The sequence below is a fragment of the Micromonospora sp. DT68 genome (genome assembly GCF_049847245.1).
Lineage (GTDB): Bacteria > Actinomycetota > Actinomycetes > Mycobacteriales > Micromonosporaceae > Micromonospora > Micromonospora profundi.
In genome coordinates this window covers 115,344-162,377 of sequence record NZ_JBNCNZ010000015.1, presented here as the reverse complement: position 1 = coordinate 162,377, position 47,034 = coordinate 115,344, and the positions used below count along the sequence as shown (strand labels likewise).

Here is a 47,034-nt window from a genome sequence, read left to right as displayed (position 1 = left end):
TGGCGAGCCGCCGAGATCACCTGCACCCCAAGATGATCCACCATGGACCGACCACCAAGTTACGAGACGTCCCTTAAGCTGGCTCCCGGTGATCACTGGCCGACGGCGATGCTGATGGGGGTCTTCCGTGACCGGGGCGCAGGACGACATGCGCTTCGCGGTGCTGGGCCCGGTGGAGGTGTGGCGCGGCGGGCAGCCTGTCGATCCCGGTCCGCGCCAGCAACGCCTCATTCTGGCACTGCTGCTGGCACGGGCCGGCCAGCCGGTCGGCCTCGCGGATTTCATCGCGCTGTTGTGGGACGAGCGACCGCCGCGCAGCGCCGCGAACATCGTGCACCTTCACCTGGGTCGGCTTCGGCGGTTGTTCGAACCCGGCCTGCCCCCTCGTGCGTCCGGCCGGTGGCTGGCGAGTGACGCATCCGGCTATCGCATCGTCGTCGACGCCGAAGGGCTGGACCTGCTGACGTTTCGACACTTGGCGCAGCGGGCGCGGACGGCCGAGGATCCGTCGCAGGCATTGGCGGCCTATGTCGAAGCGCTGGAATTGTCGCGGGGGCCGTGCGCCGGAGCGCCGGAGTTGATCAACCGCCCGGTCGCCGAATTCGAGGCCGTCGACAACGAGTACGCCGATCTGGTGCGGGAGGCCGCCGACCTGGCGCTGTCCGCCGGAGCGGCACGGGGTGTGCTTCCGATGCTGCGGCGTGTGGCCCAGCAACGTCCTCTGGACGAGGCCGTTCAGGCCAGATTGCTGCTGACCTTGTCAGCGGTCGGGCAGCAGGCCGAGGCGATCGCTCTCTACCAGGAACTGCGCGGCCGGCTCGCCGATGACCTCGGGATCGATCCGGGCCGGGAACTCCAGGAGGCGTACCGTACGGTCCTGCGCAACGGCGATTCCGGCCCAGCCGAGACGGCGGAGGCACCACTGCGCTCCAACGACCCGTCGGCGGACGGCTTTTTCGTCCGTCCGGCCCAGCTGTTGCCGGACCTGCCCCACTTCACGGGCCGGGACCAGAGCCTGCGCCGGGCACTGGCGCTCATCCACGGCCGCGCCGGCGGGAACGCCCTGCGGATCGTGGCCATCGAGGGCATCCCCGGCGTCGGCAAGACGAGCCTGGCGACCCACCTGGCCTACCTGGTGGCCGACGAGTTCCCCGACGGCCAGCTCCACGTCGACCTCCGGGGCCTGGATCCGGACGCCGCGCTGACACCGGGCGAGGTGCTGGAGGACTTCCTGCACGCGCTTGGCGTCCGCGGACCGGACATCCCGGCGCGCGACCTGGCCCGGTCGGGGCTCTACCGCAGTCTCCTGGCCGAGCGCCGGGTGCTGATCGTGCTGGACAACGTTCGCGACGCCGACCAGGTCCGGCCGCTGCTGCCCGGTGCTCCCGGCAGCCTCGTCCTGGTCACGAGCCGGTACAGCCTGGCCGGTCTCGCCACGACGCACGGGGCTCACGTGCTCACACTCGACGTCCTGCCGACCGACGAGGCGCGCGAACTCCTGGTCTCACGCGTCGGGCCCGCCCGTGCTCTGGCCGAACGGCGGGCGCTGGACGAGATCGTCGACCTGTGCGGGGGCCTTCCGCTGGCCCTCGCCGTGGTGGCCGCCCGGGTCCTGGCCCGACCCGGATGTCGGCTGTCGGACGTCGCGCGCGAACTGCACGAGGCGCAGGGCAGCCTCGACGGATTCGGCTCCGACGACCCGGACAGCGACCTGCGCGCCATCTTCTCCTGGTCCTACCGCAGCCTCAGCCCTGCCGCCGCGCGACTCTTCCGCCTGCTGGCCCTGCACCCGGGCCCGGACATCACCCGCGCGGCGGCGGCGAGCCTCGGCGGCCTGTCCGCGCGCGACGCCCGCGAGGTGTTCGGCGAGCTGGTGCGAAGCCGGCTGGTCACCGAACGGCGGCCCGGCCGCTACGGCACCCACGACCTGATCGCGGCGTACGCGCGGGAACTGATGTTCGACGCCGAGCCCGGCCCGGAGCGCGAGGCGGCGGCGGACCGGCTGCTCGGGCTCTATCGGCGGACAGCGTACGCAGCCAATCTCTTCATCAATGCCGAGATCGACGCCGACCCACCGGCGGCGCCCGACGGGGTCGTCGACGAGAGTCCGCGGGACGGCCGGGAAGCCGCCGACTGGTTCGTCGCCGAGCGCGAGGTGCTCAAGGCGGTCATGCGTCAGGCGAACGACCGGGGCCGGGTGTACGACGCCTGGCAGTTGGAACTCACGGTGCAGGGCTTCTATCAGCGGGAGGGCTGGTGGCACGAGTGGGCGATGGTGGTGCGCGAATGCCTCGACGCGGCCGAGCGCGCCGGCGACTCGGCTGGCGCGGCGGAGATGCAGCGCAGCCTGGCTGGCGCCCACTTCTACGTCGGCGACAGCGAGTCCGCGCTGGCGCTGCTCGAACGGGCTCTCGTGATCTTCACCGAGCTTGGTAACGCGTCCCGCGAGGCGCTGACGTTACGCAATCTGGGCGAGGTGAGCTTCGCGGTGGGCGATTACGACAGGTCCGTCACCTGCCACCACCGGGCGCTGCACATGGCGGAGTCGCTGGGGGACCGGACGGCTCAGGCCGATGTGCTGTGCCGTCTCGCCGACGCTCAGTACGAGCTGGGCCGCCGTGCCTTGAGTTTCGAGACAATTGACCGAGCCCTGACCATGAGCGAGCAGCTCGCCGACGACGTCCGCCGCAGCGAATGCCACCTGCGGCGGGCCAACCTGCACCTGCGCGAACGGCAGTTCGCTGAGTCCTCGGCGGACTGGGCCGCGGCCCGGGAGCTCTCCCGAAAGGTCGGCCACCGCGTGCACATGGTCCGCGCGAGTGTGGGCCTCGGAGACACCGCCTACGCGATGAACGACTGGCCCGCCGCCCGCGCGGCATGGCTGGAGGCGCTCGCTCTGGGCAACGACTCGGATGGGCGGCAGGAGGAACAGATCCGGCGTCGCCTGGCGAAGCTCAGCCACGGCGCGGCGGCCTAGCCCGAGCGGGACACTACCGGCTCTACCTGTCCGCGCTGTCCAGAAGCCGGGTGAGACGCCTGGCGTCCTCCGAACCGGCCGTGGGATGGTAGATCACCAGGCCCTGTTCGGGCATTCCGGCGACGGACAGACGTTCCAGGTGCAGTTGCAGAGGCCCCGCGACGGGGTGTCGCAGCAGTGCGAGTTCGGTGTCACGTGTGACGACATCGTGCCGCTCCCACAACTGACGGAAGCTCTCGCTGCGTTCCGACAGCTCGGCCACCAGCGCCAGGAAGTCGGGACGGGCGGCGCCCCGGCCGACGGTGTCCCGCACGACAGCCACGAAACGGCGAGCCGTCGTCTGCCAGTCCCGGTAGAGGTCTCGCTCGGAGTCGACGAGGAAGAACGACCGCAGCCGGTTCTTCCCGGTTACCAGCTCGGGAGAAATCCGGAAGGCGCTGCGGTTGGCGGTGAGGACATCGAAGTTGCGCCCGGTCACGAAGGCTGGCAGGGGCAGGAGCCGGACGAGGTTCTCGACGCTGGACGGGACCCGTTCGCGGCCCTGCGTCGCCGGGTCCGCGTCGGTAGCCAGCGGTGTCGCCAGGCTCGTCAGGTAGGCGGTGGCCGCGTCGTCCAGCCGCAGCGCCCGCGCCAACGACCGGATGACCTGGAGCGAAGGTGTGCCTCCGCGGCCCTGTTCCAGACGCAGGTAGTAGTCAGCGCTGATGCCTGCGAGCAAGGCCACCTCCTCGCGGCGCAGACCCGCCACGCGCCGTCGGACTGTCCCTTCGGGCAATCCGACGTCACCCGGGCGGAGCTGCCCCCGACGTGCCCGTAAATAGCCCGCGAGCAGGTCCTCGGCCATACCGTCGATGCTAGCCACCGGCCGAAGGGCGGGCTGCCGGTACCGCCGGGTCGCCGGTGCCTGGGAGTGCCGATACCAGGAAGAAGGCGGCACTGCCTGCCTCGTCGCCGCCGGTTGATGCTGTTGGTGCGGTGTTCACGTCACCGGCGGCGTCGCGTGCGCCAGACGCCGACGGGTGATCGCCGCAGGGACATCACCAAACGGGAAGGACCAACGATCATGAGCAAGCTGGCACTCGTCACGGGGGCCACGTCGGGTATCGGCAGGGCCTTCGCGCAACGGTTGGCAGGGCTGGGCTACGACCTCATCGTCGTCGGGCGCCGCGAGGAACGCCTGAAGGAACTCGTAGCCGCGCACCCGGAGGTCAACGTCCGCGGCCTCGCGGCGGACCTGTCCACCGACGCCGGGATCGACGCCGTCGCTCAGCTCTGCGGCACCGAGGACATCACGCTGCTGGTGAACAACGCCGGTGTCGCGCACTACATGCCCCTGGCCGACCTGTCCGCCGAGAAGGCCCGCGAGCTGGCCCACGTCAAGACGGTGGCACCCGCCATGCTCACCCGGGCGGTCGTGGGCGGTATGCAGGCCCGTGGCGAGGGCACCATCGTCAACGTCGCCGGCATGATCGCCTTCAGTGGTCCCGCGCCGAGCTCGGTGATGCCGCGGCGCGCGGTGTACGCAGGCGGCCTGGCCTTCGCGGTCGCCATGTCGCAGACGCTCAGCGCCGAACTCGAGGGCACCGGTGTCCGGGTCCAGGTTCTGTGCCCTGGTGTGGTGGCCACCGAGTTCCACGAGCGTCAGGGCATGGACCTCAGCGCCGTACGACGGATGAGCGCCGACGACGTCGTCACCGCGAGCCTGCGCGGGCTGGAACTGGGTGAGGTCGTGGTGGCCCCGGGTGTCCAGGACGCGTACCTGCTGAACGCCATCTTCTCCGCGGAGCTGGCCGCCTTCAACGCGCAGAGCCCGGAGCTGGCGTCCCGGTACCGCGGCAACTGACGGCTCAGCCCTGTGGGATGGCGATCGGCCCTGGTCGTCAGCCCGCCCGGGTGGCGGAGGCACCGACCCGTTAACATCGCGGGCCGTACATCGGCCGGAACAACGTGGGGTGATCATGGCTGGCCCGTCCGCCCGCTTCGTGCTCTTTCCTGGGCGCCATCACCTGCTGACCCGCTTCCAGGCTGACTACCTGCGGCGGCTCGCCGAGGACGGCGCTACCACGATCGTCTGGGCGGTGACCTCCGCCAACCACGAGAACACCAAGCGTAATCCGGTCCCGTACCACCGCCGGGAAGCCGCGATCGAGCGATTCAGTGTGCTGAGCGGGCTGCGTTCGCTGGTCGTGCCGATCTTCGACACCGCGTACACCGACGACTTCGCCGAGGTGACCCTCAAGAACATCGCGGTAGCCACCGGACTCGAACTCACTCCTGCGGACACCCTGGTGGCATGCTCGACGCCGGAGGTCGCCAAGCTGTACGAGCGGCTCGGTTTCACGATCGCGCAGGTCGAGGCCGACCCCGAGCTACGGACCACGCCCGAACGGCCGTGGGACGTCCTGCTGCGCCTGGCCGCGGGCGACGACACGTGGCGCGAGCTGACGCACCCGGCGACGATCGACGTCTTCGAGCGCTACCGCCTGGTCGACGAGATCCGGATGGTGGTCAACGACCCGCTCGTCGGCGACGAGGGTGGCCTCACCGTCACCCGCGACTACCGGACCTACGTGGATGCCTTCGCCGGCGCAGCCGAGCGCAAGTGGGACGCCGTCCGTCAGTACGTGCAACCCGGCCGCATCGTCGATATCGGCTGCGGCGCCGGGGCGGTCCTGGAGTTGGCCGATCGGGAACCCGGCCTGCACGAGAGCGACCTCATCGGCGTCGAGGTCGCCCGGCACCTCTTTCAGGAGTGCCTGCACAAGAAGGCGCAGGGCGTGTTCCGCAACGCCAACGTGTACTTCTTCCACCGGAACGTCCTCGGCGGTGCGGTCCTGAAGGACCGGTCGGTGGACACCACCCTCACCTTCGCGTTGACCCATGAGATCTGGTCGTACGGGCGGCAGTGGGAGTCGCTGTTGCAGTTCGCCCGCCGCATCCACGACCACACGGTGCCCGGTGGCGTCTGGATCAACAGCGACGTGTGCGGCCCGGACGATCCTCACCGGCCGGTGATCCTGCGACTCGTGACAGATGACGGCGACAACCCGGCATCCCCGCGCCGGGATCTCGCCAGCCTGGACTCCGCCGAGGTCAGGCGGTATGTCGGCGGACTGTCGACGCGGGCGCGGCTGGATCAGTTCGCTGTCGACTTCGCGTTCCCCTTCGACTACGAGGCCCTGCCCGACGGCTCGGTACGCCTTGAACTGGGCTCCGCGATGGACTACCTGACCCGCAAGGACTACATCGACAGCTGGCTCTCCGAGACGAAGGAACAGTTCTGCGGCCTCGGTTTCGCCGATTGGACAACGCTGCTGACCGAAGCGGGCTTCGAGATCGCTCCTGCCTCCACCGCCGTCCGCAACGATTGGGTGATCGACAACCGGATCGCACCGGTCGCCTCTCTCGCCGACCTCGACGGCCGGCCCCTCGACTGGCCGACGACCCACATCCTCACCGTCGCCCACCGACCCTGGAACGAGTGAGCGCTCGCCCCGACGGGACGGGACCGCGCAGGGCCAGGGCCTCCACGGCGATTTCCCGTGGAGGCCCTGGCCACTGTTGGAGGACAGGTCCGGCTATCTCACAGGGCGCGGGTCCTGCTGGACCTTGAGGGCGTTGAGGATCGGGTCGCCCTCGCCCTTCTCGCGGCGAAGCTCGATCTTCAGATCGCCACCGGTGTGCTCGACGATGACCGTGTTCAGATCCGCCGTCAGCGCACCCACCTTCGCCTGTACGTCGTGGTCATAGAGCAGGACCTTGCCGCCGGCCAGCACATCGAAGGCACGCTTGCCGGCCTTCACCTTCTCGATCTCCGCGAAGTCGAGGCCGATCCGGTACGTCCCGGCGGGCGCGTTCTTGAACACGTAGCTGAACGTCTCGCCGGTCCGCTGGGTGCGGAACAGCGCGTCGTCCTGCGTACCGGCGATGTCGGCTTCGTGGCACGCGTCTTGCCGCCGACGTAGCCCCACGGCCGCGAGCCCAGCGCCTGGTCGGGCGACCAGACGAAGCCGTCGGTGCCAACGTGCCCGGAGCCGCCGACGTCGACGCCCTTCCAGTAGGCCGACGTCGCCAGGCGGACCGGCTTGAGCTGGGTTTCGCCCTTGCCGGCGTTCGACGCCACGAGCAGATCCCCGACGAGTACGCCGGGCGCGACACCCGCGTTCTTGCCCAAATCATCTTAGTCATTAAGATAACTGCATGGTCGTATCGACTGACATCTCCGTGGCAATCGCCGGCGCCGGTCTCTCCGGCCTCTGCCTCGCCCAGTACCTGATGCGCGCCGGCGTCGACGTGCACGTCTACGAGCGGGACCCAGGCCCCTTCGTCCGGCGGCAGGGCTACCGGATCATCCTCGACCGGTACGGGCTGGAGGCGCTGCGCGAGAGCCTGCCCCGCCCGCTGTACAACCTCGCGCTGACGACCGGCGACGAGCCCGGCGGGCAGCTCCGTTTCACCGACAGCCGGCTGCGGGACGCATTCAGCATCACCTTCAAGGACGATCCGTACGCGACCCGCCAGGTCGACAGGCTTACCCTGCGGTCGATCCTGCAGTCCGGGCTGCACCAACGCATCCACTACGGCAAGGACGCCGTCGCGGTGGAGACCGGCGGCCCGGCTGGGCTGCGGCTGCGGTTCGCCGACGGCGGGGCCGCCTCGGCAACCGTCGTCGTGGGCGCGGATGGCGTCGGCTCGGCGCTGCGCGCGCAGCTCATGCCGGACGCGGACCCGGCGAACACCCCGATGGCGGGCATCTACGGTCGGTCGCCCCTACAGCGCAACGGTGAGAGCGTCATCCCGGACGCGCTGCGTACCAGCGGGGTGCTGGCCATCGGCGACCGGCCGGGCCGCGCCTTCTTCTTCACCTCCATGCGGTTCGGCGAGAACCCGCAGGAAGCGTTCGCGCGCCTGGCCCCGGGCAGCTATGCGCCCACCGGCTACGACTACGTCATGTGGGGACTACTGCTGCGGCAGGAGGAGGTGCCCATCGGCATCCGTGGCGACCTGCTGGCGTTGTGGAGACTGGCCAGCCTGATGAGTGGGGACTTCCACCCGCTCGTCCGGCGGCTGGTAGGCACCGCCGAGCTGGACGCCACGGTGCTCAACCTCTTCGCCGCCGGCCGACGCCCGCACCGGTGGGCGGTACCCCGGGCCACGATGATGGGCGATGCCGTGCACGTCATGCCGCCGTTCGGCGCCCACGGCGGCAACACCGCGCTGCGCGACGCCGCCCTGCTCGGCAGGAAACTGGTCGAGGCCAGGGCGAGCGGCGCGCCGGTGGAGGAGGCTATCGCCGGCTACCAGGACGAGATGGTGCCGTACGCCTTCCGTGCCGTCGACACCGCCGCCCGGCTGATGCGCCGCCTCACCGGAGACGCGGCCGCGCCACACTGGGTGCTGACCCGCGTGTTACCTCGACTGCACCGGGTCACCGTGCCGGAGGCATGATGGCGGTCATGTCCCACGATCCGGCCCGTACCTCCACGATCGCCGATCTCATGCGCGCCGGGCGGGAGATGTCGCGGCTGTCCATGGTGTTCCGGTACGCCATCGCGGAGCGGCTGGGCCTCACCGTGAGCGACCTGGAGTGCCTGGACTACCTGGCGGACGCCGGATCCGCCACCGCGGGGCAGGTCGCCGAGCGGACCAACCTCACCACCGGGGCGGTGACCAGCATGCTCCGCCGGCTCCAGCAGGCGGGCTACGTGACGGCCGAGCGCGACCCCGCGGACCGGCGGCGGGTGATCGTCACCCTGCGGCCGGAGCGGATCGCCGAGCTGACGCGACCGTACGAGCGGTTCGCCGAGCGGGCGGCGCGGCTCATCGAGGGCTACAGCGTCGAGGAGGTCACGCTGTTGGTTCGGCACTATGACCGGATGCAGGCGATGTACCACGACGAACTGGACCACCTCCGCTGCGGCGACACCGCGCAGCGGTCTGCCTGAGGCGGCGCCGGGAAGGTGTGGTGATCAGGCAGTACGAGTGGGCGGGCCCGGCGTCACGCCGAGCCCGCCCGTTTCAGTCCGGACCTCCGGTCGTCACGCCCGAGCGACGAGCCGGAACTGTTGGTTGGTCTGTCCGTGGCAGTCGTACAGCTGGATCTGGGCGCCGTTGGCGGTGCTCCAGGCGTCCAGGCATCGTCCGGACTGGACGTTGCTGATCGTGCCGTTGGCGTTGATGTTCCACTGTTGGTTGGTCTGGCTGTGGCAGCTGTAGATCTGCACTGCCGCGCCGTTGCCGGTGCCTGCGGCGTCGAGGCACATGTTGCCGTACACCTGGAGTTGTTTTCCTGACGTGTAGGTCCAGGTCTGGTTGGTCTGCCTGTTGCAGTCGTAGAGCTGTACCCGGGTGCCGTTGTTACGGGAGGCGTTGGGTACGTCGACGCACCGGCCGGACTGCGTACCGACGATCTCGCCAGCGGAGGTGGGCGGGACGCTCGGCGACACGGTGGGGGTTGGCCCTGGCGTGGTGGGCCCCGGCGTGGTGGGCGTCGGGGTGGTCGGCGTCGTGGGCAGCAACGGGCAGGTGCTGCGGTAGCTGACCACTCCGCTGGAGTCCAGCAACGGGCAGAGGAACTGGCTGTACCGGGCGTCGTTGTCGACGAACATCTTGACGAACGGCAGCATGGTACGGACCATCACCGGGTTCGGTCGCCCGACCATGAATCCGTGGTCCGCACCGGCGACCTCAAGGTAGACGCTCTCCGTCGTGGACGGGAGGCTGTTGTACAGGCCGGTGGCGTAGGACGGGGTGACCACCGTGTCCGCCTGCCCAGACAGGATCATCGTGGGCACCCTGTCGTTGGCGAGGTTCGACGACGGCGAGTACGGCGCGATGCCGACCACTGCCTTCAACGACGAACGCCGCATGGCCGCGCTCAACGCGCCACCGCCGCCCATGGAGTGACCGGCGACCGCCAAGCGGGTGGGGTCGACGCGGTCGCGTACCGGGCTCTGCTGTGTGAGGTAGTCCAGCGCGGCGAGCAACTGGGTGCCCCGGGCCGTGTCGAAGTCGTTGCGGCTGTTGGTCTCGATGCCGATCACGACGAAGCCGTGGGAGGCCAGCCAAGGACCCATCCAGGCCAGTTCGGCGGAGAACAACGCCGTGTAACCCGGCGAGATGGCGATGGCCCCGAAGGTGCCCTGGCTGGTGTCGGTCGGGTAGTAGATCCTGCCGCCGTTGAAGCCGTACCCGGTCGGGACGCTCACCGACGTGTTGGCGAAGGGGCCGTTCACGGCGGTGACGCTGCTCTGGGTGGGGTCCGGGCCCCGCTGGTACGGATTGTCGGCGGCGGATGCCGAACCGGTCGCAACGGTGATGGTGAACATCCCGACCACGGCTGCGATCCCTACCGCGGCAAGCTTCAACACCCGTCCCCGAAAACGGGCGGGTACTCGGTCGGCATTGGTGGTCCCCGAGGGCGGTGGGTGGTGTCCGTTTTCTCGCACTGTCGGTGCCTCCTGGTGGTGGGGGAGTGCGGAACGGGCAGGCTCGGCTGCGTGCCGAGCCTGCCCGTTCCGGCGGTGTCCGGTTGTCAGCGTTGCAGCGTCAGCAGACCCGGCCGGTACGGCAGGAGCCCGTAGTCGCCGCCGGAGCTGGGAGAACGCCCCTGGTAGAGCAGTTGCAGGTTGCAGGCGTCAACGGTCATCGTCTGGTCGGCGTTGCTGCGGATCAGCTCGCCGTGACTGATGTCGTTGGTCCAGGTGGCGCTGCTGTTCGCCTTGCCGGCGAACGGGTTGCTCTCCGAGGCGGCCTGCGGCGTCCACGTGCCACCCAGGCTGGTGGCCGTGAACGAGCGGAAGTAGCGCCCGTTCGCGCCGATCGCCTCGACGAGCATGAGGTACCGGTTCTGGCCCTGGAGCTTGTAGACCTGAACGCCCTCGAACAGGTTGTTCGTCGAGTCGGTCATGATCGTCGTGTAGTTCGACCCGAAGCTGCCCGGGAAGTTCCCGATGGGCATGCTGGCCCGGTAGATCCTGCCGTTGTCCCCGGCGAAGAACAGGTACATGTTCTGGTCGTCACCGATGACTGCCTGGTCGATCGGGCCGGTGCTGGAGTTGGAGATGCTTCCGGTGAACAGCGTCTGCGCCGATGACCAGCTGTTCACGTTGGTCGGATCGGTCGACGTGCGGTACGAGAACGCCGTCGGACCCCACTGATAGGCCAACACCCAGACGTTGCGCGGCGCGAAGTAGAACAGTGACGGTGCCACCGCCGCGAACGGCATCTGGTTCTGCGACGCGGATCCCATCTGGTTCCAGTTCGAGAAGAGACCGAAGTTCATCGAGCCCCACGTCGTACCGGTGTCGTGCGTCGTGGCGTAGACCAACTGCTGGCCGTTGTACGGCGCGTGGGTGAAGTCCTTCAGCGACACCCAACCCGACCTCGGCTGAGCCAGCGCGCCAGTCGACGACCAGCGGTACGACGAGGGAAGATCACAGGCACCCGGCGTCGGGGTCGCCGTTGGCGTCGGGGTCGGCGTCGGCGTGGTACCGCCGCCGAGGGACGCGAGCCGGAACTGCTGGTTGGTCTGCCCGTTGCAGTCGTAGAGCTGGACCTGGGCGCCGTTGGCGGTGCTCCAGACGTCAAGGCACCGTCCGGACTGCACGCCGCTGATGGTGCCGTTGGAGTTGACGTTCCACTGCTGGTTGGTCTGGCTGTGGCAGCTGTAGATCTGTACCGCCGCGCCGTTGCCGGTGCCCGCGGCGTCGAGGCACATGTTGCCGTACACCTGGAGTTGTTTTCCTGAGGTGTAGGTCCATGCCTGGTTGGTCTGCTTGTTGCAGTCGTAGAGCTGCACCCGGGTGCCGTTGGTGGTCGACGCGTTGGGTACGTCGATACACCTGCCGGACTGGCTACCGACGATCTCACTGGCCGAGCCGCCCGGCGGAACGGTGGGCGTGACGGTGGGAGTCGGGCCCGGCGTGGTGGGCGTGGGGGTGGTGCCGGGGCCAGCGCTGTTCAGAGCCTCCAGGGTGGAGTTGTAGGCGGCCTTCTTGTTGCCGTTGCACTCGAACAGCAGCGGGGTGCCGCTGGAGCGCCACGAGTCGCAGTCACGCACGCCCCACACGGTGACACCGTTGCAGCGAGCCACGGCAAGGCAGTCGTTTACCACGTTGCGGTAGGTGTTGGCCTGCGTCGTGCCGGATCCCTCGATGTCCAGCTCGGTGATCTGCACGTCCACGCCGAGGGCGGCGAAGCTGGACAGCGTCGTGCGGTAGTTGCTGTTGTACGGCGAGTTGGCGTTGAAGTGCGACTGGAAGCCCACGCAGTCGATCGGCACCCCACGGGACTTGAAGTCGCGCACCATGTTGTACACGGCCTGGGTCTTGGCCCAGGTCCAGTTGTCGGTGTTGTAGTCGTTGTAGCAGAGCTTGGCGTCTGGGTCGGCGGAGCGGGCGGCGCGGAAGGCGGCTTCGATCCAGTCGTTGCCGGTGCGCTGCAGGTTCGAGTTGCGACGGGCGCCGCTGTTGCCGTCCTCGAACGCCTCGTTGACGACGTCCCAGGAGTGGATCTTGCCGCGGTAGTAGCTGGCGACGCGGGTGACGTGGTTGAGCATGGCGCTGCGCAGGGCGCTGCCTTCCATGCTCTGCATCCAGCCGGGCTGCTGCGAGTACCAGGCAAGGGTGTGGCCGCGGACCTTCCAACCCCGGGAGAGAGCGTGGTTGACGATCCGGTCCGCGTTGCCGAAGGTGAAGTTGTTCTGCTGCGGCTCGGTCGCGTCGATCTTCATTTCGTTTTCGGGGGTGATGCTGTTGAACTCGCGGTTCAGGATCGTCGTGTAGGCGCTGTCGCTGAGCTTGTTCGCGGCCACTGCGGCACCGAAGTACCGGCCGGACTGGGCTGCGGCAGCGCCGAGGGTCGTCTCAGCGGCCTGTGCGAGATTGGGCACCAGCGAAACAACCAGGGCCAGAATTATCGCGGCTGTTCCGGAAAAAGTGAGGGTTCGCAGTCGGGTGCGATTGGGGGGACGGGTCCGGGAATTCATGCTGATCCTCCAGTGGTGGATAGAAATTCCTGTCGCTGTTCCAGTGGGAGGCCCCGCTCGTACGCTGGCGGCCCGATGCTGAGTCCGCCTGGGCGGGCTGTGGCCCGCCTCAGGGCGTCCGTCCCCCGTTGCGACTCGGCTCGGGCTGCCTGACCAGCGTGTGAAGGGTTGCGGTGAGTGGCTTGGTCACCCGCTGGGAATTGGGTGCGGGCGCGGGGCTCTCGGTGGTGGACGTGCTCACCTGGCAGGTGGGTGGGCCTGACGTCGCGTGAGGCGCCTCCGGTGCTGAAGTGATCTTGTTAACGTTCACACTGATCGATGGACTACCAGGCTGGCAGAAAGTTCCAGGTTTTTCAACCGGTAGTTTCGGGCTTGTTACGGGTCGGGCGGCAGGCTTCGTGATCGGTCCGTGGCCGCCTGGGACAGCCTCGACCACTCGGCCAGGAGCGCGACGGCCTGCGTGGATGTACCGTCGCCGCATGACGGTGCTGCAGGAGTTTGTCGCCGCTCTTTCCAGCGGCCGGATCCAGGTTGTCGACCTCACCGCCCCGCTCTCGGACCAGACGCCGATCCTGGGTCTGCCCGAGCAGTTCGGCCAGACCTGGCCGTTCCAGCTCAGCGAGATCAGCAGGTACGACGACCGCGGTCCGGCCTGGTACTGGAACAACTTCTCCACAGGCGAGCACACCGGCACCCACTTCGACGCCCCGGTGCACTGGGTCACCGGCAAACAGGGCGCGGACGTCTCGCAGGTCCCGGTGAGCCAGTTGATCGCCCCGGCAGTGGTGATCGACCACTCCGCCGACGCCGCCGCCGACCCCGACTTCCTGCTCGAGGTCGCGCACGTCAAGGCATGGGAGGCCGAACACGGCGCCCTGCCCGCCGGAGGCTGGCTGCTCTACCGCACCGGCTGGGACGCGCACGGCGACGACCCGGAACGGTACGCGAACGCCGGGCGTACCCCTGGCATCTCCGTCGACTGTGCCCGCTGGCTGGCCGAGGAGTCACCGATCCAGGGTGTCGGCGTGGAGACGGTCGGCACCGACGCGGGCGCCGCGCACTCGTTCGACCCGCCGTTCCCGTGCCACTCGTTCCTGCTCGGCCAGGACAAGTACGGCCTGACCCAGCTACGTAACCTGGCACAGTTGCCGGCGACCGGCGCGGTGGTGATCGCCGGTCCACTGCCGATCGTGTCCGGGTCCGGCAGCCCGTGCCGAGTCCTCGCGCTCGTCGAGCGGTAGGACCGGGCAGCCGATGCGGGTAGCCGAGGTGGTCGGCCGGGTCCTGTACGGACACGGCGCACGGTACGTCTTCGGGGTGGTCGGCAGCGGCAACTTCCATGTCACGAACGCGCTCGTGGCGGCCGGCGCCCGGTTCGTGGCGGCCGCCCACGAGGGAGGCGCGGCGAGCATGGCCGACGGCTACGCCCGCACCTCCGGGACGGTGGGCGTGCTCTCGGTGCACCAGGGTCCGGGCGTCACCAACGCGCTCACCGGTCTCACCGAGGCCGCGAAGAGCCGTACACCGATTGTGGTCCTGGCCCCGGAGGCGACAGCGCCCCGGTCGAACTTCTTCATCGACCTGCCGGCACTCGCCGCCTCGGTCGGCGCCGACTTCCATCGGGTACGCGCGACGCACGCGGCGCAGGACGCGGGCGCGGCGTACCGGGCCGCCGCCCGGGGCGCGACTGTGGTGCTGGGCCTCCCGTTGGAGGTGCAGAGCGCCATGGCCGAACCGTGGTCCGGCCCGGTCCCGGCGGTCGAGTCGACACCGGTCACCGCCCCGCAGGTCGAGCCGCTGCTGGCAGCGCTGCAGGCAGCACGTCGACCGGTCTTCATCGCGGGTCGGGGCGCCCGGGCCGCACGGGAACCGCTGATCCGGCTCGCCGACGGGTGCGGCGCTCTGCTCGCGGTCTCGGCGGCGGCGAAGGGTCTGTTCGCCGGGAACCCGTGGAACCTCGACGTGGCCGGCGGCTTCGCCACCCCGCTGGCCGCCGAGCTGATCGGCGCGGCGGACCTTGTCGTCGCGTGGGGCAGCACGCTGAACATGTGGACCACCAGGCACGGCGAACTGATCCCGCCCTCCGCCGTCGTCGTCCAGGTGGATCACGACCCTGCGGCGTTCGGTGTGAACCGCCCTGTCGACCTGACAGTGGCCGGCGAGGTGACCGCTGTCGCCGAGGCGGTGCTCGGTCGGCTCGGGCAGGACGTCACGGGGTCCGTGGACGGCGGCTGGCGTACGCCGGAGTTGGCCCGACGGATTCGCGACAACGGCCGGTGGCGGACGGTTCCGTATCAGGATGAGGGCGGCGGCGCGCCGGCGACCATCGACCCGAGGACGCTCTCCGCCGCCCTGGACGACCTGCTGCCGCCCGACCGGACGGTGGTGGTCGACTCCGGCAACTTCATGGGCTACCCGTCGATGTGGCTCGACGTGCCGGACGTGGCTGGGTTCTGCTTCACCCAGGCGTTCCAGTCGGTCGGGTTGGGCCTGGCAAGTGCGCTCGGCGCGGCGGTCGCCCGGCCGGACAGGCTCACCGTCGCCGCGGTCGGTGACGGCGGGTTCCTCATGTCGGCTACCGAACTGGTCACCGCCGTCCGGCTGGCGCTACCTCTGCTCGTGGTGATCTACGACGACGCCGCGTACGGTGCCGAGGTGCACCATTTCGGCCCCGACGGGCATCCGCTGGAGACGGTCACCTTCCCCGAGACCGACCTGGCCGCTATCGCCAGTGGTTACGGCTGCGACGGGGTGACGGTCCGGACCGTCGACGATCTCGGGCCGGTACGGCAGTGGCTCGCTGGTCGGCGTACCCGGCCGCTCGTGGTCGACGCCAAGGTCAGCGGCTCGCGCGGCTCGTGGTGGCTGGAGGAGGCGTTCCGCGGCCACTGAGTCACCGCCGTGCGAGGATCCGTCGATGATCTCCGAACCGTCGCACCGAGAGTCCCTGCCGACAGTCCGGAGGCCACTGCGGCGACCGCCCAGCATCGTCGCGAGCATGTCGCTGCTGGCGTTCTGGTGGGCGTACACGATCGCCGTGGACGTGGCGTTGCTCGCCGACGTCGGTGGCGCGGGAAACTGGCTAGCCCTGGCCGCCTGCACAGTGGCTGTCGCGGCCGTGCTCCGAGGGCTCTGGCGCGGCGGGCCGACCGCCTGGCGGGTGATGCACTGGTTCGCTGCGCCGGTCGCCGCCGCGCTCCTGCTGGGGATCGGCAACCTCCTGCGCGTCGGGCCGCTCTCCGGGGCGCTGCGCTCGGGTGAGCTCGACCCGGGCATCGCCGCGGCGATGGCGTGCGGTCTGCTGGCGCTGCTAGCTCTGCTGGCCGGCGGGCTACTGGTGCGTACCTCGTCGGCCCGGGCCTGGTGTGGCCGCTGAACGCTGCCTCCGGACAGCCCGGATCCAGCAGGCGTGGATGTCTTGCTCCAGCGCTCCGACGGCGGGGCTCCGCGCGCTAGGTCGACGGGGTGACCCGCCGCGTAGGTGCGGGGCTGGTCGGAGGACGGTCGGCGGGTCGGCGCTGGCCCGGCGACGCGGTGCTGCGGCGTGCGTCCAAGGCGAGCAGGGCGAGGGCGGCAAGCGTCAGCACCCCGGCGGCGAGTGCCAGCGGGCGTGCCCCCATGGTGGGCAGGAGGCCACCGCCGAGCAGCGACCCACCGGCGATGCCGGCGTTGAAGGCGGTGCTGACGCCTGCCGACGCGATGTCGGTGCTGCCCGGAGCCAGCTGCAGCATGCGGCTCTGCACCGCGGAGGCGAACGCCGCGTAGGCGAGGCCGATCCCGGCGAGGAGCGCGACAGTGCCGGGCTGGAGCGTGCCGAGCGCGTACAGGCCGAACAGCGAGGCAGTGCCGATGCCCAGCGGCGTCAGCAGGGAGGTGATCGGCCGAGCATCCAGGGTGCGAGCCGCGACAAGGGTGCCGACGACGCCGGCCGCGCCGGAGACGAACAACAGCGGCGCCAGCACCGCGTCGGTGAAGCCGCTGACGTCGAGCAGGAACGGTGTGACGTAGGTCTGCAGGGTCATGAAGCCGCCGATGCCGAGGGCGGTCGCGATCAGCAACAGGGCGAAGCGCCGCCCGTGCGGTGCGGTGCCCTGTGCGGCGCCGCCAGCGGCCGGGGGATAGGAGGGAAGGAGGACGAACACCACGGCGGCGATCGCCAGACCGACCCCGGCCAGCACCGCGAACGCGACACGCCAACCGGCCTGCTGCCCGAGCCAGGTCCCGAGGGGCACGCCGAGGACCGGCGCGAGCGTCGCGCCGGTCGCGAACAGCGCCACCATTCGGCCGCGCACCGCCACCGGGAAGGGGCCGACCACGGTCGCCGTGGCGATGGACCAGAACACCGCCTGAGCGAGGGCCGTCACGAGGCGGGAGCCGGCAAGCACCGTGTACGTCGGCGCGAGCGCGGCGGTGGCGTTCGCGGCGGCGAACAGGAGCATCGTGACGGCGAGCAGTTGACGCCGGGGGATCCGCTGGGTCAGTCGGGTCAGCGGTATTGACGACAGTACGACCACGACGGCGTACCCGCTGACCAGCAGGCCGATCTGCGAGCGGGACCGGCCGAGGTCGGGTGCGATGTGCGTCAGCAGGCCGACGGGCAGCAGTTCGGTCGTGATGAACGCGAACGCGGCGAGGGAGAGCGCGACGAGCACAGCCCTCGCCCTTCGTGGCGACACCTCCGGCACCGTGGCCCACCCCCGTTCGTCGTCACCGTAATGGAGGGCCCCGACGCCCCCTCCGTTCGGGGGCCTGCCTGGTGGTCATAGCAGCCGGCGGCGGGCCAGGAGCCGGAAGGCCAGGTAGCCCGGCGGTACCGGGAGCCAGAACGTCGCGAGGCAGACCAGGATCACGGGGGGGCAGATGTCTCGGGCTGGTCGTACCGGGGGAGACGGCGATCCTGATCGGTGGTCTGGTGGCCCACGGTGGTGCGCTGCCGCTGTGGGCCGTGATCCCCATGATCGCCGGCGCGGGCGGGATGCGCTGGCCGGTGTTCCTCCGGGCGAACCTGGCCGGCGGGCTGGTGTGGTCGACAGCCGTGGCGCTGCTGGGCTACCTGGGCGGCGCCTCCTACCGCTATCTGGAGCGGGAACTGGGCATCGGCGAGTGGGCCCTGCTGGCCCTGATCGGCACCGGCGTGGCGTTGCGGGTGTGGCTGCGGGCCCGGCGCGGCCGATCTGGCTCGCACTGACCGGCGGCCGGCTCGAATGCCACCGGTACGCCGGCACCATCACCCGTCAGCGGCCCTGCAGGCGCTTCACGTTGTCGCCGAAGGTCCACCCCTTCGACCCGTCCCAGTTCGCCGACCAGGTCATCAGGCCCTTGAGGCCGGGCACGGAGTTCCATGCCTGCGTGACCAAAGACGTCGACAGGTAGCCGCCGCCCGCCCCGATCTGCGCGGGCAAACCCGGGACCTGCTTGTCGTACGGCACGCGGATGGTGGTGCCCTGGATGGTGAGGCCGTTGTTGAGGCACTGCGTCTGCACGGTGAAGCCCTGCACGGTGCCGGCCGGGTACGAGTCGCCGGCGCAGCCGTACATGCTGCCGTTGTAGTACTGCATGTTCAGCCACCAGAGGCGGCCGTTGTCCACGTACTTCTTGATCATCGGCAGGTACGAGCCCCAAATCGAGCCGTAGACCACGCTGCCGCCGGTGACGTAGGCCGTCTCCGGTGCCATGGTCAGGCCGAAGTTCGACGGCATCCGGGCCAACACGCCGTCGATGATCCGGATCAGGTTTGCCTGCGACGTCGACAGGGTGTTGATGTTGCCACTGCCGGTCAGGCCGGTCTCGATGTCGATGTCGATGCCGTCGAAGTGGTAGGCCGTCAGGATCGGCACGATCGTCGCGATGAACCGGTCGGCGACCGCGGTGGAGCTCAGGTCGATGCCCGCGGCGGCCCCGCCGATCGACATCAGGATGGTGGCGCCGGCGGCTTTGGCCTGGCACATCTCGGCCGGGGTGGCCACCTTCACGCCAGCGTCCATGCCGTTCTCCCAGAGGACCGTGCCATCCGAGCGGATCACCGGGAACGCCGCGTTGATCACGTTGTAGCCGTGCTGGTTCAGCCGGCTGTCGGTGATGGGGATCCAGCCGAGGCCGGGGTGGACGCCGTTGGAGGCGCCGTCCCAGTTCTCCCAGTAGCCCTGCAACACCTTGCCGGTGGGCCGTGACTTCACCGCGCAGGTCCCACCCGTGGGGGGAGGCGTGGTCGGTGGCGGCGTGGTGGGCGGGGGAGTCGTCGGTGGCGCGGTCGTCGGTGGCGGCGTGGTGGGTGGCGGTGTGGTTCCCGAGCATGCGCCCAGGTCACGCCACAGCGACGGGGTCGCGGCGGGGTTCCAGCCGGCGCCGGGGTGCGCGGTGTGGGTGACAAGTGCCTGGTAGAGCCGGCCGCCGTAGGTGACCTGGGCGCCCGTCTGGTAGGTGTTGCCCTCGGCCCACGCCGGGGCGGTGCAGGCGACCATCGCGACGGCGTTGGCCGAGGACACGGCCGCCATGCTGCTGGGGACGAAGGCGACGGCGGCCGTGAGGGTCATTGCCGCCCCGGCTGCCACTGCGAAAATCCGACGGCTCCTCATGGCCAACTCCCCAGGCTTCGGCGTCCCGCGACCTCCATATATTGACGTTCGTGAAGGCTAATATCAAGGATTGTTTACAGAAGGCGGGAAGTTGGGGAGTGCGGAGTGGCCGAGGTGGTTGGTGCCGAACCGGGCCAGAGCCCCTGACCCTGACCACTTTGGACCTCGCGGCAACGCTCCGGCCTCCGGCCCGGCGGCTGGGCGGCACCTGCGCCACTCCCGTCGTGCTCGACGCCGGTTGCGGCAGACGGCGAAACGTCGGCATTGGCGCGTGGTGAACGACGGCTATCCCGGACGGCGGTCCTGCGTCGATCATTGCTCGAATCGACGTGAGTCATTCTCACCTCCGGGTGGAACGCCCGGGCGCGGAGGGCGAGAGGTCGGCACCGGCAGCCGGGCGTGACGAACGGCCCGACTCCGCGTCCCCGGAGGACCCCATGCTCAGACCCGCCCTTCGTGCTCGGCTCGCGGCCCTCACCGCCGCCGTCCTGACCGCGAGCGTCCTGACGGTCGCCACCCCGCCGTCACCGGCGCTCGCCGCCAGCACCTTCACCCCCGACGACTACTGCCTCGGCCAGTGCGCCGACATCCTGCCGCCCGGGCAGAACGGTAACGCCACGCTTGTCGCCATCCTGGCCCACCAGGCGCTCGGCACCCGCCCGGCGCATTCCAGCGACCAGCTCGACGAGTACGCGAACCTCGTCTACAACTACGCCGGGCTCACCGACGAGCAGATCGCCCACTTCTTCAACGACGCCTCGTTCGGTGTCCCCGCCGCGCAGGTCGAGAGCACCGTCTCACCGCGGTCGGACGTCACGATCGTTCGAGACAAGGCCACAGGAGTTCCCCATGTCACCGGCACCACCCGCGCCGGCACCATGTTCGGCGCCGGCTACGCCGGGGCCCAGGACCGGCTGTGGGTGATGGACCTGCTGCGCCACGCCGGTCGCGGCACGCTCACCTCGTTCGCCGGCGGCGCGCCGGGCAACCGTGAGTTGGAGCAGAGCATCTGGGCCAACTCGCCCTACTCGGAGGCGGACCTCCAGGCGCAGGTGGACGCGCTGCGCCTCAAGGGCGCCAGGGGCCAGCAGCTCTACACCGACGTGGTCGACTACATCGCCGGCATCAACGCCTACATCGACAAGTCGATCGCCGACGACAACTACCCCGGCGAGTACGTGCTGACCGGGGCTGGCAAGCCGACGCACTTCACAATGACCGATCTGATCGCCACCGCCGGTGTCGTTGGTGGGCTCTTCGGCGGTGGCGGCGGCAGCGAGATCCAGTCCGCGCTGGTCCGCGTGGCCGCCCGGGCCAAGTACGGCGCCACCGAGGGCGACCGGGTCTGGCAGGGGTTCCGCTCGCAGAACGACCCGGAGACCGTGCTCACGCTGCACAACGGGCAGAGCTTCCCGTACGGCGCGACACCGCCGGGCGCGACAAGCGCGGTGCTCCCCGACGCCGGCACTGTCGTCGCCGAACCCCTCGCGTACGACGCCACCGGCGGGGCCGCCGCCCGCGCCGGTGCCAGCAAAGCCACAAACGAACTGCTCGGCGGCCTGTCCAACCTGCGCGCGCACGGCATGTCCAATGCGGTGGTGGTCTCCGGAAGTCACACCACCACCGGCAACCCCGTCGCCGTGTTCGGCCCGCAGACCGGCTACTTCGCCCCGCAGCTGCTCATGCTCCAGGAACTCCAGGGGCCGGGGATCAGCGCGCGCGGCGCCGCGTTCGCCGGACTGAACCTGTACGTGTTGCTCGGTCGTGGTCAGGACTACGCCTGGAGCGCCACCTCCGCGTCCCAGGACCTGACCGACACGTACGCCGTGCCGCTGTGCACCACCGACGGCAGCGCCGCGACGCTGCGCTCCAACCGCTACCTCTACCGCGGCCAGTGCCTCGCGATGGAGGTGCTGGAGAAGCGCAACTCCTGGTCGCCGACGCTTGCCGACTCCACACCGGCCGGCGCGTACACGCTGCGCGCACTGCGCACCAAGTACGGACTGGTGGCCTACCGGGGCATGGTGGACGGGAAGCCGACGGCGTTCACCAAGCTGCGCTCGACCTACCGGCACGAGGCCGAGTCGGCGATCGGCTTCCAGGCGTACAACGACCCGTCGGCGATGGGCAGCGCTGCGGCGTTCCAGGCCTCTGCCGCCAACGTCGGGTACGCGTTCAACTGGTTCTACGTCAACTCGACCGAGGCGGCGTACTTCAACTCCGGCTCGAACCCGGTCCGCCCGTCCGGGCTCGACCCGAACCTTCCGGCGAAGGCCGAACCGGCGTACGAGTGGACAGGCTGGAACCCGGACACCAACGGCGCCACCTACATCCCGACGTCGGCCCACCCGCAGTCGGTGAACCAGGACTACTACGTCAGCTGGAACAACAAGCAGGCGCGGGACTTCGGGGCGGCCGACGGCAACTTCAGCTTCGGCTCCGTACACCGGGGTCAGTTGCTCGACGGCCCGGTGCGCGCCGCGATCGCCCAACGCAAGCTCGGCCGCGCCGACGTCGTCAAGATCACGGCCGACGCGGCGGTGACCGACCTGCGCGGCCAGCAGGTTCTCGGGAACCTGCTGCGGGTGTTGGACAGCACGCCTGTCACCGATCCGGCGCTCGCCGACGCGATCGGCAAGCTGCGGGCGTGGCAGCAGGCCGGCGCGCGCCGGGTGGAGACGTCCGCCGGCTCGAAGATCTACCAGCACGCCGACGCCATCCGGATCTTCGACGCCTGGTGGCCGCTGCTCGCCTCGGCGCAGTTCCGCCCCGGCCTCGGGCCGGACCTCTACGCCGCGCTCGTCGACGCCATCGAGGTCAACGAGGCGCCGTCGGGCGGCCAGAACGGAGGCCGCGACGGCACAGTGAGCTGGGCGCCGCAGGGGCAGGCGCACAAGGGCTCGGCGTTCCAGTACGGCTGGTGGGGCTACGTCGACAAGGACGTGCGGACCGTGCTCGGCGACCCCGTCGCCGGCGGGCCGGGGCGCGCGTACTGCGGCAACGGCAACCTCGGCGCGTGCCGGCAGGTGCTGCTCGACACCCTCGGCAGCGCCGCGGCGGCGCCGGCCACGACTGTCTACCCGGGTGACTCGTCCTGCGGAGCCGGTGACCAGTGGTGCGCCGACTCCATCGCCCACTCCGGGCTCGGCGGCATCACCCACCCGGTGATCGCCTGGCAGAACCGTCCCACCTACCAGCAGGTCGTCTCGTTCCCGGCGCGGCGCGGCGACAACATCACCAACCTGGCGCAGGGACGGCCGGCCACCGCGTCGAGCACCCAGTTCCTGACCAGCAACACCCCGGCCAAGGCGGTCGACGGCAGCCTCAGCAGCCGGTGGGCGAGCAGCTACAACGACAACCAGTGGCTCCGGGTGGACCTCGGGGCGGCCCGGACGGTCAGCCGGGCGGTGCTGCGGTGGGAGGCCGCCTACGGCACCGCGTACCGGATCGAGGTCTCCGGCGACGGCAGCTCCTGGACGCCGGTGTTCGCCACCACCACCGGCAACGGCGGCGTCGACAACGTCACCTTCGCCCCGGTCACCGCCCGCTACGTGCGGGTGTACGGGGTCAGCCGGGCCACCTCGTACGGGTTCTCGCTCTACGAATTCGAGCTCTACGGACGGTAATGACCTCTCCGAAGGGCCGGCGGCCAACCATCCGCCGGCCCTTCGGGCATCCGCGTCGATCGGCGGGCGGTGGAACCGGCAGGTGCGGACAATGGTGCCTGTGGAACCCGCGTTCGTCCTGCACCACCACCGCAAGCCCCGCCCGCACTTCGACCTGCGGCTTGAGGAGGCCGGTGTGCTGCGCTCCTGGGCGGTGCCCCGCGGCCTGCCGGACAGCCCCGACGACAACCGGCTCGCGATCGCCGTGCCCGACCACCACCTCGATCACCTCACCTACGAGGACGCCGACAAGTCGATCGCCGACATCGGCACCTGGGAGGAGCACGACCGCACCGAGCGTCGAATGCTGTTCACGTTGAACGGCCGCACCGGTCGTCGGCGGTACGCGCTCATCCGCACCGGTGAGGGCTGGCTGCTCCACCTCACGAAAGAGCAGCCCTCGGACGAGCGCGGTTAGAAGGTCGGCCCGCACTCCGCACGCCGGGCTGCTGGCCCGGAGCGTTGGAGCATGGTGGGGAAACTGCTTGTCGCTGGCGTACTGCCTGCCTAGCCTGCTGGCTATGCGTGCCTTTCACCTTCAAGTCCTCCCGGTGCACCGGTGAGCGGTCGTCTACGCGAGATCGCCCGGCAGACGGTGGCGATCGCGGAGTCGGGGCGCTATCGCAATGACGCCGGGGACGAGGTCGTCCTCGGCGGGGCGATACGTGCCGCGATCGCCGGCACCCGTCATCACCTACCGGACGATGTGCTCGCACTGGGAAACGCGGAGCCCGGTGCCGGCACGGTGGAGGTGACGTACGAGTCGACGTTGCAGGCGGCCCACCGGGTTGGGTCCGATGCGGCGTGTCTCGTGTTCGCGTCGGCGAAGAACCCGGGTGGCGGGTTCCTCGGCGGGGCGAAGGCGCAGGAGGAGAGTGTCGCCCGCGCGTCGGCGCTGTACCCGTGTCTCCTTGCCGCGCCGGACTTCTATGCCTTCCACCGCGGGCAACGGGATCTGCGGTACAGCGACCGCGTCATCTACTCCCCGGATGTGCCCGTGTTCCGGGACGACAAGGGCAACCTGCTCGACCAGCCGTACACGACGTCGTTTCTGACCGCTGCGGCGCCGAACCTCGGCGCGATCATCCGCAACCAGCCCGAGCACACCACGGACGTGCCGGCGGTGCTGGCCCGGCGTGCGCGGCGGGTGTTGGAGGTCGCGGCCGCGCACGGGCGCCGAACAGTCGTACTGGGCGCATGGGGGTGCGGGGTTTTCCGCAACGATCCCGCGACGGTTGCCGACGCGTTCGCCGAGGCACTGCAGGTGGTCGACCGGTTCGACCACGTGGTGTTCGCGATCCGCGACGGCCTGCCGGGCACGCCCGTGTATCGCGCGTTCGTGCAACGCTTTCCACCAACCGCGGTGGACGGGGCCGGTGGCCCAGGTCGATGGTGAGCCTCGCAGCCGCCTCCGGGACGAGCAGTTCAGCCACGCGCACGACCGGCGGACCGACCAGGGCGTCGGTCGACACGGTCGGGTTGTCGAGACTGTGGGATGAGCGGTGGCCGGGTCGCTCGAAGCTGCGCGAATTCGGTGGTGCAGGTCGCGGCGGGCGTGCAAGGTAGGACTGCAGCAGGCGGCGAACGCCCGCCACCGCCATCAGAACGAGGAGTGCCAATGCGAGCAGCTTCCACGCTTCGGACCCTTTCCCGTCCTACCGTGGAGCTCTGCGTTGGCCTTGTTGAACCTCGGAATCGTCGCCCATGTTGACGCTGGAAAGACCAGCCTGACCGAACGCCTGCTCTACGAGGCAGGCGCCGTGTCCCAGCTCGGCAGTGTCGATGCCGGCACGACGCGGACCGACTCGATGGAGCTGGAACGCCGGCGCGGCATCACCATCCGGGCGGCCGTCACGTCGATCACGATCGGTGACCTGCGCATCAACCTGCTGGACACCCCCGGCCACCCCGATTTCATCGCGGAGGTCGAGCGTTCGCTGGCAGTGCTGGACGCCGCTGTGCTCGTCGTGTCGAGCGTGGAGGGGGTCCAGCCACAGACCGTCGCCATCTGGCGGGCGCTGCGCCGTATCGGCGTGCCAACGGTGTTCTTCCTCAACAAGGTGGACCGCCGTGGCGCCGACGTCGACCGGGTGATGGCCCAGGTGCGCAAACGGCTCGGGGCGCGTCCGGTCCTGCTCACCACTGTCGCCGGCCAGGGCGGTCGCGAGGCCCGGGTGCGGGCCGTGAGCCTCGACGCCGAACCGGTCGTGGCGGAGGTGGCGGAGGTCGACGACGCGGTGGCGGCGCGGTGGTTGACCGATCAGCAGGTACGCGTCCGCGACGTCCGGCGGGCGCTGCGGCGCGCGGTGCGCCGTGCCGAACTGATCCCGGCGGCGTGCGGCTCGGCGATCACCGGAGCCGGGGTACGCCAGCTGTGCGACATCCTGGCCGACCTGCTGCCGTACGGGGAGGCGCGGGACGGTCCGCTGGCGGGCACGGTCTTCGCCGTCGACCGGGACGGGCACGGCAGGCGTGTCTGGCTGCGGCTGTGGTCCGGGCGTCTGCGCGTACGCGATCGGGTGCGGCTCGGTGAGAGCCGCCCGCAGCCGGTGACCCAGATCGCCGTCATCGAGCCCGAAGGTGTGCTGGTGCGCCCCTCGGTGTCCGCCGGTCAGATCGCTGCGGTACGCGGCGTGTCGGCCCGGATCGGCCAGCACATCGGAGAACCGCCGCGGCGGCACGGCTACCGGTTCCCTCCGCCGACCCGGCAGGCGGTCGTCGAGCCGGTGGAGCCGGAGCAGCGCCTGGCGATGTTCGCCGGGCTGGCCGAGCTGGCCGACGAGGACCCGCTTGTGGACCTTCGCCTCGACGAGCAGCAGGCGGAGGCGGTGGTCCGCCTGCACGGCGAGGTCCAGAAGGAGGTGCTGGCCGCCCTCATGGAGGACCGGTACGGCGTCCGGGTGCGGTTCTCCGGCACGCTGACCGCCTGCATCGAGCGGGTCGTCGGCACCGGCGCCGCCGAGGAGCGGATCCACGAGCGCGGCAACCCGTACCTGGCCGGACTGGGGTTGCGCATCGAGGCCGCCCCGGTCGGGCACGGCGTCGAGTTCCGCCCCGGTGTCGAGCCCGGGCGGTTGCCGCCGGCGTTCGTCGCCGCCACGGAGGAGGGCGTGCGTGCCGCGCTGCGGCAGGGCCGGTACGGCTGGCCGGTCACCGACTGCACTGTCACCATGACGGCTTCCCGGTACTGGCCCCGACAGAGCAGGCCGCATCAGAAGTTCGACAAGTCGATCTCGACAGTGGCGGCGGACTTCCGCAATCTCGCCCCGGTGGTGGTCGCCGCCGCGCTGCGCCAGGCCGGTACCCGGGTGTGTCAGCCGATCGAGCGGTTCGACGTCAACCTTCCCCAGTCCGCGGTGGAGAGGGTACTGGCGCTGCTCGGCCGGCTCGGAGCGATCGTCCACGAGACCGCCGTCACCGGCGGCTACCTGGAGGTGAGCGGCACCCTGCCGTCCGCACGCGTTCCGGGGGTCGTCGCCGCCCTTCCCGATCTCACCGGCGGCGAGGCGGTCCTGACCACCACCTTCGACCACTACGCGCCTGTCATCGGTGCGGAACCCCAGACGCTGCCCCGGCGCGGACCCGACCCGGAGGATCGGGGGGCGTGGTTCCGAGCCGTGCCGAGATAGGCCCTTCCTCACTGTCGGTGATGACACAACTACTTCTCCGGACCGTGCAACTCCTGGGGCGGGTGGCTCCGTTCTACCTCCGTCACAGGGAGGCAATCGAAGTGAAAGCCGAAGACGAGCAGGCGTTCCGCGAGTTCGTGACGTCAGAGATGACGTCGCTGCGCAAGCTGGCGTACGTGACCTGCGGCGACTGGCATACGGCAGAGGACGCCGTGGCCAACGCGCTCATCAAGCTCTACCCGCGCTGGCGGAAGCTGGACCGGCCCGATCTCTACGTGAAGACGATGGTCTATCGGGCAGCGATCGACGAGACCCGGCGGCCCTGGCGGCGCGAGCGGTCGGCAGGGGACGCCATGCCGGAGGTCTCAGTGGGCGACCCGGTAAGTGCGGCCGACGAGCGGATGCGCCTGCGCGCAGCGCTCGACGCCGTGCCGGCCCGGCAGCGGGCAGCGGTCGTGTTGCGGCACTACCTGGGTCTGAGCCTGGAGGACACGGCCGGCGTCCTCAACTGCACTGTGGGCACGGCCAAGAGCCAGGTCTCCCGGGGCCTGGCGAAGCTGCGCGAGTCACTGGCCGCCGAGCGCATCAATCTCAACGGGAACCCGATGGAGGAGTGGACCAATGCAATTGCATGACCTGGTGGACGCCGTGACCGGCGACGAGCCACCGACGGCCCGTACCGTCGACGACATCATCCTGGCGGGCCGGCGGGCCGAGCGGCGTCGTCGGGCCGGGTTCGCGTCGGCCGGCGCGGCCGGTCTCGTCGTGGTCGCGGTCGCCGGCGCGTTCCTGCTGCCGGTCCTGGGCGCCGAGCAGGGCACCCCGGCCCCGGCCCCGGCGGGGGCGGCGGCGTCCGGGAACGGCGCGGCCGAGTGGCCCGATGCCGCGCCGTTCACCTTCACCTTCAAGGGGTACGACGCGGGCACGCTGCACGTGCAGGACCCGATCGTGGTGTCCACCGCGTACCAGATCGCCTCCGTCTACTCCGACGGCCACACCTCGAACGACAAGCCCGTCACCAAAGAGGAGGCCGAGGCGCAGGGCGACATCATCGAGCAGAAGAAGAAGGCCGCCGGCGGGAAGCCGTCCCTGTGGGCGTACCTGACCGTCTACCGGCCGGGTGCCTTCGACCCTGCCGGGATCAAGGATGGCAGGAACGTCACAGTGGCCGGGCGTAAGGCCGTGCAGGCGACACTGCCGGTCGGCCTCGATCCGCGGAACGTGTTGGACCCGCGAAACAAGCTGTTCGCCTGGGAGTACGCCGACAACGCCTGGGCTGCCGTCACGTCGGTCTCCACCGAGGAGGCCACCCCGAGCTTCGAGGACCTGGGCGGTCTGGTCGAGGGTCTGAAGCCCAGCCAGCCGACGCCGGCCCCGGTGCCGTTCACTGTTGGCTACGTGCCGCGGGGCTACAAGCCGCTGCAGATCGGCACGCACGCCATGCCCGGTCTCAGCGGCATCGCCACGGCCCGCGCCGGTGATTACGGCGGCGCGACGTACACCAAGCCCGCGGCGCCCACCTCGGGCCTGACCAGGCCGTACGACCAGGGCGAAGGCACCATCAAGGACGGGTTCCACATCTTCGTCACGCCGAGCGCCAGCTCGAACCAGTCGCCGGAGCCCGGCACGACGAGGTGTTACAACGCCTCCGACCGGCCTGGCGGCGGCCGCGAAGCCGGTGGCTTCTGCAACGTCTGGAGCGCCGACGGAAAGGTCGTCGTCCAGGTCAGCACCGATGGTCTCGGCAACGGACTGTCGCAGTCCGAGCTGGAGAAGATCGCCAAGGGGATCACGGTCGCCGACGTCAATGACGAGTCGACCTGGACCCCCGCCGCGAAGGCCCTCCAGCCGTAGCAACCAGCACCGTACCCCACGGGCGGCTCTCTACCATCGCTCGCTTCCCGGATGGCACAACGTGGTCACGGGCAACTGCCGGCAGTTTCGGCAGCTGCCCGTGACCGTCTGCGGAGGCGACAACTCTCTCGGCATGATCGAGAATGCCCAACGGCTCGAACAGAGGGCCTGGAGCCGCTTGCCTGAACGCCACCAGAGCGGATGGCGTCGATCAGGCGGTGAGGAAGGCGGTCAGCGTCCTGAGGTACTCGGCTGGAGCAGTCTGGTGAACCAGGTGGCCGGCCGCGATCGTCGTCAGCCGCGCGTCGGCCAGGCGATCGGCGAGTTCGGCGATGTGCTGCTGGGGGACCGGGCTGCTGGGTCCGCCGGCGATGAGCAGCGCTGGTGCCGTGATCCGGGCGACGATGTCGGCCCATCCCGGATCCGGGTCGTCGATCTGCGGCCGGACCTGCTCGACCATGCGCCAGTCGAACGGTAGATCCCCTGCGGGCCGCTCGGGAAGTGCTGGCGGTCGGGGGTGGAGGAACCCGATGTCCTCAAGGACGAGTTTGCGGACGAGTAGCGGTCGTTCGGCGGCCACTCGGCAGGCCACCAGGCCGCCGAGGGAGTGACCGACCAGGTCCACCGCGCCGATGTCCAACCGGTCGATGACGCCGATGACATCGTGTGCGAACAAATCCATCGTGTACGTGCCGGGCCAGTCACTGGCACCGTGGCCCCGCAGATCAACGGCGCACACCGTGCGGTCTACACGAAGGCCCGAGGCGATCACATCCCAGTCGCCTGTGGTCATGCCCGTGGCGTGGAGCAGCAGGGCGGGCGGCTTGTCCTCGTCGACGGCAGGCCACAGCCGCAATGAGAGGCGCACGTTTCCGACCATGATGTCCATGAGCTCAGGCACCTCCTGAGCCTCTCCAACAGTGGTCGCTGGCCGCAACACATTCCGCCGTGGGCAGAGCCCACCTTGCCGGGAGGGCCGGCCAGCTCACCTGACAGAGGCGACCGGATGCCGCGGCTTGGTGAGGCGGACGGCGTCGTGCGGGGTGCCTTCATCGGGGGTGAGGGCGGCATAGCCGGCGCGTTCGTACAGCTTGATGTTGCGGGTGCTGCGGCGGCCGGTGAACAGCTCGTAGTGCGCGGCCTCGTGGGGGGCCTGCTGCTCGACGTGCGTCAGGAGCCAGGTGCCGATTCCGTTGCCGGCCTGGTCGGGAGCGACCATGAGGCGACCGATCAGCCACGCACGCCCCTGCGCGCGGGCGCGCACCGCTGCCACGAGGCGTCCATGCCGCCGTACGCACCACAGTTGCCAGGTCGACATCGATTCGCGCAGTTCGTCGAGCGTCTCCCGCAGGGGCGCCAGGTCGAGGGTGTCGTTCGCGAGGGCCTCCTGCACCCAGCAGCACCGCTGGAGCACGAGCAGTTCGGCCAGGTCGTCGGGCTGGGCTGTGGTCAGCCGCAGCCCGTCGACAGGCCCGGTCAGCCCGGTGACGTCACTCTCGGGTTCGGTCCGCAGGGGCCGCATCGCTGAGGCCACCCGGGTCAGTTCAAGCAGCATTCTGCGGGCGGTCTCGTCGAGTCCTTCGGATTGCAGCACCTGTCCGTTGCTGGTGCTCTCGGCGATGCGCAGAGCGACGGTGGCGCCGATGGGCATCATCTTCAACGTGGTGACGACCTGCTTGGCCATCTGCACGGAGCGGGTGCCGGCCGAGGTGTTGCCGTAGCTGACGAACGCTACCGGCTTCCACGCCCACTCGTGGTAGAGGAAATCGAAGGCGTTCTTCAACGCCGCAGGCATTGCGTAGTTGTATTCGGGTGTCACCACGACGAACGCGTCAGCGGCGGCAACCCGTCGGCTCCACGCCCGGGTGTGCTCGTGTTCGTACACGCCGCTGGAGGGGTGCTCGGGCTCGTCGAGCAGCGGCAGCCCGATGTCGGCCAGGTCCGCGACGTCGAGAGTGACCGCGCCGGCGGTGGCCGCCGGAAGGGTTGCCTGGACGAACCAGTCGGCGATTGCTGGCCCCAGCCGTCCGGGGCGGGTGCTCGCGACGATGACCTGTACGTGCAGGGGTGGGGTCGACGCATTCGATGACATGTCATAGAAGTTAGCCGAGTTTTCAATGACGTGTCAACGAGTAGTACTGTGGCCAGGTGGACATCCGCTGGCTCAGCAAGGACGAGGAACACGCGTGGCGCTCCTTCCGGCGACTGCTGACAGCGCTGCCGGCACGGCTCAGCCGGGACCTGGCCCGCGACTCAGGGCTGTCGCCGGCCGACTACGAGGTGCTGAGCACGCTCTCGGAAAAGCCGAACCGGCGGTGGGCGCTCAAGGACCTCGCCGCCAAGATGGAGTGGTCGCGCAGCCGGCTGTCCCACCACGCGGCCCGCATGCAGGCGCGAGGGCTCATCGGCAAGGAGCCCGACCCGCAGGACGCCCGAGGCTGCATCCTGCACCTGACCGATGACGGCTTCACGGTGCTGGAAGAGGCCGCCCCGCACCACCTTCGGTCCGTACGAGCGCGGTTCCTCGATCATCTGAGCCCGGACGAACTCGCGGTGCTGCACAGGCTGTCGACCCGGATCGCCGACCTGCCGGACTGATGACCAGGGTCACCGGGCAGCCGGCGGTGCGGTGCTGCCACGGACGACGAGGGTCGTGCCGAGTTCGTACCGTTCCTGGGCCAGGCGGCCACCGTCGGCAAGCGCCAGGGCCAGCCGGGCAGCAGTGGCACCGATCTCACCGAAGGGCTGTCGTATCGTGGTCAGGGGCGGGGTCAGCCATGGCGCGTGATCGATGTCGTCGAAGCCGGTGACGCTGAGGTCCTCCGGAATCCGCAGGCCACGAGCGCGAGCCGCGGTGTACAGGCCCAGCGCCTGTAGGTCGTTGCCGCAGACGACGGCGCTCGGCGGCGCGTCCTGGGCAAGCAAGTCGGCGCCGAGTTCGTTGCCGTCGTCGAAGCTGAAGACGCCGCGTCGTTCGAGGGTCTCGTCGAACGGAACGCCTGCGTAGTCCAACGCGGCGCGGAAGCCGTCCAGGCGAGCCCGCGCGGACAGGTCGTTGACCGGCCCGGTGATCACACCGATCCGCCGGTGCCCGAGGTCGAGAAGATGCCGGGTGGCGGCGAGAGCGCCACTCCAGTTGTTCGCCCCGACGGCAGGCGTGGGGGAGAGGTCACTTGTCGGATCGATGGCGACCAGCGGTATGCCGCCTGCGGCGAACCGCTTGCCGTCGTCGGCGGTGATGAGCGAGAACGCGGTGATGACGGCGGCCGGCTGGCGCAGGAGCAGGGGCTCCACCCACGGTTGGCCCGCCAGTATTCGCCGCCGGACATCGCTGAAGCCGACCGTGTGGTCCCTCGGGCCGGCAACCTCCTGCACACCGCGCAGGATCTCCATGGCGATCGAGGGCAGCATCTGGTGAAAGACCACCTCGATGCAGCGGGACGCGCCGCTGGCCTGTCGTCGGCGGTAACCGTGGTCGCGGAGCAGCGCCTCCACCCGCAGTCGGGTCTGCTCGCCCACGCCCCCTCGGCCGTTGAGGACCTTGGAAACCGTCGGTGGGGAGACCCCGGCCAGCTCGGCGATCGTGGCGATGGGCAGGTCACCGCGCCAGGGCTTGCGGGATTGGCGTCCGTGGCCTTCATCGATCACGAACGAAATTCTACGGGTGGACCGTGGCCCGCCCGGTCAGCCGGTACGCCGCAGCCGCGTACCGGTCAGCCCGCACTGAAATGTTCGCGACAACATTTCGTGCCCTGGTGTTGCGCCGATGGTCCTCGGTCGTCATCGCGCCTGAGGTCGGAGCGTGCCACGTAGGCGCGGCACAAGAAATCACTTTCGCGAAACTCGACGGCGCATCTTGACGAGACGCCCTCCAATCCACGAAAGTCGATGCGGGCACGGTGGCGCTCCGGCTGGGAGCACGGACGCCGCCAGACATCGACGACTTCAGCGCCGGGTGCGACGGGCCGCCCTGTTAGCGCTAACGATGAATCCCCGCAGCAGAGCATCAAACCCCGCTCCGGGCGGACGTAACGCGCCCAGCGGCAGCACCCGGAACGTCTCCAGCAAGGACCTGGACGGCTGGGTGCCTCCACGCCAACCGGGGCGCACCGTCAGTGACCGGCGACGACCGTCCCTCACCCGTACCGCCTCTGATCCGGGCGGCCCCGAACACCTAGGAGATTGTCGATGAGAAGACCGAGAAAGACCACGATGGCCATGATGTCGGCGGGTGCCGTCCTTCTGGCATCGACGGCGGTGGCGGCAGCCGTACCGGCCGGTGCCGCTGCCGCTGGCTGTTCGGTCGACTACGCCGTGCCGTCGCAGTGGCAGGGCGGCTTCGGGGCCAACGTCGTCATCACCAACCACGGTGATGCGGTGTCGGGTTGGACGCTGACCTGGTCCTACGGCGCCGGCCAGACGGTGACGCAGGCGTGGAACGCGACGGTGACCCAGAGCGGCGCGGCAGTCACGGCCACTAACGTCAGTTACAACGGGGCCATCCCCACCAACGGGACGGCGTCATTCGGCTTCAACGGTTCGTGGACCGGCAGCAACCCGGCTCCGACCAGCTTCGCGCTGAACGGGGTGGCCTGCACCGGCGGCACGACGCCGACGACTCCCGCGCCGACCACTCCCGCGCCGACGACCCCGCCACCGACCACTCCGCCCCCGACCACCCCACCGCCGACCGGGCCGGCGGACATCACCGTGAACAGCGCCACCAGGTACCAGACGGTCGACGGATTCGGTGCCGCCCAGTCGATCTGGGGTAGCGCGTGGTCGACTGCCGAGACGCAGACTCTGGTCGGGATGGGACCCAACCAGTTGGGGCTGTCGATCGTGCGTACCGGTCTCTCGCCGGTGTCCAGTGAGTGGGCGACGCACGTGAACTCGTTGAAGACGGCGAAGGCGTCCGGGTCGAACGTGAAGATCCTCGCCTCGCCGTGGACGGCACCTGCGGCGTGGAAGACAAACAACAGCCGGGTCAACGGCGGCAAGCTGAGGACCGACTACTACGACGACTACGCCAATCACCTGAACAGCTACGTCCAGTACATGCGTGGCCAGGGTGTGACCATCGACGTGACATCGGTGCAGAACGAGCCGGACTGGCACCCGGACTACGACTCGATGGACTGGAGCGGCACCGAACTGCGCACCTTCGTGCGGGACCAGGGCGCCAAGGTGCAGAACACCAAGCTGATGGTCGCCGAGGCGGTGAACCTGAACTACAACTTCACCGATCCGACACTGAACGACGCGACAGCCCGCAACAACATCGGCTACATCGGCGGGCACCTCTACGGCACCGAGGAGTCGGGCCGGCTGCGGCCGTACTCCCTGGCCGAGCAGCACAACAAGCCGGTCTGGATGACCGAGTGGAACCTGCACGCGGCGGACGGCGGTGGCTCCAACATCTGGGGCAACCCCGCCAACGCGGCGGTCTGGAACGAGACGCTCGACGACATCATGCGTACGGTGCACAAGTCGATGGAGGCCAACTGGAGCGCCTACATCTGGTGGTACGGCAAGCGCTACTACTCCTTCATCGGTGACGGCGAGTCCGCGTACGGGACCGTCGCGGGCGCTCCGCTCAAGCGCGGGTACGCCTTCTCGCAGTACGCGAAGTACGTGCGCCCCGGTTACCAGCGTGTCGCCCTGACGAAGAGTTCCAAGGCGTCCCCGCTGGAGGTGACCGCCTACCAGGGCGACGGGAAGATCACTCTGGTGATCCTCAACAGGTCGAACAGCGCGGTCAACAACGCAGTGGTCCAGGCCCCGCAGAACGTCACACGGGCGGAGCACTACCTCACCTCGCAGAACGCCAACGCCGCCAGTCAGCCGACAGCCGTCAACGGGGGTCAGGCCACCATCAACGTGGGTGCACGCAGCATCTCCACCCTCGTCTTCACCCTCTGAGGCAGCTCACCGGGCTCGTCGCCATCCGGTCGGGCCTGTGGGAGCGGTACATCGACCGCACCCACAGGCCCGGCCTGTCGGGCCAGGGCCTCCGGCGTCAGCCCGCGACCGAGCGGAAGACCGGGTAGTAGCCGCCGGACTGGCCTGCCGCGGTCGGGTGGTAGGAGATGCCGATGTTCGCGAAATTCAAGGCGTGCAGCCACTTGTCGCCGTAGCTGCACAGCTGGTGCCCGACGAACTTCGACCGTACGTCGGCGAAGGTGAAGCCGGCGGCCTGGGCGGCGCTTCGGGTGATGTCATCGACCAGGTTGATGCCCTCGTTGATCTTCGCGCGGGAGGTGGCGCTGAGCCCGACACACGTCGTGCCGAGCTGGTAGAAGACCGGGTAACCGACGACCACCACCCGGGCCGAGGGCGCCCGGGTGCGGATTCCGTTGTAGACGGCGCGGAGCAGGTTGGCGAGATCGGCCCGGGCCTTGTCCTGGGCGGCCTGCACGGCGGCCACGCAGTCGGTGGTCCCGTAGAGCACGCAGGTGGTCATGATGCTGCCGAAGCCGACGTCGTTGCCGCCGACAGTGACGCTGACAAGTGTGGTGGTGGCACTGAGCGCGCTGAGCTGCGTGTTGATCACACTAGTGGTGGTGGCTCCGGAGCAGGCAACCGAGCGGTACGACGCGGGTCGCACGTTGGTGGCGTACAGCGCCGGGTAGGCGTTGGTGCTGCGCTGACAGGAACCGCTTTCGGCGGTGTAGCTACCGGCGCCCACCCCTGAGGAGTAGGAGTCGCCGAGGGCGACGTAATGGTCGGCGGGGGCAGCCTGGGCTGGCGCTGTCAGGGTGAGGGTTGCACCCAGGGCCGCGGCCAGGCCCAGGGTGAGGGTTGCCAGACGGGATCTCCACACGTCGCGCTCCGGTGGGTAGGAGGATCGGTGTGAAATAGATACCACTAAATATTGATGTAGGAAAGATTCCTGCGAGCCCAGCCGCTGCTGATCGGCCTACAGTGCTCGCCGCCGGGCTCACGCCTCGCGCGGGACGACGCTCACCTGCCACGCCGTTCCTGGGGAGGCAGCGCCCAAAGACCGGTGCTGGGACAGCGCGTCAGAGCCGGGCCGAGCGGACCGGCTCGGTGCGGGGGCGACCGACGCGAAACACCGCGAGAGGTGTGCCGCCCACCCGCTCGGCGAGCCGAGCGGCCGTCGCCGGACAGTCGATGAGCTGGCTGAGCGGATGGACCGTCAGGCCGTGCCGGGCGAGAGTCAGCCACGTACGCAGAAGGCGCCTGCCTGCGGCGATGCGGTCGTCGCCGTCGGCGAGCAGGACCAGGATGCTGCCGTCGTAGCGCAACAGACCGCGACCGCTGGCGGCCAACAGGGCCGCAAGGCCGAGCCGGCGGGCGGCGGGGTACGCGCGAAGCGCTGTGGACAGGGCCCACGCTTCGGACCGGGACAGGGCGAGGGCCCGGTCCGTGAGTCCGTCGAGGTGATACCGAGGGTGGCGCGGGCTGAGGCGCAGCCAGTCACGCAACTCGACAGCGACGGCTGGCGTGCCGAACATCCAGCGGTCGGCGACCTCCAGATCCGGTGCGAGATCCCGGGTCGCAACGTGCGCGATGCCGGGCTCCAGCTCCGCGATGACATCGGCGTCGACGTACCCGGGCTCGTAGGGACCACGGGCGACCCGGCGGGCCTCGACGTCGGCGATCGTGAAGGGAGTCCGGTAGCGGTCCGCCGCGGGGATCAGTTGCGGGCCGGGGGCCGCGGTGACGGAGAGACCGAGTTCGGCGGAGACGATGAGGCAGGTCTCCACGAATGCGCCGATGCCGAGGGCCAGATCGCGGCCGGTCGGGTCGGAGTCGGGCAGGCTGCGGGCCGCGTCGACATCGATGACGATCCTGTCGGCGTGGTACTCCGGTCGCCACGGCTGCGTGTTGTGCGCGCTCGGTGCCCGGTTGCAGATCGCCTCGTTGGCCCGCAGCTGCTCCACCCAGCTCACGCCGTCGCCCTCTCGTAGAAGGTGTACCCGTGCAGGGGCCGCCCGCCGGCGCGCCGGTACTGGGCTGCCGAGGCGTCGTTCGTCCGCTCGACGAAGGTGCTGCGCAAGGTGCGGTACCGGTTGCTGGCGAGGTTGCGATGCAACTCCCGGGACAGCAGCGTCAGGTACCCCTTGCCCTGCTCGTCGGGCACGGTGCCCTTGATGATGAGGACGGCGTCGCGCCGGTATCTGTCGCGGGTGGCGAGGAGACGGAGCTGGTTGATGACGCCGAGCCGACCGCCGACGCGCATGAGGTACTCGGAGATGTCCGGCACCGTGACGACGAACGCGACGGGTCGGCCGGCCTTTTCCAGCCAGAGCAGAAGCGCCTCGTCGAGCAGGAACGCGAGGCCGTCCGTCTGCTCTGCCAGCTGCTCGGCGGAGATGGTGGTGTAGTAGCCGAGCTGGGCGAAGCTCGCGTTGAGCATCTGCCGCAGGATCGGCAGCTGGCGGCGCAGGCGCCACCGGGAGCCGCGCCGGATGACGAGCTGTTCGGCGTCGATCCGGGCGTCGTCGAAGGCGAACCCGTGGTCGGGGTCGCCGGTGGCCGTACCGTCGAGGTCCACAAGCCAGGTGTCCGCCTCGAAGCGACGGTGGAAGCCGTGCCGCTCGTACATCATCGGGTAGTAGGCGGGGTTCCACGCGGAGTCCACGAAGCCACGGTCGGCGTAGCCGGAAGTGATCACCCCGCCGGTCTGGTTCGGAAGCTGCGCCACCGGACCGAAGAGCGGTCGGCCGTCGGCCCTGGCCTCGACGCCGTCCATGATGGCGGCGAAGACGTCGTCGTCATCGACGAACTCGGTGTGCCCGAACAGCTGTCGGGGGCCCACCTTGGCGTCGAAGGCCGTGCTGCGGTGCATGCTGGTGCGCCCCACGACGGCGCCGTGTCGATCGCGGACCAGGAACAGCTCGGCGGTACGGCTGTGATTCGCGATCACCGATGACAGCAGAGGCACGTACCTGTCGGTCGGGTGGAGCCGGAGCGGGAAGTCGACGAACGCCCGCAGGTCTGCCCGCGACCGCACGGGAACCAGTCTCATCCGCGATGCACCGCCGGGCCGGACGTCTCGGTGGACAGGGGAGTGAAGGTCGGGATGTGTGCCATGCCGTCGGACTCGGCCCGCCAGACGCCGTTGCTGTAGCCCTGGGGCTCGGCGTTGTAGAGGCGGATGTAGCCGCCTGTCGCGTTCTTCGTGCCGTGATCGGTCACCCAGCACATGAGGTCGCGGTGGTGGCGGCTGCGGGCGAACTTCAGCAGCGCGTCGCGGTCGCTGAAGAAGGCGATGGTGCCGAGAGTGAAGGGGAACTGGTAATACACGGTGTGCCACCGGTATCCGTCCATCCGCTTCATCTGCCGAACCATCTTGAACCACACCCGGGTGAGCGTGAGGATCGAGCGCGGCCCCCGGTAGCGGGTGGCGCCGACGAACATCGCCGTCGCCTGGCCCACCGGAGGCGCGGCCGAGAAGTCGCTGGTCCTCACACCGTCACGCCCTTCACCAGGTACACGTTCTTGATCCTAGAGGCGGCGTCGGCGAACGGCCCGGTGCCGAACTCGTGGACCTCCACCCGCAGGTCGGCGGCGGACGGATCCTCGGCGAGGGACTCGGCAAAATCGCGGCTGACCTGGGCGAGGTGACGCAGGACCCCCGCGCGGCAGGTGTCCACGAGGCTTCGCCGCTCATCGGAGCCGAGTGTCAGGTGCTCGCGAAGTTGCAGGTGGATGACCGGCCGGGTCTCCAGGTCGGCCTGTTCGGTCAACTCCAGGCAGAAGCTCTGCAGCAGGTGCGCCTGCGAATTGCCTGTGTAGAGGCCGTACTCGACGTCCTGCGGGTAGATGTTGGCACCCATGTAGGAGATCGTGCTGTCCTTGCGGCCGTACAGGAACAGCAGCGGCAGCCGCATCCGGTCGACCTGCCAGGCGCGCTCCGCGTCGGCCCGCGCCTCGGGGTCGACGATGGCTGCCACAACCTCCGGGTACGACACCAGCCGGCCCTCGTCGCCGATGTTGTAGCGGACCCGGGGATTGAGCACCGCCGTCGAGTTGATCGTGCAGAGGACCTCCTGGTCCGGGGTGGTCTCCAGGTACGTCTCCAGCGGGTTGTACTGGAAGACCATCGGCAGCCGATGCTCGTCCGCCCCCAGCAGGGCGGTCCGCAGCGCGACGTCGGTACGCAGACGCCGGCGGACCCAGACGCTGAAGTCGGTCTCACCGGCGATGCCGATGGTGAGGTCGCTGGCCCCGTAGCCGGAGCGCACCTTGACGAACCGCTCCTGGAGATAGTCGCGCAGCGCCTCGGTCATCCCCTCACCGCCGACCAGGCCACTGATGCGGTACTCGGCCCACGGGAAGTCCTCGGCGTCGAGTTTGTCGCGCAGATGCTTCAGGAACGGGGGGTACGCGGTGACGATGTAGTCGAAGCCGGGCCCGAAGTACCGCAGGGTGTCGATGATCTTCTGCAGGTCCGGTCCGGTGTTCTTCACCATGGCGATCGTGGACATGGCGATGCCGGTGTTGGTTCCGGTGGCCCAGGCGCCCATCGAGTACGCGTTGATGACGAACCGCCGCTTCGACGGAAACACCATTGTGGCGTAGCCGGCCAGGTTCTTGTGGACCGAGCGCAACTCCCGGCGGCTGCGGATCCAGTTGAAGGGCTGACCGGACGAACCCGACGACTCGTCGACAACGCTGCCGGCGATCTCGATCTCACCGTGCCAGCAGCGCTGCGCCTCCGGGTACGCCTGCACGTAGGACCGCTTGTCGGTGGGCGGGTACGACGACAGGTCGAACCACCGGAACCGCCAGTTGTTGCGGCGCAGGTAGTCGCCGTACGCGGGCACGTCGATAGCGGCGAACTGGCAGGTCATCCAGGCGTGCAGTCGGGCGAAGCGCCCCATGTACGGACGATACTGACGTGCGGTGAGCCGCCACATAGCCGGATGGATCCGGTACAGCGTGTAGAGCCAGGTCAGGGCGAAGCTCGCGAAGCGCAACGTCCAACGGCGCAGGAATGTCACCACGCGCCCAGGCTATTGGACCTTCGGGTCGGTCGCCTGATGCCGGATACTCGGCCGTCCTGAGTATCCGGACCCAGCCGCCGCCCACCGGGAGGGTCTGCCGCTGCGACAGCTGAAGCGTACTCCGCGTCAATGGTCCGAGGCGGCAACCACGAGTACGGTTTCGGTTCTCGACAGGCACCGGAGGGAGCGAGGGTGACGCAGCAGAGAGCGTTGGTGGTCCGGGGCGGCTGGGAGGGACACCGGCCGGTCGAGGCGACGGAGTTGTTCATCCCCTTCCTCGAACGAAGTGGCTATGCCGTACGGGTCGAGGAGTCGACGGAGATCTACGCCGATGCCGCCGAGATGGCCGGCACCGACCTCGTGGTGCAGTGCATGACGATGTCGCAGATCACCGCGGAGCAGTCGGCGGGCCTCAGCGCGGCGGTCATCGCCGGTACGGGGTTCACCGGCTGGCACGGCGGCATCGTGGACTCGTTCCGCGCCTCAGCTGAGTACCTGCATCTGGTGGGTGGCCAGTTCGCTACCCATCCGGGTCGGGAGCCGTGCGAGCGTCGCGGCGGCGAGGAGGACAACTTCCTGCCGCACACCGTGCGCATCACCGACCTCGGCCGGGAGCACCCGATCACCGCCGGAATCGAGGACTTCGACCTGGTCACCGAGCAGTACTGGGTGCTGCACGACGACCTGATCGACGTCCTGGCCGTCACTACCCATCCGACGCAGGGGTGGCATCCGTGGCACCGGCCGGTCACCTCGCCGGCGATCTGGACCCGACTCTGGGGTGCCGGGCGCGTCGTCGTGACCACCCCGGGGCACAGCCTCGACGTGCTGGAGCACACGAGCGTCCGTACCGTCATCGAGAGGGGGATGGTGTGGGCGACCCGCACCGCGTCGGCGTCGTAGGTCTCGGGGTCATCTCCCGCGCGTACCTGGACACACTCGCGAACCACCCGGCGGTGACCATCGCGGCGTTGGCCGACCTCGACGCCACCCGGTCGGCCGCGGCGGCGGCCACCGTCCCCGGGGCCGAGGCGGTGACCGTCGAGGCTCTGCTCGCCCGCCCGGACGTGCAGACGGTGCTCAACCTGACGATCCCCGCGGCGCACGCCGAGATCTCGCTCGGCGCGATCGACGCGGGCAAGAACGTGTACGTCGAGAAGCCGCTCGCCGTGACGTTCGAAGACGGCCGCTCGATGGTCGAACGCGCCGCGTCGGCCGGTGTCCGCGTCGGGTGCGCGCCGGACACCGTCCTGGGCACTGGTACGCAGACGGCGCGGGCGGCGATCGACGGCGGGCTCATCGGCCGCCCGTTGTCCGCGTCGGCAGTCATGGTCACGCCGGGGCACGAGCGCTGGCATCCCCACCCCGACTTCTACTACGCCCCGGGCGGCGGCCCGTTGCTGGACATGGGGCCGTACTACATCTCGGCGCTCATCCACCTGCTCGGACCGGTCCGCGCGGTGAGCGGAGCCGCCAGCCGCCTGCGCGCCGAGCGCGTCATCGGCTCGGGCCCGCGCCTCGGCCAGCGTATTCCGGTCGAGGTGGACACCCACGTGTCAGGCGTCCTCGAACATGTAAACGGTGCTCTCTCCAGCATCACCATGAGCTTCGACGGCGTCGCGACGACTGCCGCACCGATCGAGGTGCACGGGGAGACCGGCACTCTCGCCGTACCCGATCCGAACAACTTCGACGGTCAGGTCCGCCTCTGCGCGCTCGGCAGCACCGAATGGCGCGTTCTCGAACCGCAGGCCGGTTACGCCGAGGCGTCCCGGGGCGTCGGTCTGATCGACCTTGTCACCGCCGACGGTGAGCGTCCGCCGCGCGCAGGAGGCGACGTCGCGCTGCACGTACTCGACGCGATGACCACAGTGCTCAAGTCGGCGGCCGAGGGCCGGCGGATGGAGCTGACGACGGTGGTGCAGCGACCCGCACCAGTACCGCTCACGCCTCGGCGAGCAGCATCCGCAGCCCTTCGGCGAGGTCGGCGCTCCTGGTGACCCGCTGGGCGAACGGCAGCCGGACGTCGGTGTGCCGGCCCGGCGCCTCGGCGCGGAGCACGATGCCGTCGGCGTCGACGGCGACCGGTACGACTCGCGTCGCCCCGGCGGTCAACGCGGGGTCGACACGCGCGGCGAGCTGATCGAGGAGATCACCGTGCCGGTCGGTGAGGTGTTGCAGGTGTCCGGCTTCGTCGGTGGCGAGCGGGTCCGGCCGCGCGCCACGGTAGGTGCTGACGCTCACCGTGGTGTCACCGATGTCGTCGGTGAGGCCGACCTCGACCGGTTCGACGGCCCACAGCGCGACGGGGGGCAGGTCGAGCAGGGACATGACGGTGTCGCAGTCGCAGGAATCCAGGATGCCCGAGTCGAACCGGCGAGCGGTGCCCTGCATCCACACCCTGGCCCGCACGCGGGAGCGTACGGCGACCGGGACGAGTTGTGTCACGTCGAGCCGTACCGCGCCCGGCCGACCGCGAGCCGCGACCAGCAGGCCGCCGGTCCGGCTCATCGCATCCACGGCGAGGATCACAGTGCCGTCGGGCAGGACGGCGTGTGACTCGATGAGGTCGGCGCAGGCGTCGCCCAGCCGAAGCCGCAGGGACGGGGCGGCGGCCAGGGCCGATCGTGCCGTCACGGCGGCCCGATCAGCCGGTACGGCAGCGTGCGCGGGATCCGCCAGCTCCGCTGATCGTCCGGCTGGGTGGAGCACCATGTCAGTCCCCTTGGCCTGTAGTGAATGTGAATCGGCCTCGGATCGTGACAGTAGTAGGTAAGGCTACCCTTTGCCAAGGTGGTGCCGTGCCGTAGGTGTGATGTCACGTCGGCACGCGCCAGTGGCCGTCAGGCAGGCTGGTAGGTGAGGCAGTCGCTGACGGTGGCACCCGGGCCGACGGTGATGGACTCGGCTGTGCAGGCGAGGTTGGCGTTGTAGGTGCACTCGGAGCGCGCACACGCGCCCACCGCGCCTGTCACCTCGGGGATGCCGCCCTGCATCGAAGACTCGACGAACGTGGCGCAGGAGGCGGCGTCGCCCGTCGAGGCCACGGTGATCGCCGGAGCGTGACAGCCCTTGGCGTTGAAGCTGCACGCGGTCGCGGCACATTCACGCACGGGGGGCGACTGGAGCAGAGTTTTCATGATGTTCTCCCAAACCGTAAGGGCCGGCGCGGTAAAGGAACTCGTCGGCCGGCGTACTCATATGTCAGTCCGTGTTTGCCACCCAGGTGGACGGCAAACCCGCCACCTCTCGGGACCTTGAATCAGAGCGTCGAACGACATCACGCTAACAGCGCACCGTTGCTCGCACTGACGTTTCGTCGTTCCCTTACAGTTGCGTCGGGGTCAGGCCGCATTGTTAGGTAAGTCTTGCCTTACCTGGTGGGCGGCCCTGTGTGCGGTTGACCGGCCTGATTGCCGGGTCGCGGAAAGGAGAGGAAGTTCGGCGGACCCCGCAATTACTCAACGGCGCCTTTCGGCTTCTCAGCGCTTCTGCGAATCGCTTCGAAGCATCGACTGACTCGCACCGTTCGCGAGCAGACGGTCCAGCGAGCCGAGTCGTCAATGCGCTCTTTGATGCACTCGCACGCAGTCCCAACATCGATTACTTCCTTGAGTGATCGAGCTGCTACATCGCCGTCCAGGCCGTGAACGACAAGATCTTCGGACCGGCGTGACGACTTCTGCACCTCTACTGGCACTTGCTGCGCTGCTGCCGGCACACCGGGTGCGATCGGCCGTGCTGCGGAGGTCCATCTGCTGAAGATCAACGTGCCGCCGTACCCGGAGCGGGACGACACGGCCAGCGAGCTGGAGGGCCCAACTGCCGGGGCGCGTGGCGCGGCTGAAGTCGCGTTATCTCTCTCGGGGAGCGGGGGCGCGCCCCCGCTCCCTGAGGCCCGGAGGAGGCGTTACTCAGGTCTTCGAAGCGAACGGGCGGTGCTCAGGCCGCAGGGGTGTTCAGGACGTACTCGCGGGAGGCGTGGACCTCGGCGCGCAGGGTGGGCAGGTCGACGTCAAGGACCTGGCCGTTCCACTTGCGGGGAGTGCCGTTGATGAGGACGACGCTGATGTTGCGGGCGTCGGAGCCGAGCACGACGGTGCCGACGGCATCGTTGAGCGGCATGTTGTTGAGGTCCTCGGCCTGGATGACCACCAGGTCGGCCTTCTTGCCCGGGGTGAGTGAGCCGGTGACGCCAGCCAGGCCGTTGGTGCGGGCGCCCTGAAGGGTGGCGAAGTCCAGGACGTCGCGGGTGGTGATCCGCTCCGGCTGCTGCTCGGTGCCGTGGACGGCGTTGACCGCGCGCATCCGCTGGATGGCGTGCAGGGCCCGCATCTGCGTGAACATGTCGCTGACCAGCGCCACCTCCACATCGATGCTCAACCCGGGGCGCACACCGACGGCCAGGGCCTCGTCGATCGCGGGGATCGCGGTCTCCAGCCCGATCTGAGCATCCGAGGTCGGGGCCAGGGCGACCGTCGTGCCGCTTGCCCCGATCGCCTTCCACGCCTCGCCGGTGAGGCCAGTGGCGTGGATGAGGGTGAGATCCGGGCCGAGGATGCCGTCTTTCGCCCAGTTCAGGATGGCCGCCGAGGAGGAGCTGCCGAAGACGGCATCGACGCTCACCCCGATGCCCAGATCCTTGGCCGTGCGGGCGAGTTCGGGTCCGTGGGCGAGGGCGGGCCCGGCGATCTCGTCAGTGGCCAGGGCGGCCAGGCGCAGGGTCAGCAGCTGGTCGTCGCTGGCGAAGCACGTGTCCCTGAGGCGTGCCAGGTCGCCGGGCCACTGCTTGTCCCAGTCACCGAAGTGCGGGCCCATGGAGGCGTGCACCCCGCGGATGCCGGTGTCGATGAGGGCCTGGACGGCGGCGTCGGAGTGCTCGGGAGTGCGGGAGTTGTGGGAGAAGTCGAGCATGGTCGTGATGCCGCTGTCGATCGCGGTCAGGGCGGCCAGCTTGGTGCCGACGTACATGTCGTGGGGCCGGTAGACGGTGGCGTAACCGGCGAGGGTGGACATCACGTAGGCACCGAGGTCGTCAACGTCCGGCATGATCCGGCGCAGCTGGGTCTCCCAGGCGTGCCGGTGCGTGTCGACGAAGCCAGGGGTGAGGATCGTGCCCGCCGCGTTGACGACCACCGCGCCGTCCTGGCTCAGGCCGGTACCGATCGCGGTGATCGTTTCGCCCTCGACGAGCAGGTCGGCGTCGTGCAGGACACCGAGGTCGGGGTCCATGGTGACGATGGTCGCCCCGGTGAACAGGATGCGCCGCTGCGGGTCGGCGGACCGCTGCTGAAGCTGTTCGAGCACGGCAAGACTGGTGGTGTCGGAGGAAGACAAAGGGAAAGTCCTATTCATCAGGCCGGGGCGGGGCCGCGCCGGGTGGGTGATGCCATCAGCCTCCGCCCACCCGGCAACGGCAACCAGGCCGCCGTTTGCCCAGGTGCGGCGCACCCAGGCTCGCCATCGCCCTGCGACACCACGACGCGCAGGAAACGGTCGCTGCCGTCGCACGGCACCTCGGCGCTGGCCATTCCACACCTCATCGCTATGACGAAGCCGTAGTCATCGACACCCACACGTTGCCGACCACTGACGATCCCGTGTCGCCCGACATTCACTCCGGATAGGTGACGGTCGGGACCGCGAGCTCCCGGCGAAGCACCGGGGCGACCTCGGTGGCGAGCCGCTCGACGGACTTGAGGATCTGCGCCTGGGGCATTCCGCCGAAGCCGACGTGCAGGAGCAACCGGCTGATGCCGTACACCTCGTGGTAGGCCGCGACCTTGTCGATCACCTCTTGGGCGCTGCCGACGACGAGGGCGCCCTGCGGACCGGTGAAGGCGTTGAACTTCTCCGGGCTGAGTACGAATCCCTCGCCCCGCTTGTGGTTGTTGTCCCGGAAGCCGGCGGTGAAGTGCGGGTACATCGTCCGCCGCGCCTCCGCGCTGGTCCGGCCGACGTGACCCTGCACGCCCAGCCCGACCCGCAGGGTGGCTGGATCGCGCCCGGCCCGCTCGGCCGCCAGCCGGTAGAGGTCGACGATGCGGGAGTGGCTGCCAACGGTGCCGAGCAGGACCCCGAGCATCACGGGCAGCCCTCGGGCGCCGGTCTCGACGGCGGAGGTCGGCGTGCCACCCACGCCGACCCAGATCGGCAGCTCCTTCTGAAGGGACCGGGGCGCGATGTCGGCCTCGCGCAGCGGCGGGCGGAAGCGCCCGTCCGACCAGGTGAGCGGGTTCGTCTCGCGGATCCGCAGCAGCAGGTCGAGCTTCTCCCGGAACAGTTCCGCGTAGTCGGCGAGGTCGTAGCCGAAGAGCGGAAAGGACTCGGTGTACGACCCGCGCCCGGCGATGATCTCGGCGCGGCCGCTGGAGAGCAGGTCGAGGGTGGCGAACTGCTCCCAGACGCGGACCGGGTCGTCGGAGCTGAGCACCGTGACAGCGCTGGTCAGACGGATCCGTCTGGTGCGTTGCGCCATCGCGGCCAGCACCATCGGTGGCGCCGTCGCCACGAAATCCGAGCGGTGGTGCTCGCCGACGCCGATGACGTCCAGGCCCGCCTGGTCGGCGACCTCGGCGAGTTCGATGACGTGACGCAGGTGCTGGTGCGGGTCGGGAAGCTGGCCGGTGGCCGGGTCGGCGGTGAGTTCGCCGAAGGTGATCAGGCCGATCTCAAACGACATCGTCGGCCTCCTCTCTGGTCTGCCGTGCGGGCGCCGGTGGGATCGGGAAGTTGCGGTTGAAGACGTTGTCCGGGTCGTACGTGGCCTTGATGGCGCGCAACCGGCTGAGGGTTGGCTCGGGCCAGGCGTCGAGCAGCCGCTCCGGATCGGTGTCGGACTCGAAGCTGAGGTACATGCCGTCGAGGTGCGGGCGCAGGTCGGCCCAGAGCTTGTCGAGTTGGGGCCCGCGGTCCGCGACGGTGGCGGCGAGCACCGAGAAGTTCTGCTCCCGGTGCGGATAGGCGGTCGCGTCCCGGTCGACGTCGTTGACGGCGCCGCCCACGGACCGGAACTGCATGATCATCACGTCGCCGGAGCGGATCATTGCCGCCATGGCATCCGCCGCCTCCGGGGTGACGTGGTGCAACAGCCCGCTGTGCGTGTCGCTCAGACCCTGCCCGCGATGCTGGTTGCCGGGCGGCGCGACGATCGCCGGATACGGCGCTAGCTGGGCGTGCTGGTCGAGGATCGGGCCGATCTCCAGGAACGGGCCGAGGGCCGCCTGCGCCGCCTCGACGTCGTCATTGGCGTGCACGAGGGTCACCTGGGCCATCGGCGGGCTGCCCCGGCGGCCGGGAAACAGGCTGAGAAAACTGCTGATCTCCCGCGGCGCGTCCTCGACGAGCCGCCCCCAGCGACGGAGCACGCC

At 69.6% G+C, this 47,034-nt stretch carries 37 protein-coding genes and 1 pseudogene (1 of these 38 cut by a window edge); 19 read left to right on the top strand and 19 right to left on the bottom strand.

Annotated features, from left to right (window positions below; translation table 11 throughout):
* Positions 1 to 127: 127 nt before the first annotated feature.
* On the top strand, positions 128 to 2,977 hold the full coding sequence (locus ACPXB1_RS24200; protein WP_355628109.1) for an AfsR/SARP family transcriptional regulator: 2,850 nt from the start codon (positions 128 to 130) through the stop codon (positions 2,975 to 2,977).
* A gap of 22 nt (positions 2,978 to 2,999) precedes the next feature.
* Here the strand turns inward: ACPXB1_RS24200 and ACPXB1_RS24195 are convergent, their stop codons facing one another.
* Positions 3,000 to 3,821: a helix-turn-helix transcriptional regulator gene (locus tag ACPXB1_RS24195; RefSeq protein WP_355628107.1), complete on the bottom strand. Its 822-nt coding sequence runs from the start codon at positions 3,819 to 3,821 to the stop codon at positions 3,000 to 3,002.
* A gap of 219 nt (positions 3,822 to 4,040) precedes the next feature.
* Between ACPXB1_RS24195 and ACPXB1_RS24190 the strand changes: the two genes are divergently transcribed.
* The gene (locus tag ACPXB1_RS24190; RefSeq protein ID WP_355628104.1) at positions 4,041 to 4,820 is read left to right on the top strand and encodes an SDR family NAD(P)-dependent oxidoreductase; all 780 of its coding nucleotides are present in this window, start codon (positions 4,041 to 4,043) and stop codon (positions 4,818 to 4,820) included.
* A 115-nt stretch (positions 4,821 to 4,935) separates the two neighbouring features.
* Positions 4,936 to 6,462 (top strand): class I SAM-dependent methyltransferase, encoded by a 1,527-nt coding sequence (locus ACPXB1_RS24185; protein WP_355593295.1) that lies wholly within the window; start codon positions 4,936 to 4,938, stop codon positions 6,460 to 6,462.
* A gap of 93 nt (positions 6,463 to 6,555) precedes the next feature.
* Here ACPXB1_RS24185 and ACPXB1_RS24180 read toward each other — a convergent pair whose 3' ends face one another.
* Positions 6,556 to 6,948 carry a malectin domain-containing carbohydrate-binding protein gene (locus ACPXB1_RS24180; RefSeq protein WP_425735815.1) on the bottom strand — a complete coding sequence of 131 codons (393 nt, stop codon included), beginning with the start codon at positions 6,946 to 6,948 and terminating at the stop codon, positions 6,556 to 6,558.
* Between the two features lie 229 nt (positions 6,949 to 7,177).
* Here ACPXB1_RS24180 and ACPXB1_RS24175 point away from each other — a divergent pair, with 229 nt between their 5' ends.
* Positions 7,178 to 8,425: an FAD-dependent oxidoreductase gene (locus ACPXB1_RS24175; RefSeq protein WP_355593299.1), complete on the top strand. Its 1,248-nt coding sequence runs from the start codon at positions 7,178 to 7,180 to the stop codon at positions 8,423 to 8,425.
* Positions 8,426 to 8,433: 8 nt separating this feature from the next.
* Positions 8,434 to 8,922, top strand: coding sequence for a MarR family winged helix-turn-helix transcriptional regulator (locus tag ACPXB1_RS24170; protein WP_355593301.1), 489 nt, complete (start codon positions 8,434 to 8,436; stop codon positions 8,920 to 8,922).
* 93 nt (positions 8,923 to 9,015) lie between these two features.
* On the opposite strand, the gene ACPXB1_RS24165 is transcribed toward ACPXB1_RS24170, so the two are convergent.
* On the bottom strand, positions 9,016 to 10,305 hold the full coding sequence (locus ACPXB1_RS24165; protein WP_355628161.1) for a ricin-type beta-trefoil lectin domain protein: 1,290 nt from the start codon (positions 10,303 to 10,305) through the stop codon (positions 9,016 to 9,018).
* Positions 10,306 to 10,511: 206 nt separating this feature from the next.
* Entirely contained in the window at positions 10,512 to 12,965 is a 2,454-nt protein-coding gene (locus ACPXB1_RS24160; RefSeq protein ID WP_425735814.1) for a non-reducing end alpha-L-arabinofuranosidase family hydrolase, read from the bottom strand.
* Between the two features lie 479 nt (positions 12,966 to 13,444).
* On the opposite strand from ACPXB1_RS24160, the gene ACPXB1_RS24155 reads away from it, so the two are divergent.
* Genes ACPXB1_RS24155 through ACPXB1_RS24145 form a run of 3 tightly spaced genes read left to right on the top strand, consistent with a single transcriptional unit; the run spans position 13,445 to position 16,341 of the window.
* Positions 13,445 to 14,206 carry a cyclase family protein gene (locus ACPXB1_RS24155; protein ID WP_355593303.1) on the top strand — a complete coding sequence of 254 codons (762 nt, stop codon included), beginning with the start codon at positions 13,445 to 13,447 and terminating at the stop codon, positions 14,204 to 14,206.
* 13 nt (positions 14,207 to 14,219) lie between these two features.
* On the top strand, positions 14,220 to 15,857 hold the full coding sequence (locus ACPXB1_RS24150) for a thiamine pyrophosphate-binding protein (protein WP_425735813.1): 1,638 nt from the start codon (positions 14,220 to 14,222) through the stop codon (positions 15,855 to 15,857).
* Positions 15,858 to 15,882: 25 nt separating this feature from the next.
* Complete coding sequence (locus ACPXB1_RS24145; protein ID WP_425735812.1) at positions 15,883 to 16,341, top strand: hypothetical protein; 459 nt, start codon at positions 15,883 to 15,885, stop codon at positions 16,339 to 16,341.
* A 76-nt stretch (positions 16,342 to 16,417) separates the two neighbouring features.
* Here ACPXB1_RS24145 and ACPXB1_RS24140 read toward each other — a convergent pair whose 3' ends face one another.
* The gene (locus ACPXB1_RS24140; RefSeq protein ID WP_425735811.1) at positions 16,418 to 17,641 is read right to left on the bottom strand and encodes an MFS transporter; all 1,224 of its coding nucleotides are present in this window, start codon (positions 17,639 to 17,641) and stop codon (positions 16,418 to 16,420) included.
* 236 nt (positions 17,642 to 17,877) lie between these two features.
* On the opposite strand from ACPXB1_RS24140, the gene ACPXB1_RS24135 reads away from it, so the two are divergent.
* Complete coding sequence (locus ACPXB1_RS24135; RefSeq protein ID WP_425735810.1) at positions 17,878 to 18,153, top strand: DedA family protein; 276 nt, start codon at positions 17,878 to 17,880, stop codon at positions 18,151 to 18,153.
* A gap of 46 nt (positions 18,154 to 18,199) precedes the next feature.
* Here ACPXB1_RS24135 and ACPXB1_RS24130 read toward each other — a convergent pair whose 3' ends face one another.
* Positions 18,200 to 19,540 carry a carbohydrate-binding protein gene (locus ACPXB1_RS24130; RefSeq protein ID WP_425735809.1) on the bottom strand — a complete coding sequence of 447 codons (1,341 nt, stop codon included), beginning with the start codon at positions 19,538 to 19,540 and terminating at the stop codon, positions 18,200 to 18,202.
* Positions 19,541 to 19,977: 437 nt separating this feature from the next.
* Here ACPXB1_RS24130 and ACPXB1_RS24125 point away from each other — a divergent pair, with 437 nt between their 5' ends.
* From ACPXB1_RS24125 to ACPXB1_RS24100, 6 genes are all read left to right on the top strand, one after another.
* Positions 19,978 to 23,166 (top strand): penicillin acylase family protein, encoded by a 3,189-nt coding sequence (locus ACPXB1_RS24125; protein ID WP_425735808.1) that lies wholly within the window; start codon positions 19,978 to 19,980, stop codon positions 23,164 to 23,166.
* Between the two features lie 91 nt (positions 23,167 to 23,257).
* Positions 23,258 to 23,623, top strand: coding sequence for a DNA polymerase ligase N-terminal domain-containing protein (locus tag ACPXB1_RS24120; RefSeq protein WP_334550724.1), 366 nt, complete (start codon positions 23,258 to 23,260; stop codon positions 23,621 to 23,623).
* Positions 23,624 to 23,764: 141 nt separating this feature from the next.
* Positions 23,765 to 24,601 (top strand): TIGR02452 family protein, encoded by an 837-nt coding sequence (locus tag ACPXB1_RS24115; RefSeq protein WP_425735807.1) that lies wholly within the window; start codon positions 23,765 to 23,767, stop codon positions 24,599 to 24,601.
* Positions 24,602 to 24,878: 277 nt separating this feature from the next.
* Positions 24,879 to 26,834, top strand: coding sequence for a translation factor GTPase family protein (locus ACPXB1_RS24110; RefSeq protein ID WP_355593321.1), 1,956 nt, complete (start codon positions 24,879 to 24,881; stop codon positions 26,832 to 26,834).
* Between the two features lie 101 nt (positions 26,835 to 26,935).
* Positions 26,936 to 27,469 carry a SigE family RNA polymerase sigma factor gene (locus tag ACPXB1_RS24105; protein ID WP_355628090.1) on the top strand — a complete coding sequence of 178 codons (534 nt, stop codon included), beginning with the start codon at positions 26,936 to 26,938 and terminating at the stop codon, positions 27,467 to 27,469.
* On the top strand, positions 27,456 to 28,688 hold the full coding sequence (locus ACPXB1_RS24100) for a hypothetical protein (RefSeq protein ID WP_355593325.1): 1,233 nt from the start codon (positions 27,456 to 27,458) through the stop codon (positions 28,686 to 28,688). The genes ACPXB1_RS24105 and ACPXB1_RS24100 overlap by 14 nt, the downstream gene beginning before the upstream one ends.
* Before the next feature lie 211 nt (positions 28,689 to 28,899).
* On the opposite strand, the gene ACPXB1_RS24095 is transcribed toward ACPXB1_RS24100, so the two are convergent.
* On the bottom strand, positions 28,900 to 29,589 hold the full coding sequence (locus ACPXB1_RS24095) for an alpha/beta fold hydrolase (RefSeq protein WP_355593327.1): 690 nt from the start codon (positions 29,587 to 29,589) through the stop codon (positions 28,900 to 28,902).
* 84 nt (positions 29,590 to 29,673) lie between these two features.
* Positions 29,674 to 30,780, bottom strand: a complete 1,107-nt coding sequence (locus tag ACPXB1_RS24090) for a GNAT family N-acetyltransferase (RefSeq protein WP_425735806.1) — start codon at positions 30,778 to 30,780, stop codon at positions 29,674 to 29,676.
* Between the two features lie 56 nt (positions 30,781 to 30,836).
* Between ACPXB1_RS24090 and ACPXB1_RS24085 the strand changes: the two genes are divergently transcribed.
* Positions 30,837 to 31,286: a MarR family winged helix-turn-helix transcriptional regulator gene (locus ACPXB1_RS24085; RefSeq protein WP_355593331.1), complete on the top strand. Its 450-nt coding sequence runs from the start codon at positions 30,837 to 30,839 to the stop codon at positions 31,284 to 31,286.
* 9 nt (positions 31,287 to 31,295) lie between these two features.
* Here the strand turns inward: ACPXB1_RS24085 and ACPXB1_RS24080 are convergent, their stop codons facing one another.
* Positions 31,296 to 32,336, bottom strand: a complete 1,041-nt coding sequence (locus tag ACPXB1_RS24080) for a LacI family DNA-binding transcriptional regulator (protein WP_355593333.1) — start codon at positions 32,334 to 32,336, stop codon at positions 31,296 to 31,298.
* Positions 32,337 to 32,876: 540 nt separating this feature from the next.
* Here ACPXB1_RS24080 and ACPXB1_RS24075 point away from each other — a divergent pair.
* Positions 32,877 to 34,610 (top strand): cellulose binding domain-containing protein, encoded by a 1,734-nt coding sequence (locus tag ACPXB1_RS24075; RefSeq protein WP_355593335.1) that lies wholly within the window; start codon positions 32,877 to 32,879, stop codon positions 34,608 to 34,610.
* A gap of 97 nt (positions 34,611 to 34,707) precedes the next feature.
* Here the strand turns inward: ACPXB1_RS24075 and ACPXB1_RS24070 are convergent, their stop codons facing one another.
* From ACPXB1_RS24070 to ACPXB1_RS24050, 5 genes are all read right to left on the bottom strand, one after another.
* Positions 34,708 to 35,511, bottom strand: a complete 804-nt coding sequence (locus ACPXB1_RS24070) for an SGNH/GDSL hydrolase family protein (RefSeq protein WP_355593337.1) — start codon at positions 35,509 to 35,511, stop codon at positions 34,708 to 34,710.
* A gap of 199 nt (positions 35,512 to 35,710) precedes the next feature.
* Positions 35,711 to 36,604 carry a hypothetical protein gene (locus ACPXB1_RS24065; protein WP_355593338.1) on the bottom strand — a complete coding sequence of 298 codons (894 nt, stop codon included), beginning with the start codon at positions 36,602 to 36,604 and terminating at the stop codon, positions 35,711 to 35,713.
* Positions 36,601 to 37,683, bottom strand: coding sequence for a hypothetical protein (locus ACPXB1_RS24060; RefSeq protein ID WP_355593340.1), 1,083 nt, complete (start codon positions 37,681 to 37,683; stop codon positions 36,601 to 36,603). Before ACPXB1_RS24060 ends, ACPXB1_RS24065 begins: the two co-directional genes overlap by 4 nt.
* Entirely contained in the window at positions 37,680 to 38,126 is a 447-nt protein-coding gene (locus ACPXB1_RS24055; RefSeq protein ID WP_355593342.1) for a DUF4188 domain-containing protein, read from the bottom strand. The genes ACPXB1_RS24060 and ACPXB1_RS24055 overlap by 4 nt, the downstream gene beginning before the upstream one ends.
* Positions 38,123 to 39,664, bottom strand: coding sequence for a phenylacetate--CoA ligase family protein (locus ACPXB1_RS24050; RefSeq protein ID WP_355593344.1), 1,542 nt, complete (start codon positions 39,662 to 39,664; stop codon positions 38,123 to 38,125). The genes ACPXB1_RS24055 and ACPXB1_RS24050 overlap by 4 nt, the downstream gene beginning before the upstream one ends.
* A gap of 192 nt (positions 39,665 to 39,856) precedes the next feature.
* Here ACPXB1_RS24050 and ACPXB1_RS24045 point away from each other — a divergent pair, with 192 nt between their 5' ends.
* Both ACPXB1_RS24045 and ACPXB1_RS24040 read left to right on the top strand, forming a co-directional pair.
* Positions 39,857 to 40,567, top strand: coding sequence for a ThuA domain-containing protein (locus tag ACPXB1_RS24045; protein ID WP_355593345.1), 711 nt, complete (start codon positions 39,857 to 39,859; stop codon positions 40,565 to 40,567).
* The gene (locus ACPXB1_RS24040; protein ID WP_425735805.1) at positions 40,537 to 41,664 is read left to right on the top strand and encodes a Gfo/Idh/MocA family protein; all 1,128 of its coding nucleotides are present in this window, start codon (positions 40,537 to 40,539) and stop codon (positions 41,662 to 41,664) included. Before ACPXB1_RS24045 ends, ACPXB1_RS24040 begins: the two co-directional genes overlap by 31 nt.
* Here ACPXB1_RS24040 and ACPXB1_RS24035 read toward each other — a convergent pair.
* The 5 genes and pseudogenes from ACPXB1_RS24035 to ACPXB1_RS24015 form a co-directional block, all read right to left on the bottom strand.
* Positions 41,612 to 42,379 (bottom strand): annotated as a pseudogene (locus ACPXB1_RS24035) (DUF2470 domain-containing protein); the annotation flags it as partial. The gene ACPXB1_RS24040 and the pseudogene ACPXB1_RS24035 sit on opposite strands and share 53 nt — an antisense overlap.
* A gap of 128 nt (positions 42,380 to 42,507) precedes the next feature.
* Complete coding sequence (locus ACPXB1_RS24030; protein WP_355593349.1) at positions 42,508 to 42,804, bottom strand: DUF1540 domain-containing protein; 297 nt, start codon at positions 42,802 to 42,804, stop codon at positions 42,508 to 42,510.
* Between the two features lie 802 nt (positions 42,805 to 43,606).
* A complete protein-coding gene (locus tag ACPXB1_RS24025; protein WP_425735804.1) occupies positions 43,607 to 45,001 on the bottom strand; it encodes an amidohydrolase family protein in 1,395 nt (464 codons plus the stop codon).
* A 277-nt stretch (positions 45,002 to 45,278) separates the two neighbouring features.
* Positions 45,279 to 46,346 (bottom strand): LLM class flavin-dependent oxidoreductase, encoded by a 1,068-nt coding sequence (locus tag ACPXB1_RS24020; protein WP_425735803.1) that lies wholly within the window; start codon positions 46,344 to 46,346, stop codon positions 45,279 to 45,281.
* Positions 46,336 to 47,034 carry the end of an LLM class flavin-dependent oxidoreductase gene (locus tag ACPXB1_RS24015; protein ID WP_425735802.1) on the bottom strand. 1,605 nt of this gene lie beyond the right edge of the window, so the window shows 699 of its 2,304 coding nt (coding positions 1,606-2,304); its start codon lies off the right edge, out of view; it ends in the stop codon at positions 46,336 to 46,338. The genes ACPXB1_RS24020 and ACPXB1_RS24015 overlap by 11 nt, the downstream gene beginning before the upstream one ends.

Coding starts and splice junctions, on each gene's coding strand:
- ACPXB1_RS24155 (WP_355593303.1), top strand. CDS start 13,445: ATGACGGTGCTGCAGGAGTTTGTCGCCGCTCTTTCCAGCGGCCGGATC.
- ACPXB1_RS24100 (WP_355593325.1), top strand. CDS start 27,456: ATGCAATTGCATGACCTGGTGGACGCCGTGACCGGCGACGAGCCACCG.
- ACPXB1_RS24165 (WP_355628161.1), bottom strand. CDS start 10,305: ATGTTCACCATCACCGTTGCGACCGGTTCGGCATCCGCCGCCGACAAT.
- ACPXB1_RS24150 (WP_425735813.1), top strand. CDS start 14,220: ATGCGGGTAGCCGAGGTGGTCGGCCGGGTCCTGTACGGACACGGCGCA.
- ACPXB1_RS24195 (WP_355628107.1), bottom strand. CDS start 3,821: ATGGCCGAGGACCTGCTCGCGGGCTATTTACGGGCACGTCGGGGGCAG.
- ACPXB1_RS24075 (WP_355593335.1), top strand. CDS start 32,877: ATGAGAAGACCGAGAAAGACCACGATGGCCATGATGTCGGCGGGTGCC.
- ACPXB1_RS24170 (WP_355593301.1), top strand. CDS start 8,434: ATGTCCCACGATCCGGCCCGTACCTCCACGATCGCCGATCTCATGCGC.
- ACPXB1_RS24030 (WP_355593349.1), bottom strand. CDS start 42,804: ATGAAAACTCTGCTCCAGTCGCCCCCCGTGCGTGAATGTGCCGCGACC.
- ACPXB1_RS24175 (WP_355593299.1), top strand. CDS start 7,178: ATGGTCGTATCGACTGACATCTCCGTGGCAATCGCCGGCGCCGGTCTC.
- ACPXB1_RS24120 (WP_334550724.1), top strand. CDS start 23,258: ATGGTGCCTGTGGAACCCGCGTTCGTCCTGCACCACCACCGCAAGCCC.
- ACPXB1_RS24145 (WP_425735812.1), top strand. CDS start 15,883: ATGATCTCCGAACCGTCGCACCGAGAGTCCCTGCCGACAGTCCGGAGG.
- ACPXB1_RS24185 (WP_355593295.1), top strand. CDS start 4,936: ATGGCTGGCCCGTCCGCCCGCTTCGTGCTCTTTCCTGGGCGCCATCAC.
- ACPXB1_RS24060 (WP_355593340.1), bottom strand. CDS start 37,683: ATGAGACTGGTTCCCGTGCGGTCGCGGGCAGACCTGCGGGCGTTCGTC.
- ACPXB1_RS24160 (WP_425735814.1), bottom strand. CDS start 12,965: ATGAATTCCCGGACCCGTCCCCCCAATCGCACCCGACTGCGAACCCTC.
- ACPXB1_RS24125 (WP_425735808.1), top strand. CDS start 19,978: ATGCTCAGACCCGCCCTTCGTGCTCGGCTCGCGGCCCTCACCGCCGCC.
- ACPXB1_RS24020 (WP_425735803.1), bottom strand. CDS start 46,346: ATGTCGTTTGAGATCGGCCTGATCACCTTCGGCGAACTCACCGCCGAC.
- ACPXB1_RS24190 (WP_355628104.1), top strand. CDS start 4,041: ATGAGCAAGCTGGCACTCGTCACGGGGGCCACGTCGGGTATCGGCAGG.
- ACPXB1_RS24130 (WP_425735809.1), bottom strand. CDS start 19,540: ATGAGGAGCCGTCGGATTTTCGCAGTGGCAGCCGGGGCGGCAATGACC.
- ACPXB1_RS24090 (WP_425735806.1), bottom strand. CDS start 30,780: ATGTCATCGAATGCGTCGACCCCACCCCTGCACGTACAGGTCATCGTC.